We start from the raw sequence: 41555 nt of genomic DNA, 5'->3' as shown, positions 1-41555 counted from the left end.
GACTTTCAGCAGATAAAAATAAAATCTCTCTATTTTACGAGGTTTATCAATATGATAGAAATAAAATCCAGAATAACAGATATTTTCATGATATGAGAAAAATAATCGGTGGAAGTTACCCTAGTAAAACGACATTGCATCTGAGGCAAAAAAAAACTATAGGTTCATTGTAAACTGATGTAATAGTAGAAGCTATTTCTACTATTTGCCATCTTAATAACTTATCTTCTCCGAGCCCCACTAAAACTATCCCTGATCAACTGATGTACATCAGACAATTTATAGTACAACTTACCGCTGATGGTATAATAGGGTAATTTTTTGTCAGATCTATAACGCTGTAATGACCTTGAACTAATCTTAAGCAATTGCAATACATCCTGATTATCAAGCAGTTGCTCTCCATCAATACTGTTTAATTCATTTTCATTTTCCTTCAATTTTTCACTCAGGATGTCAAATCTTGTCATGATCCTTTCCATCCACGATATAAATTCTGCTCTGTCAATATTCATAATACTTTGTTTAATGGTTGTCACAAAGTTTTTAAAATAGGATGAGAATCTTTCGTTAGTTTTTCGTACTACCGAAAGATTTTTTTCATATTGCAAGATTTACATATAGAGGTACATCATTAGGATATCATTCTTCCTCCAAATTTCTATCGAGATTTTGAGTGAGTAAATGAAGAAATTTTGTTTTCTCATTTTTGCGATTTTTTATTTCAGATATCGTTTTATAGAAGTTACCAAGGTCAATGTTCCAACTTTTCTCTATGGATTTTACAATTTCACTGAGTTCAATATTTCCGCCGTTAAATGAATGAGTAAGATAAAGCGAATAAAGCAGTTCAACAAGTGAAGATTTGGAAGCAGTCCAGGTAAGATGATCTTTCTTCATGCTTAAGTTACCTGATATCCGATCATCCAATTCCTCAATTTTTTTGAGGAGAAATACTTCAAGCCGATCATTTGCTAGTATTTGTGATATCAGATGATCATGAGAAGTTCTAAAATTTTCATCGAGATCATACAATGCGGATGTAATTTTGGTTTTGACATCAAATTGATTTCTGACGAAATATTTAAAGTCTAAATATGCTGCTCGTCTTCGGTAATATTCATAAAAATCTCTATTATGCTCGTAAAAATTTTTCAGAGACACAATCTCATAATTGTAGTACTCCTTAAGCACAACTTTACCTGCATTAGGTTTTGCTACCTCTATCGAAAGCAATCTGGTGTGATAAATGAACTGAGAAATAAATAAGGGTTTCAGCTCTTTAAAAAAGTAAACCTCATCCGCCAAACTGGCGAATTTATAACGAATTGCTTTTGATTTCAATTTTCTAACTACCTCATCAATTTCGATCAGAGATCGTTCATACATTGCAATTGGATCTGTTTTATAGCTGAATTCTAATTCTGTTAACACTATTTGAAGATCTAAATAAAGCTTATCACACTCGCTGAAAAACAATTTTGCGTCCATATATCTGAAATATTATCCAAATTAAAAATAAATTTGATAAAAGATCAGCAGGAGGTGAAGAATGTTTAATTTTCCTCGGTATTAAATACATGCTTATGCTGAAGGATAAAGTCGTTAGGAGAAACACCTTTTATTTCTGTAAATATTTTAGAAAAATTAGAACGATTGGTAAAACCACACTCTGAGGCAATTGTTTCAACGGAATAACTGCGCCATAATTTGCTTTCAGCAAGCATTTTCGCTGCATATTCTATTCGTAATTTATTTAAATACGTGTTAAAATTATTTCCTTTAAACTCGTTGATTATTGCTGAAAGATAGGTCGTATTGGTTTTAAACTTTTTTGCCAATTTGTTAAGAGTGAATCCTTTTTCCAAAAAGAAGTGTTGGTCTTCCATTGTTTGTAGTTTGGCTAAGATATCCTGAACAAGCTGTTCAGATAATTTGGGAAAAATTTTCTCTGGTATACTGTCCTCCTCTGTTGGATCTACATTTATCCCGTCAACATTCTCATTCGATTCGTCCAGAGTTAGAAAATCTTTACTTTTTTTTCTTCTGATATAAATTAAACTGCAAATTACAATCATAAAAAACAATACCAGACCCGCCATTATATACCCGTAAAAAATCGAATCTTCCAATTTTTCTTTCGATTCGATAAGGTCTTTGGTATCAAATTCTTTGAAAATTTTCCCTGCAAGATATTTAAAGTCTGATGCAATGATTTTATCAACTTTAAGAAGCTGATTCGTGTAATACAGTTCCTTTTTAATATCGCCGTTTGCATTACTTTTCGCAATCAATATTTCATATGCTGGTCTGACTTCCGGTAACACAAACGCATGATTAACAAAAATTGAATCAATCCGTTGAAAATTTCGGTACGCCTGCTCAGTATTATTGATTTTTAATAAGCTATTCCCTTTGTAGAAATAAACTACCGAAGCCGAAGCAAAATCATTTTTCTTTTCAATACCTGACAGCGCATTTCTAAAACTTGCGATGGCCTCATTATATTTTCCCTGGTGGTACTCTACAATCCCTTTATCTTTAAACAGGTAACTTCTTTCCAAATAGAAATTAAGATCACCTTCCACCTCTGACAGTCCGTTGTTTATCCTTTCAACAGCTTCATCATACCTTTTCAGTTCATTTAAGCTAATAATACTTTGGTGCAAACTGTTAAGATAACCTTTCTTCAAATTGTATTTTACATTTGAGTAAGAAATATGCTGTTTCCCACCATAAAACTGTATACATTTTTCAAAAATTTCCAAAGATTGTACATAGTATCCAAGATATCTTTTTACAACTCCTATGTGATAGAGATTTTTAAAATGAAGGTATTTATCCTCTGAATGCTCCAAAAGTTTCCAAGCCTTGAGATACTCATCCAGTGCAGGTGAAAATTTTTTATAATTGAAATAATATACCGTTCCCTTGGTAAGATATGCGCTTCCTAAAATATCATTATCGTACGTTCTCTTTGCAGAAATAATTGCACTGTCTGCATAAGCGATTTTATCATTTTTAGAAAAGCTGACTGCGTCCTTGTAAGCTTGCGTCAACTCCTTATAATTAGTTTCCTTTTTTGCTTTGGCAATATAGAGATTAAGGAATTTAAATGCCCGCTCATCATTTTCCTCATAGTTATCGTATTGAAGTCTGTAATCAGAGAAACCTTGTCCATTACAAATAAGGCTACAAAAAGTAAAAATAAAGAAAAGAATCTTCAACATATTAAGACTTATTACAGAGAGTGGATGAATAATTTGGTGTATGATTCAAAATTACACAAATTGAATGTAAAGCAAAATATTATACAGAGCTATCAATTGTCAAAGACAATGAGAAACACACAATGTATTAATTTACAAACCATTACAGATCTAATTCAATTGACTTGATTTATAAATTGTCCATGAAAATTTTATAAATCAGGTCAGCATTGGCTTTCAATGACGTCATTTGGCTGCTAAATTCGCTTCAGAATTCTACTACAACCGGCCGGGATTTCAAACCATTAAATCCCAACATTATGAAAGTTCAAAAAATAATTTTAATCATGGTAAGTACAACAATAGGCATTATATCCATCTCCTGTATGGACAGAGATTCTAACATCAACAATGAAGCTGATCTCCCGTTTGAGAATTCCAGCCTTATGCTAAAAAGTGATTCTGCAGGAAGTGAAGAAATTATTGTTCAGGATCCTCCTCCAAAAGACCGTGATAACTGGAGACACAAACCGTAACAATCTTTAGAAACTTTCTATGGCAAAGACCGTTGAATCAGGAAAAATCTGCCCATACAGTGGCATTTGGAAAGTAATGGGAAAATTAACAACAACCGTTCCCATAGCCTCAGGTACGTTCATGCCTGAATACTGCGAAAAAAAAGTACGTTGGATGTTGATCTATGCATGTTAAAGAAATGAAAAATATACTAAAATATCTGCCAAAGGCTGCTGCCTGTTTTTTTATTCTCCTATTTGTTTATGCAGCAATAAGCAAAACATTGGATTTTGAAAATTTTCAGGTTCAGCTTGCACAATCCCCACTGGTAAGCGCTTATGCTGGTTTCATATCTTACAGTGTTATCATTATAGAGCTTATTATTGCCGGTTTACTCCTTAGTGAAAGAACCCGGACGATTGGTCTTTATTTATCACTGGGCATTATGGTTTCCTTTAGCATCTATATTTACTTAATTTTAAATTATAGCGATTTTGTACCCTGTTCGTGCGGTGGAATTTTGGAAAAAATGTCATGGAGCCAGCATTTGATTTTTAACTTATGTTGTGTGATCTTAAGCATCATTTCCTTGTACATCAACAGAGGTCTTCAAAATTACGACAGGAAAACGATCAGTATTACAATTGGCGTAATTTCAATCTTTTCATCTGGAATTGTCATCTTTCTATTCCTAACCTCTGAGCATATCATCAAAAAAGAAAATAACTTTACCCGAAGGTTTCCGCACCATGTTATTAGAGAAGATCTGAGTTATGACTTGAAGGTCAACTCTTACTATTTTGCGGGAGCGGTAGATGACACTGTTTATTTGGGAAATACTACATCACCGTTTTTACTTACAAAGATTGATGAAAAGTTGAGTACGACTAGAACAACGTACATCAATCCTAATAAGAAATTAAAATACAGCGCACCGAAAATCAGTATCAGCGGTCAGTCGTTTTATTTGTCGGATGGCTATGTTCCTGTCATTTTCAAAGGAGGTATTAATGATCCAAAAGGCGATGCACATCAGATCACTTCTGACAGTCCTTTTTTTGACCAAATAAAGATTATTGATTCTTTGACAATGGTTATCAGATCACAAAGCAACATTAATAACGAAAATATTTTGGGCTTAATAAAGCTTAGTTCCCCGGCTGATATCATATTAAAAGATGATGCACTCGATAAACAAACAGACGGTATTTTCGATACGGACGGACAAATTCTGTATGACGGTAGTGAGAAGAGCATCTATTACTTCTACTATTACAAAAATGAGATCTTAAAATTTGATACTGAATTAAACAGGATTGGCAGGGAAAAAACTATTGCTCAAAATACATCTCACACTCCCGAAATCCATACCCTGAAGGATGGTACCAAGAAAATTGGTGTTCCCTCCCTCCCAAGCAATCAAAATATGATAGCCTATAAGGGATTGGTGTTGACACAATCTAATTTGATGGGAAAATTTGAGCAAGCATCGCAATGGCGCAAAAACGATATTATCGACGTCTACGACCTGCGAAAGAATGAATACTGGGGAAGTTTCTACTTACCCAATCCAAAAAAAGAAAAATTACATCAGATGTTGATTCATAAAAGCCACCTGTATGTTTTGATAGGAAAAAAAATTGTGAAGTACCGTATTGCGCAGACGTTACTGGATCAATTTAATCAGGGGAAGCCGAAAACCTGAATTTAGAGTAGGCAACCATCATAAATATTTCACACAATGAAAATTTTAAAAACATCATTGCTGCCGGTAGTCCTTTTATTCATAGGAGCTGGAAGCGCTTTTGCCACTAATTTGGCAAAAGAAGGAAAAAAAGCTCTTGTAGAAGGTTACGTGATCAGAGATGACCAACCACAGCCTTGTCAGGATGCAAACATCGAATGTCAGGAAACAGGATCAGTTATTTGTACTGTTAATTTGGGTATGGGATCAGAACCTGTATTCGAAAAAGCAGGTACTTCTTGCGGGAACAACTTGTATTTTAACTAGTCATTAACCGCTTAACAAGAAGGGATGCATGTTTTGCATCCCTTTATCGTTTAAGATATTTATCGCTCCTTGTACATTTTGTCAATCCAATCGGTAGTTATTCCTTTTAAATGATAATCCATCCAGTCACTGACCCTCGTAAAAATATCAAGTTTTGAAGGGGCTTTCTGAAATCCATGACCTTCATCAGGATAGAACAGAGCAATGACTTTTTTGTCATTTCTTTTTAGACCCAAATAAAATTCCATGGTCTGTTCCCAATAAATATTCTGATCTGTCATGCCTGCCCACAGTAAGATGGGTGCATTTACCTGTTCCGCAAAATAAATCGGACTGTTACGGATGTACAATTCTTTAGCATCTTTAAACGGCTTATTTATTCTATACTGACCATTTTCAAACTGAAAATTAAAGGGTTTTCTAAAATTATAGTTAAAAGAGAAATAAGAACGCATTAAATCGCTGTTTCCTCCGCCTGCTAAATAGGTTTTAAAAAGTCTTGACTGTGTGGCAATGAAGTTTGTTTCATATCCACCGTGTGAAAAACCGATTAATGCCAGCTTATCAAAATCAATAGCAGTATTCGTTCGTAGTGTCTCTACTCCACTTTCAACAGCATCCAGAGCAGACCAGCCTGTTCCTCTGGAATCAAAGATAATATCCGGCAGAAATACAAAATATCCCCTCTTCAGATAGTAACGAATACTAAAAGCATCGGTTGAACCTGCGAAACCGTCCATCAGGAACTGATTTCTTAATTTGCTTTGATTCTCATAAATGTTAACGATCATTGGATATTTCTTCTTCTCATCAAAATCAACCGGATAAATAAGCACCCCATTCAAAGTTTTTCCTTCAGCATTATGATATGAATAGATCTCCGACCGAATCTTTCTTGCAATCGGGTCTGACAAATTACTGTCATAAGTGATCTTAGCGTCTTTTGAAAGATCATACACTCTCAGCTGAGACGGAAGGTTAAGATCTTCAACAGTGTAAGCTAATTGCGACACATCCTTATTCCATTTTACAGAAGTAATCCGTTGCGGTATTTTTCTTTCTACATTTATTATTTTATTACGATATAAAACAGATATTCCTGTAGAATAATTTTGAGGATGTGTCAACTTTATAACAACAGGCTTTTGGAGATTTACTGTAGACTTTTTAAGATGGATATTCCCTCCCAAATTATTTTTATCAGCATTGACTATTTCAGAAATGTAACCGTATTCCGTAGGTAATGATCTCATTTGGTTTGTAGCAATATTATAAATCTTAAGGTGCCCAAGCTCTTCAAATAAAATTGATTTGGAATCCTCAGAAAAAACCGCATCACCAGCCTGTGAACCTGCTATTTCTTTCAATTTCGCATTTTGCAAATCATACAATTCCCAAACGTTCGACTTCCTGGCCAAAAGAAATTGTCCTTTTTGATCTGTAAACATTCTACTACCGATATCTCCAACATGACTATATTTCCTGGTTTTAAGATCATAGGTATAGGCAGCATATGGAATTTGGCCACCGGTATAATCTTCATATTTAAACTCATCAAGACACAGCAGTTTGGGATTATCCCCTAAAGCAAAAAATGCAGTGCATTTATCTGTTTTAAGCTCTACAACCGAGTTTTCAATAAGATCCCATACCACGACTGCCGGTATAACGCTTTTGTCAAAATGTTTTGTCCTTAAATCTTTTGCATTTCCATACCAGATATCTATAAATTCTTTTTTATATTTCTCATTGGGAATCCCAGTTTTAAAAAGAATCTTTTCAGAATCATCAACGAAAAATGTTTCCACCTGATCGACCTGATGTTTCCATGAATCGGATATCGAAATCTTTTTTTTACTTGCCTTATTGACATAAGAAATATCACTCTTGTTATTACCTAAGTCCTCTTTAAAAACTACCCCTTTGTCACTTACATTTAATAGGTAGACGATTTTGTTTGGATTATTATATAAAACCTTATTCTGACGGTTTACATATTCGGTCAAAAGATATGTTCCAGCAGATTCTGAAGTAATTAGGACGCGGTTACCAAAAACTTTAAAATTCTGACCCTTATCAATCTTTTCAAGCACCTTCCCTTTCTCATCAATAATGAGTACAACAGAGTTTTGTGGTGTTTTTTGAAGAAGCACAAAAATCTTTTCATTTTCAAGATATTGCCATTGTGTGATATCCTTCCAAGATTCAGAAGTTTTTGACGATACATCATAACTTATAATTTCGTTTTTCTTCTGATAAAATAAATGATTGTTTGACGTAAAGTAGAAATTGCTTACCGGCCCTTCCTCCCAGATTACCGCATTCCGATGGGTCGCATGAGCGAGAACGAGCGTATCACTATTTTTTTCATAGACCTTTTTAAAAGCCGCATATTTCCCATTCGCCGACCTCTGCTGAAACATAATCTGGTATAGCTTGTTTTTAAAATTTTCCGGTGTTTCATTGACAACTGATTGAGCATTTAACGCATTTAAACCACAGACGACAAATAATAACTCAAAGATTTTTTTAATATTAATAACCATTGTTCTGAGGATTTAGATTGAGATTGAGGATCAGTTCATTCTGCGGCAGTGGCCAAAGATGATGATATGTCTGCCAACTCGGCTTTACCATCGCTAAAGATGGCAATGAATTATTTCTTTTTAGGTCAAAGAAACGAAGTCCCTGTTCTGCAAAAAACTCCCTTCTTTTCTCCTTCAGCAATTCCGTGATAAAGGCTTGCGGTGTTAAAGTATTTGAAAAAGCTGACACCCCTGATCTGTTTCTGATTGCGTTAACTAAGGTAACCGCTTCGGATACTTTATTTTGTTTTGCCAATGCTTCACTTAAAATAAAATACACCTCTTCAATCCTCATTATTACTGAGTACTCGTCATTATTGGTGACAAAATTTTTATACTTATCATTTCTGTAAAAAGTAACGCCTCCTGCAGATAACGGCGTTGTCCACTTCTGCTTCCTAAGATCAGTACTTTCAAACGAACTCATCAGATTTGAAGATAGCGCGTAGGCGATTGGTGGTGCAGAAGAAAAAAAGTAAATTCCTGTTTCAGGAACTGACTGGTTGGCGTTAATCGGTTTTAGCTGCCACACAATATTGGTACTGCTTTTCTTAAAAACTTTGGTCACATCCTGCTGGATGATATATAAAGGACTTGCCAGAATATTCTTGCACACCAATTCAGCCTCACTGTACTTGCCGGCATTCAATAATATATTCGTTTGTACCATCTGTGCCGCCTTTTTATTCAAATAAATCCGTTCCGCATTTCTGTAACTGTCTTCCAGTAAACTGACCGCAAGACTGATATCCTGCTCAAGTTTCATTAACAATTCAGCAGAAGGCAATCTTGAAAGTTTTCTGTTGATCTCATAATCGGTAACGGTGGTATAAGGAACATCTCCAAAGATTCTCTGAAGATTAAAATAAACCATTGTTCTTACCAATATTGCTTCCCCTTTAATTCTTCTTTTATCAGAATCTGAAATTCCCGTCGAGTGATCAATCCCTTCAATGATGGCATTGGCTGTATAAATTTCCTTGTATGCATTATTCCAAACCGATAGGATCACCGAGTTGGTAGGAACCACCTGATTGAGATAGATATTCAGATTATCCATTGAGGAAGGCTGAAAATACGCATCTAAATCATCAGCATACGTTCCCAATAAAGCGCCTACTCCTCTATTCCCTCCCGAAAACATTGAATTAGACTGTAGTTCCAGATATAAATTATTGAGCGCTGCATTCGCAGTATTAACATCGGAAAATACCTGCTGCGTAGAAATCTGATTGATTGGATCTTCCACCTCAATCATTTTTTCACATGAATTCAGTATTGAAAAAGCCATCAGTACTGACATTATATAGGTTGATTGTATTGTATTCATATTATTAAAATTTTACTTGAACTCCAAAAGAATAAGTTTTCAAAGGTGGCAGATAACCGCTCAGTACAAATTCCGGATCCAAACCGAAATAATTGGTGATGGTCAAAAGATTCTGTCCCTGTACAAAAAATGTTGCTTCTTTTACAAAGCTTCCCTGTAAAGGAATGCTGTAATTCAGCTGCACATTTTTCAGTCTGATGAAAGAAGCGTCACTGACCGTTGCCGTGCTGTTTCTCAGATTATTGTTAAGCGTATTTACAACCGCTGTTGTACCGGGGTCATAGGGCATAATAATTCCTCCCGGATTATCAGGAGACCAGACATTGGTAAACGCTTCGGGAATGTTAAGCAGAACTCCCGGATTCGGCATGTTGCGGTAATAATTAAAGTTATTCTGCTTCACAAACTGGAACAAGAACGAAAGGCTCAGATTTTTAAACCTTAGATCATTCTGCCAGCCTCCGAAATATTTTGTTCCCAGATCCCTTACTGCCTGCGCATCATCAGGAGATGTAATTTTACCGTCCTTATTGTAATCGGTAAAAACATACTGCCCTGTAGCCGGATTAATTCCTTCATAATTGTATAGTTTAACAATATTGGTCGGCATACCCACCACGAAGGTATTGGCATAGGTAGAACCTTCCAATCCCGGGAAAGAGATCAATTCACTTTTCGGAAAGCTGATGTTAAAAGAGGTCTGCCATTTCCAATCCGTCGCTTTAATGGGAGAAGCAGTCAGCTGAAATTCCCATCCGCTATTCTCTACCGTTGCATCAAGATTCGCCTGAATTGAAGTAAATCCTGTCGTTCCAGGCAGTGGAATTCCGACCAGCTGATTGGATGAACGATTTCTGTAATAGGCTGAAGTTAAAAAAATACGATCACGCAGAAACCCCAATTCGAGAGCTGCTTCCAGTTTAGTAGTCTTTTCCCAACTGAAATTAGGATTGTAGAGCCTTGACGGATATAAACCTGCGCTGCCATTGTACGGATTATTGCTGATGGTGTAGGTATCAAGATATTGATAATCGCCAATAAAATCACTTCCTGTGGTGCCGATACTTCCTCTCAACTTTCCAAAGCTCAGCCATTTTGCATCCTTTAGAAAATCTTCCTTGGTGAAAAGCCATGCAGCACCCACTGCTCCAAAATCTGCAAATCTGTTATTGACGCCAAATCTGCTGGAACCATCCCGTCTCCCTGTGATATTGACAATATATCTGTTCTTATACTGATAGTTTACCCTTCCGAATATCGATGCATATCGGTATTCATTTCGGATGTCGGCCGGAATATTCTTATTGGTTGCGGCTGCAAGATTTTCAAGAAGTGCATTGCTGGCAAACCCTGTTCCCGTAATAGATGAGCTTTTATTTAAAGTCTGCTGAAAAGAAGTTCCTACTAAAACATTCAGCTCATGATCTCCCCAGGACTTCATCCAGTTCAGCTGAGGTTCCACGATATAGGTAAAAATATCATTTTTACTTCTCGATGAAGAGGAGTCGTTAGAGGTTCTGCCCAGTGAAGGATTAAAGATTGTATTGGGTTTCAGCAAGAACTCCTCCAGCGTCTGGTAGTTGATGCCCGTATTTAATTTCAGTGAAAAGCCAGTAAAAAACTCATAGCCCAGATTCAGATTCTGGTTTAACTGATAAGTTTTATTCTTATAGCTACCATTCAGACTTGCCAACGGATTGGTAAACGTATTGTCTTCCCAATTCAGCTCGCCGGACGGTGTAAACAAAGCAGGCGCAACCGGACTTAAATTCAATGCTAAGTTCGTTAAATCAGACTGCACCACATTATTGGCCAGTGCTGAAAAAGAGTTTGAACTTGTCAGGCTGAACTTTTTATTTTCAGATTCAAAGGTAAAATTGGAATTAAAAAGATTGGTCTTATATCCAAAATCTGCAGGAAACACCGTTGACTGGTCACTGTTTTGTGCACTGATCAGAAAACTGCTTCTTTCTCCACCACCACTTACACTCAACTGCACCGTGCGCTGATCGGCCCAATTCCCTATTAATTCCTTCTGCCAATCGGTATATCGGCTTCGATTCCATTTGCCATTAACATCATAAGCAGTAACGGGATAGGAACTAATCCCTGCATTCGCAAATGCCTGTCTCCGCATACTCAGATATTGATCCCTGTCCATCATCTCCAAACGACGGGCTACTTTGCTCATTCCGTAGGTCGCATTCAGTAAAACGGTAGGATTTCCTCTCTTTCCTTTCTTGGTCGTCACCAAAATAACTCCGTTGGCACCTCGGGAACCATAAATTGCAGTAGCATCGGCATCTTTAAGAATTTCAATACTTTCGATATCATTGGGATTAATATTGTTCAGAGGATTAATGCTTTTAAAAGGAATAACAGTGGCTGAAAAGTTAGCATTCACGGCACTGCCTATTGGCACACCATCAATAACATAAAGTGGCTGATTCCCATCAGATCCGCTGTTCTGCAAGGTTCGTAAACTGTTGCGACCACGAATCTGAATATCATAGCCACCACCGGCAACCCCTGAGTTCTGCGTAATATTCACCCCCGTCATCCTACCCTGTACAGCAGAAAGCACATTATTAACCGGCTGATTTCCGATATCCTTGGCTGAAACCTTAGAAATACTTCCTGTTCTCTCCCTATCCTTAACCTTGTAATACCCTGCATTAAGAACCACCTCCTCTATTGCCTTCTCATTCTCATTCCCATTTCCTTTACCCAATGATACATCAATAGTTACTCTATCTCCTAAAGAAACTTTTCGTTCAGGATAATCAGGATGCTTAAAGACAAGGACAGGATTCTCTCCTGATACCTGAACCCTATAAATACCAGAACTATTGGTAGTAGCAACCGTATCACTGCCCTCCTGAAATATACTTACCCCTGAAATCGGTTTATTATTAGTATTATCTGTAACAGTGCCTGTGATCACACGCATCTGCCCTATTGCTACGCCGGAGGCGAGCAAGGTGAAGCCAAAAGCCAATTGGATATGACTCAGGCTGCAAAAGTTTTTTTTCATACTTTTGAAAAGATTTAATTCGTTAAATTTTAGGCTCTCTTCTGCACTGCGTACATTCCACAATACTTATAGTGCTAAGAGGGCTTTCTTGTTTCTATGGTTAGTTATTCTTTATACTCTCTGTTTCTTAAAATTCAGTTTTATTTTTAGCATAGACATAGTGTACCGCGATGATGCTTGGGAGGAAGTCTCATTAAAGACATAACAAAACCTCCTGCCCCAGCACATCTTAAAAAATTAATATGAATGAAATTTGTGTCCCGTGTAAGCTTTAAAGCCGCAATGAGTTGTACACCCCATTGTATCGTACAGTCTGATACTATTTGGAAAAAGCGGCTTAGGTTTGTAGAGAAAAGCGGACAACATTGGAATAAAACGGCGTGGAACTCTACTTACCGGATTGCGGCACTGGTATACCTGACAACGATAAGAGAGCCCACGCCTAGGTCGTGAGCATCTTGCTTATCATCTCGTTGTCTAAAAATTACCAGTTTTCAATCCGAGAATCTAAGCGAATGCTTCTAATATTTCTTTGAAGTATCGCAAAATTACTTTAATAAGTAATTTGTTCCAAATATAACAAAAATTCTTTTCATTACCGAATTCGGTAATGAAAAATATTATAATAAATGTGAAATTGCAGTAAACAATGCAATTATGAGTGAATTTAAAACTAATGAAATCAAAAAATTAGTTGCTGAAAAAATTAAAGAAATCAAAGGTGATACACCTTATTCTAAAATTGCGGAAAAGTGTAATGTTACTGCTGCAAGGATTAGCGATGTATCTAATAATAAGATAGATTGTCAGTTAAGCACTTTCCTTGAAATAGCAACTGGCTTACGTATTCATCCTAAAGAGCTATTTGACATAGTTTTTGATTTTAAAGTATATTATTCAGAATTAGATAAGTAAATCCTGACAATAGTTAGGATTTGTTATTTTCGAATTTTAAATCAAAAAAATTGACATTGAATTTATCAATTGTATAGAGAATGAACCGCTTAATTGAAATTTATAAATCTTTATCTTTTCTTTTCACGCAAATAAAATTAACAATTCTTTGTATTGAGGAATGTATAAAAAATCATTCAGAATTAAGTAAAATTAAATTTGATGAAAATTTTTATAATCGGCCTGGATTTTCAATGTCTTCAAGAGCAATTTTATCAAATCATTGTTTAATACAATTTAAATCATTTTTAGATGAATATAAAAACTTTAATGAAAGTAATTTCGATGAAAAATATTCTGAATCAATTCGGCGAGTACGGAAGCTAAATCAGTACGGAATTAAACGAATTAATAAATGGAAAGATTTAGAAAAATTCAGAAATGATATTCTCGCACATAATTTTAAAGCAAATAAAAAATCATTTTTTAATAATCCGAACAATGAGATTTATGAATATTTAATTCCAGACTCTCTAAATGAAAAAAAAGTTTGTTTAATGATTATGCAAAAAATATGTTTAAATATAATGAATGAATTCCCTGAAGTTATAACACATTCGAATATAATTCATTACAATATAGGTATGAATCTAAAAATAAACTTCGACAATAAATTAGATTTAGAAGAGGAAACTAGATTAATAAATGAAAATATGTAAGAACTTATAGAATCACTGACAAAATTTAAATCCTGACAATATTGGGATTTTTTTTGTTTTTTACGGAAACCCGTAATTGTACGATGATAAACCTTTTTATCTTTACTATTATTAATCAAAAAAATTATATTATGAGTGATGATTTAACCAAAAAACCAGAAGATGCAACCAAAGTAAATGTGAATGAAAGCTGGGAACTAGACTACTGGTCTAAAGAACTTGGCGTTACGAAAGAACGTTTGAAAGAAGCTGTAAAGGCTGTCGGAACTTCTGCTGATGCAGTCGAGAAGTATCTTAGAAAATAAATATGATACATATTTTCGAAATAAATCCTGACGAGAGTTGGGATTTATTTAATCTTCAGCTACAAGTTAAATAGGCAAATCATTCAATTCTTTTTTCCTTAATTGCCAGTTAGGAAAATATTTATTCATTAATATTACAAAATTCTTATTATGATTACGTTCTTTTAAATGGACTAATTCATGAACAACAATATACTCAATACAATCTTTAGGCTTTTTAGCTAGTTCAATATTAAACCATAATGTTTTAGCTGTATCATTACAACTTCCCCATTTCGTTTTTACTCTTCTGATTCCAAAACCTTTAGGACAGACATTCATTTTCGCCTTATAAAATTCTATTTTATCAAATAGGAATTGGCGCAATTGCTTTCTATACCATTGATATAACTTATCTTTAACAAATTCTCTATCACTTCCTTCTGGTACAGTAACTTCAATTTTACTGTGGAGAAGAACAACTTCAGACTTTTTATTAGATTCTATTATTTTTAATAAATAACGTTTTCCAAAAAAATAATGACTTTCGTCGTTTATATAAAGATATTCAGGTTCTCTTTTTTGAGATGTTATTTTTTTCTTCTCTCGACGTATCCAACCTAACTTTGTACTAATATAAACTCTTAAATGTTCGACACTAATATTCTCAGGAGAAGACAAAGTAACTTTTCCATAAGGGGGGTGTACTCTCAAATGAATATTCTTTATGTTTTTAAAAGAAAGCTCAACTTCAATATCGTTAAATTTTAGCACGTCTGACATTTAATAATCAAGTTTATTATTTTCAACAATCGTATATATTTCTACTGTTTTTTCTTCATCATTTAAAACTTCATAAATAGCTTCCTTGATCTCATTTTGTTTTTGAATATTCTCTCTAAAACCTTCTTTCTTAGATTTCTGAATAGCTAGCTCGCAGGCTATTGTTAATTCTTCATTTTTACTCAAATAATTATAAATAGCTCCCATTCCTATAGTTTTAATAGATAAAGGAATATTATCATTTTTTCCCGTTTTTACCTTTTTAATTAAATCGGATGCCTTTTCAAGATATTCTCGATATTGTAATACTCCTTTCTTTCTCTGTTCAATCAATGCAGAAAGTAAATGAGACATTTTTTCAAAATATTTAGGATCTAAAAGATGTTTTTCAACGATTTTTGAGCTTATACTATTTTCTATAACCTCAGCAACAGCTTCTGGACTACTACGAATACTTTCAGGCAACATCTCAATTGTATTGAAAATATCTGATTCCATTAAATCTAACAAGGAAATATCTTCAAATGGAGAAATTACTTGTGATTCGCTTGCCTGAATGTAATTGTCTATTAAATGTCGCATATCTGCTTCGTAAGCTTTTAAATCTAAGGTTTCTCCACTTGCTATGCGAATAATTTCTCTTAGTTTTAAATAGAAATAAAGTCGTTCCTCAAAATGAATTATCTCGTTTTTTGTATAGCCAGCTAATTCTAATTCTGCTTTTATATTAGTATACGCTCTTAAGTAAGAAACAATAGCTTTGTACAAAGCAACTCTTTTATATTCATTTGCTTTCAAGTCTGATGGAATTTCTGTATTTCCACAGAAGTAATGGATATACTCTAAATCTGTTCTATGAATTTCAACAGGTTCACAGAGAGCTTCTAATTCTTCTAATGTATTTTCAATACGTTCACGCGCCATGTTAAGACGATCTTTTAGCTGGATATCAACTTCTTCTTTAGTAAAACTTTCTATATCTAACTCGGAAGTATATACATCAATCGCATCTGTTACTTTTCCAAATAGCTCCATATAGTCTATGATATATCCAAAATCTTTGTCATCAGTATCTAATCGGTTAGTTCTACAAATTGCTTGAAATAAAGTGTGATCCTGCATTTTTTTATCTATGTAAATATATGAACATGGAGGAGCATCAAAACCTGTCAATAATTTAGAAACTACTATTAATAGCTTCATCCTTGCTGGCTGTTTTATGAATAAATCTTTATTACTATCTTCATAGGTCTCTGTTTTGGTTTTACCTGATAGTGGAACAACATCTGCTAATAATCTTTCGTAAACCTTATAAATGTATTCTTTATCCGTTTCTGTATATTCACCTGTATCTTCAGTTGTGATATCTTTGGTCTGGGGATTATAAGAGGTTATTATTGCACTTTTACTTTTGAAAGGGGTATTTTGAAACAGTTCATAATATTTGCAAGCTTCATATATACTGGAAGCGACTAAAATTGCATTTCCTTTTTCAGAAGCCAACCGTGCCTTTACACTAAAATCAAATAAAATATCCGAAACAATTTTATCCATTCGTGAACGAGAACTTAATACATTTTGCATCGTACCCCATCGTTTTTTTAATTCCGATTTTTGAAAATCATTCAAGCCTTTTGTTTTAGCTTCAAACCATGCATCCACTTTTTCCTGCGAAGAAAGATTTTGCTCTATATTCCTCCCTTCATAAACCAAATCTTTTACTACTCCATCATACACAGCTTCATTGAATTTATAGGTATGAATATATCTTCCGAAAATATCCATAGTGGTTTGTTTATCTTTTTTCAGCAGTGGAGTGCCTGTAAACCCAATAAAAGTAGCTTCTTGCAGAATTACTTTCATCGTCTCATTTAATTTACCACTCTGAGTACGATGACATTCATCTACAAATACAAAAACATTTCCTTGTACTGGTAATGGATTATTGTTAATTTCTGCTATAAATGTTTTATAGTCTGTCTCACCTTTATTACCAAACTTATGAATAAGGGAAGCAATTAAACGAGGTTTAGGTTGTGTTAAAAATTGCATTAATTCATTTCCTGAACGAGTACGGGCAACCTGTTCACCCATATTCTCGAAATTATCACCAATTTGTTTATCCAGCTCTGTTCGATCTGTCAATAATACTACACGGGAATTAGTAATATTCTCCAAAATCCATTTTGCCAGAATGATCATTAAGATACTTTTACCCGAACCCTGTGTATGCCAAATAATTCCTCCTTCATTTTGAAGTAGAAATTGTTGAGATTCCTTCAATGCAAAATACTGATGTGGACGAGGTAATTTTTTTACTCCTGCATCAAATATCACTGTGTTATAGATAATATCTAAAAAACGTTCTTTGTTACACAATTTTTTAAGATACTTATCTAACTTATATCCTTCATTGTCTTCTTCATCTTCTTTCCAAGACAAATAATATTTTTCAGAAGTTTCGATAGTACCATACTTTAATCCTTGTGTATTGTTGCCTGCAAGAATAAATTGAACAGTAGTAAAAAAGTTTTCATTAAATTTCTCCTTTTGATTAGAAATATTCTGCCGGATACTTTCCGAAATATCAACTATTCCACGTTTTAATTCTAAAACACCTAATGCTATTCCATTTACATATAATACTATATCAGGTCTACGAACTTTATTGCCTCTAAGTGTGACTTCTTCTGCAATTCCAAAATCATTATTATCCCATTTCTCCCAATCTATTAAATTAATGGTTTGATTATGCTCTCCTATATTTTCTTTAGCTTTTACACCATAACGAAGCAATGAGTAAAAGTTCTTATTACGCTCATAAATGTTTCCAGCATTGGTTTGAGCTAATTGTAGCGTTTCTTGAACTGCTTTTTTAACCAAAGATTCAGAATATCCTTGTTTTAGCAAAAAAGATTTCAGATAGGTTTCTTCGATATTGTTATTTTGCTCTCGCTCTTCCCAGTTACCATAATAGGTATAACCTAACTCTTTAAAAAGCTGTACAATTCGATTTTGGGTAATTCGTTCTATTGGATTAATCATGGTTTAAAGTTTTAAGCTCTGTACATAACTTTTTTAATTCATTTTCTAATTTTTTATACGGAACAGTTTTTAAATATTGCCCATCTTTTTCATCTAATACAAATCCAAGTTTTTCCAAATTAATATCCGTTTTTCGACTTTCTATTTCATCTACTTTGTGATAAAAACATAATTGATATTCATCCTCTTCTTTAGAATACTTTATTTCCAATTTATACTCTTTTTCCTGGACATTAAATCCTTCTAAATAACATCCTGCATGACCTGCTGTATTCTTGTCTTCAAAATACCAAAATTTCGAGAATGGGAAAAACTTCTCTGGAGCTATCCTGTTTTCATCTGTGGAATTTTTATTTCTATTATCCAAGAAAAAACAATAGGTTCTCAATTCACTATGATAAGCGGTAATAGGAAACCCCTTTAATAAACGAATGTCGTTAGCTGAGTTCCATCTTATAGCACTTTCTTTGCAATAATTAATTGCTTGCGGATATTTAAGAAACAAGTATTTCCAATCCGATTGTTTTAGATTTTTTGTTTTTAGATAATTTTTAATATAATCAGATAATAATTCCGGTGTTATTTTTTTATCTTCTAATTTATCGATTGAATCTTTTAAAATATTGATTTTATTGCCTTTAAAAAACAATCTCCAATTTTCATTTTTTGTTCTTAAACCTCCTAAAGAACCAGTACAAAAAATATGGTTTGACTTATATTCTGGCAAATAATCATCTTGACAAAAAAGAAAGCGTTCTAATACTTTTTCGGAATTTAGCCTAATTTCTTCTCCATATAATTTTGAAACCGCATTACAATATTTTTTGAAATTTTCTAAAACATAGTTACCTGATCCATCTTTTGAAAAATCTAAGATAAAGTTTATTTGTCCAAAAAGATAAGGGTGGTTTTCTATTCCGAAAATTGATTCTTCCCATTTATATTCTTGTAACAAATTTAATTTTATTTTTTCTTCGTCAAATTGTGTATTTTCAAAGAAAACATTTCCAACATTATTGTCTAGTATAGCTTCGCCAATATTAAATTTATACGCTTCAAGATTGTTAATTTGCTTTAGAGCACTATTAAAATTTTCCGGACTTTGAATATAAGTATTGTATATAGTATTCCTTGTATAACGTAACCATACTTTCAAGCTTTCGATTGAATATTGTACATTTTCTCTATCGTTGATGAAAACTAAAAATGAATAATAAAAAACTGTATTCCATAAAGATGGAGTAAACAAATTTGATTTTAAGAAAAAGTCTGTTATTTGATTTTCTACAAAAGGGTTACAAATTATTTTTTCAAGATTTAATTTATCAAAATTTTCTTTCTCTTCTAAATATATGAGCGATTCGAAAGTCCTCTCTATAAATTTAAGTACATCTATGTTGAAAATAAAAAATGACTTTTCATCTTCGTCTTTTCCCCACTTGATAAGATAATTTTCTAAAGGAATGTATGTTATTTTTTTGCTATCATATATTTCCGTATTTCTAATTTGTCCATATAAATCTTTAACCTTTTCGAAAGGAATCTCATTGTTGCTTGCTAAACAATACATCAATGCCAAATTTTTGATATAGTTATAATAGAAATTGTCTAAAGCGTTGAAATCAACATCTATATTTCTCCAAAAATAATTTAACCAATCTGTATCTAGTTTTTTCCAAAAAGACTGAAGCCATTCTTGTTGTTCTTGGTCTGTATTATCTTTATATTTTTCCTGTAACCAAGATTTGAAATGCTCATAATCTGATAATTGTTTTCCACGAGAATTCATCTTCACATACAATTCATCAGTTTGATTTAAAGAATCTAAATCCATAAAATCAAATTTGAAAGGAAGGTTTTCAATAGAAATATTGTTAAAATCAAAATCAGACTTAAATTCTTTTTCAATAGAAAAGAGCATCTCCAAAATTCCGCTTACAGTTGCATCCTTATTCCATTTTTTAAGAAAGAAACTTGAGTTAGAAATTAATTCTTTAATACTTGTTTCTGTATTTTTCTTTTGTTTTTTTCTAAGTTCTTTAATATTCTCAGTATCTTTTAGCTCATTACAAAAAGCTAATGCAGATTTTCTATTGCTATATTTAAAGTGGTTTAACCATCTTAAATTATTTGATTCTGCACCTTTATAATACAAATACCAACAAAGAACATACAATGTTGTAAGCCTTTGTTGTCCATCTAAAGGAACAAACTTTAGAATTCCTTGATCAGTTTTTTCGGATTCAGTCTCTTCGACCTCAGCTTTTATTTTTAACTCTAAATTATTTGCATAAAATTTAACAGCTTCCAAAATAGAGTTGACCGCTTCTCGATTTAATACTTTACGTCTGGCACTTTCCTTACCTTCTATTTTACCATAGACAAAACCTAAATGAACTTCTTTATCTTCAGTAATTGCTTTCACAAGGTCAGTTACAAATCGTTTTCTAATAGAATTTACTTTTTTTGTAGTTCTTCCTTGCGCATATTCTCTTTGTATTATTGGAACTTCAATAATATGCTCGTCAATAATTTCATGAAAAGATTTAGTTTCTCTCATCTTGCTCAGGTGTAAGAAATTTAGAAATTGTATTTTGTACAAACTTGAGATAGGATTCTCTATCTGTTAAGCTCCAATAATCAATTTGATAAAATTCGGATTTTGTAGATTTCTTTGAAAATACATATTCCGTTCCCATTGGTATATATGTATCTGGTTTTATTTCAATTTCATCATCTAATTTTAGAATAATATTCCTTTTTCTTCTAAAAGGCTTTTTACCCACTTTAATATTAGTGGATTGGTCTAAAAGACATAAATTATTAAAGTCATCAACACTAAAAAACTCCGCAACCTTATCATTTATTTCTTTTGCTTTTTGCTTTATAACCCCCTTTTTGCTTTCATAAATCAATTGTGCTAACTCATCAAGTAATACCTTAATAATATTTTTATTTTCGAGAGTTACTTCTTCATCTGTAGATGCTTTAATCAATGTATCGATTTCTCGATGAAAAGTTTTGAATTCTTCAAAAGTATCCAAACCATCATCATTTTTTGCAAGAATATGTTCTATATTCCAGTTTTTAGTTTCGTAGAATCTGTAAAATGGAAAAAAAGTTTCAGTATCATCAATTTCAGTAAGTGCAATATTGAATAAAAAAAGCATCTTGAAAACAGTGATATCATTATATTTAATTAATTCAAGATTAAATTTTTCGGTGAGAAATTCATTACCCAACAATTTTCGCAATTCATTTCTGAATTTTACTTTGGTACTCGATTCTTGAGCTTTTTCCAGAATTGTGGAAATGTTGAAGTTCGTCAGATGGATAATGGCACCTATCAAATGATATGAAGTACGGTCAAAAAACCATTCTTCTAAACCATTGTACAGTTGGGTAATTTTACTCCAGTTCGGTTTATTTTTTTCTTCTGAGTTCTTAAAGGAATTTTCAAATTTTCTATAATTATAAAATTTATCTTCACTTTTCCCAAAGCCGTTATGCAGTTGAAAGACCAAATTAATTTTGTTGGCTATATTCTCATCATTTTTATTACTGGTAATAAATTGCCAAAATTTATCGTCTCCCATTTGATGCTCAATGAGATTCCAATCATCAGCAAATTGATTTTCTTCGTATTGTCTTTGAACAGCATTGGGTGTTTTAGCGATATCCAAAACAAACAGAGCCTTAATTAACTCTGCTTGCTCAAGTTCTATTTTCCCTTCATTAAAATTGATGAATTTTTCAATTATTTTTTCATCACTTGTAGTTTCATTTTCGACATACCAAATTACTTTTGTATTCTTAAGCAATTTATGTTTGAAGACTTCTTTTTCTTCCTCATCAAACTGCTCAAACCAGTTATGGATAACTACATAATTCTTATAAAAATAGAAGTTATCTACATTATCTATTTCAGAGTTATTTAAAATGATATTTTCTTTCCAATGTCTAAATATTAAGCTATCTATGATATTAAAATTATCAAGGTCTTTTTTGAAAGTGAACTCAGGAAAAGACAGCTCAGGAATATTTACAATAAACGAGTTTATACCACTCTCTTCAGTATTTCTAGTTGTATATCGAAGACGATAACTTTTTGATTTGAAAAACATCAGGATTAGAGAAATTGTAGTAGCTCTTTGTTGACCATCAATTAATTCATAAGTATTATCATCAATTTTTCTAACGACTAAAGGCTGTAAACAATAGAAAGATTGAAATTTAAGGGTAAATTCATCAATATCCGTAAGAAGACTATAGACTTGGTCTGTGTCCCATCTATAACCTCTTTGGTAAGCATCAATTATAAAACTGAAGTCTAATAATTCTTCAATATTTTTAAGATTTTCATTCATGTTTTGTTTTTCAGGTTATTAGAATTTTGTTAGTTACTTAAATAGTTCATCTTTTCCTTTTAAATAATATGACTTATATCCACCATCAATAATTTCATTTAACCAAACTTCTTTAACAATTGGAAACGAATTATAATAGAACATCATTCCTGAATACCAACTATCCCAAATCTCGTGAGAAATTCTTTTTCTTTTATACCAATAATACTGTTCTGAACAAAGATTGAAATAATCCATTAAAACATCATACAATGTTTTATTAATATCGCTAGATTTAATCTCTTTTAATTGACTCAAATTTTCGACAGTATCAAGTTTACTAAGGTCATTATTTAATTTATCATACCTTTCATTAAACTCTTTAAAGAGTTCTTTCTCCATTTTTTGATGAGTAATCTTCAGATTATTTCGATTAAACCACCAAGTGATAAACAATGTAAAAATTCCAATAATAAAGGTCACAAATACCTGGGGATTACATAGTAAATATTCTTTCATCTTTATTGTCCTATTTTTTATTATACTAATCTAATCCTTCCTGTCAACAACTCCTGCATTAATCCTTGTTTGACTTGTTTGGCTTTGGCAAGTTTTTGTTCTAAAGCTTCTATTTCAACATCCATATCAAAAAGAATTTTGGCAATTCGGCTTTGTTCAGATTTTGATTTTGGATATTTGAAATTTAAACTTGATAATTCGGAACCATATAGATGATAGACCGTAGAACCACTAACAAGCTTTAAAATTTCCTCTTTATTATTACTCACAAAATAAGAAAAATAAGCACCATCAATTTCTTTCGTAAATCTGATAACTAAAATATCACCTCCTATTAAAACTCCTTCTTCTTTAATACAACTTGCTGTTGCTAATCCCCTTGGTGTAACATCTGATGTAGGCATTAGTACATCATTTACTTTTGAAAGAAATGACGATGAAAAATTAAAAGTCTTATTAGTGATTTTATTGATGACCTCTTTATGTTTTCTGAAAAGTTCTCCATAATGAATACATTTTACATTTCCATTAGAATTTATACTATTTTTTGGTAATCCATTTCCTTTAAAAAAATTAGCTACTTCACCTAATAATTTCACTTCCCAATCTTTTTTAGGAGTAAGCAATTTTTGCATAGCACCTTGTTTGATAAGCTGTTTCTTGAAGATAAGTTTTTCTAAACTTTCTATCCAAATATTAATATCACTTAATATTTTTGATATGGCTTGTTGTTCGGAAAGCGGTGGAATTGGAATTTGAAACTTTTTAAATGTAGTTGTAGCTTGAGCAATTGCGGGCACTCCTGTATGACCTTTACTCTCCAAAATAATATTCTGTCCTTTATCTGAATGAAAAAATAAAACAACAAATTCATATATGACCATTTTATTTGTAGAAAATCTAAATTGACTTTGAGAAATGACATATTCTTCAAAACTCGAATCTTCAGGTATATAAGCCATTTGTCCTATCGTTCCTCGATGAGTAACAACAATATCCCCTCTTTTTGCTACGGCTTTCTTTAAACTTTTAGCTTTTTCTACTGTGACAAAATTTGAATATCTTTCTTTTAGCTTTATTCCACTTATATTATATCCATTTAATACTGGAACTCCTTTATTAACAAAATTTGAAACCTTAATATCTGATCCAAAAGGTCCCATAGAAATTTCCGAAATGATCTCCAGCATCTCCTTCACCTCCCAATCTTGAGGAATAAGACCAATATCTGTCTGTATAAATTTTGTCTCTACCATTGCCACCCCATTTTTTGTAAATGTAACTTTACTCTGGTTTCATATTCCTTTAAAGTTGTTTCTGCTTCAGGTAAAGTAACTTTATAACGTTCTACCAACTCCATAATTCTCCCAGTAAGTGTTTGACTCATTCTTTCTTTTTCTTCGTGAAGACAACTTTCCAAATGTTTTAACCATTTTTTATTTATAACCAAGTCTTTGATGTGATTTTCTGACAATTTTGGATACATTTCTATCACTAATTTTTCAATAGTTTCCTTCTGTATTTTAATCAGCTTCGTAAAACTTGATATAGCTTCATTAAGATTAATATAATTTTCAATAACATCTATTTCTTCTTTTGGAGCTTTCTCACTTTTTCGCTGTTTCAAAAGTCCTTTTACAGAGGTAAGATTTACTTTTTCCAAATCACTGAAAATACCGTTTTCTACTTCTGTTTCCTCTTTTATTTCCTCTAGTTCTGCTTTAGCATTTTCAATTTGTTCCTCAAAATCAATAACAGTTTCCCATTCTTTAGCAAAAAATTCTTGAATTAATAAGTCTGGCGTTATCATTCGTCCTATGATACCTTCCAACCCATCTATAGCCTTATCCTTTGCAATTTTTCCATCTTTCCCTTTTTTTCCTTTAATAATTTCCCTTTCCCATTCTATCCCAGCTTCCCAGCCATCAATAGCAATAGTATAAAAGTCATCCTGCATAACTTCTTCCCAATAAAGCATTAAATACTGATACATATTGTAAGGGTCAATTAATGCATCTTTCTTAAAGGTTTTTAGAATAGAATCTCCTAAATCGACTATCTCTTTTTTAGGATGTATACCTTTGTTTAATTGCTTAAAATAACTTTTTTTGTCTTTTATCCAATCATCAAAAGTTTTTTGTAATTGATTTCTATAAGATAAAAATTGAGGATGGTTAAATATTGTATTTTTTACCTCATCATTAGATACTTTTAAATTATAGTAGCCAACTCTTTGGGGCTCAAACAGACTGTTTTTTAAATCTGGAAAAATATTCCAATATTTCTCAAACGATTTTACATCCCTTTCTGGAATACCTCCGAAAAAATGAGCACCAATATCTTGAATATCACTCTCCTGTTGGATGTCTATATATCGCGGAATATTGAGATTATAGTCATTTTTATCATTGGCAATCTCGTCTAATGATATCATTTTACTATATTTTGGAACCTCAATGAAATTATTGAATATTTCTGTTATTTTACGAATATCTTTTTCTTGCAATCGGTTTTTATTACCGTCTTTCACAAAATCTTTACTAGCATCCAACATAAAGATTCCTTTACGTTTATCAGCATCTTCTTTGTCTAAAACAATAATACAAGCAGGTATACCAGTTCCATAAAACAAATTAGGAGGCAATCCAATAATTCCTTTTATATAACCTTTTTTAGTAATGTTTTTCCTAATTTCACCTTCAGAATTTCCTCTAAACAATACACCATGAGGTAATACGACCGCAGCTTTTCCTGCTGAACGCATTGATTTTATAATATGCAATAAAAAAGCATAGTCACCGTTCTTATCAGGAGGAATCCCCAAGTCAAAACGACCATATTCATCATTACTTATGCTAATGCCATTACTCCAATTTTTTAACGAAAATGGAGGATTTGCCACAATATAATCGTAAGTTCTTAGACCCGTTTCTTGTTCATTTTTCCACTTAGGTCTTGAAAGTGTGTTGTCTGCGGCAATTTCCGCTGAAGGATTACCATGTAGAATCATATTCATACGAGCAAGATTGGCTGTTGCAATCTCTTTTTCCTGTCCGTAAAGTGTAATATTTTTTTCCGCTTCTTCCGCTACTTTCAGCAATAAAGATCCCGATCCGCATGTGGGATCATAGGCTGTTGTCTGTGCAGTAGAGTTACTACCACTAATACCTATAATTTTTGCTAAAATACGACTTACTTCTGCCGGAGTATAAAATTGCCCTTTAGATTTGCCTGATTCAGTGGCAAAATGGCGCATTAAATATTCATATGCATCTCCTAATAAATCATCATCATTTGCTTTATTGCCAGAGAAATCTAAATCAGGAGAATTAAAAATGAGAATAAGATTGCCAACAGTATCAATTAAATCTTTTCCTTTCCCCAATTTTCCTTCATCATTAAAGTCCGGAAAGTCATTTAATCCATTGGCTTCTTTAATTGGATAAAGAATTTTTTTATTAATATCATCTCCAATATTTGATGTTCCAACCAAAGCCAACATATCATCAAAAGAAGCTCCTTCCGGAACTTTTATGGCTGAAAATTTTTTTCCCTTATATTTATCGGATATGTACTTCACAAATAAAAGTGTGAGTACATAGTCTTTATATTGAGAGGCATCCATACCCCCTCTTAATTCATCACAACTTTTCCACAGAGAGTTGTATAACTCTGACTTTTTTATTGCCATTTTAAATCATTCTAATGATTTCAATAAAATTTTGAAATCTATTATTATAATATCACCACAAACTTTCAGTCAAATTTAGTAAGCAAATTATAATTGTTGGCAAATTTAATTTATATGTCAGACTAATCAAACTTTAATAATTCCCAATTCTATTAAAATATCTTTTTTCATCTTGCTTAAAGGCCTTCTATCAAATTTAGCTTCTTGAAAATGAACACCGAATGCTAAACGATAGACCTCATTTCTATCTAATGTAATACCGGAACCAGATAAAATATTGTTTTCTAACATATCAATATAATCTTCCGAATAAGCATCTTTTATTCTTCGTAAATCTTCAATTTCATCTTCATGAGCCTTAAATATCTCTTCTAATTCAAATGCATTAACAGATACTTCCGAAAATTTATTATCAGGCATAATTTTAAATATAAATTTATCATAATCTCTGTGATCATAACTAAATGTATATTTAAAATCTTCGATTAGGTTTTTATGGTATGGATGAAAGTGAGTAGATATTTCAAAAGGTGTAGATCCTTTAACTCCACTATTACAAACAGAACAACTCGGAATTAGATTATAAAATGATAATGCTAATAATGGATGCTTACTTTTAGGAAACCAATGATCAAAAGTTGGTCTTGTAATTTTTGTTCCTGAACTATTAATTACAGTTTTGGTATAAATACGATTACAATAAACACAAGTTGGAATATCTAATTTCTCTGCTAAATGATAAGCATTATAATTTCTGTATGTTGCTTTATCATCCGTCTTTATCCAACTATCATAATTCATCAATGTCTTTAAAGATTTTTTCAAACCTGTTGATAAAAACTTATTTTTTATCACCTCAAGTTCATCAGGTGTACCGATTAAAACCTTTCTCAAATTATCTTCATCATTAAAAAACTTAGCAATAGTACTTTTTATTCCGTTAACTTTTTGAATCTTATTCATATTACTAACTGGAGGTGATTCATTAAAAATTTTTCCATTAATCTTTTTTTTAATTATATACCTCATAAAAAGATAATGATTATCCCTTGCCTCAATAATATTGGGAAGATTAATATTTATATATTGCATAATTATCTTTTTTTCTTTCTTAGTAATGTAATTTCGTCCTCAATAATTTGATTATAATATTCGCTATCCGGAACTAAATCTGTAATCATTTCTGATAGCTTTAGCTTAGTAATCTTTTCATCAATAAGATTAATAACCTTTTTATAATATTCTAATCTCTCTAGAAATTCTGGAGTAGATTTTCTAGTCTCAGATAAATTTTTATTTTCATTTATCCAATCTATAACTTCTCTTATTTTTGATTTTGAAAAATCACCAATCAACCCATCATCTACAAAAAATGAATGAGCCAATAAATTCGTAATATTTGCACCGAAAGTTTTTTGTATTCTATCATTTTCTAAAATTACACTACAATATCCCTTGTCTTTATAAAGAAATACAACATTATCAATTGGCAAATCTGACAGAGTAAATGGATCATGTGTTGTAATGATTATCTGGAGATTAGGTTTTATTTGTAAAGTTTCAAAAAAATATGGTAGTGTTTTTAAAATTGCTTCAATATATTTTTTTTTCCAAACAGGATGAAATCCTAAATCAGCTTCATCTAATAATAAAATATAATTTTCTTTGTCATGTAAAGATTTGCTTTCTTTTATCAGATTATCCTGAATAAAACTATATAATTTAGAAAAGAAATTAAGTAAAGCATTTTCACCAGAGCTCATATTTCTATCTGTTGGTCTAAATGATAAAAAGCCCTCTACATAATTATTCTTATCAACAAGATTCTCAAATTTCGGGTAGTAATCAAGAAGATTTATAATGATTTTCTTATGTAACTCCATAATCTCCTTAACCTCATTCAGGTTTAGTCTGATACTTTGTTTTTTGATATTACTGGGATCTTTTTCTTTTTCAAATAAAAAATTTAGCTTTTCAAAAAATAGTATAATACCTTCATAATTAAAAATTTCTTTTTTAAAATTTCCTTTCTCAATATAGCTTTCTTTAATAAAGTAAAAAAGTAGTTCAATAGATGATAAATCTTTAAATTTATCCATATTATGTGAATCTTCTATATTACCTTCCTGCAACCAAGTGTTCTCTTTCTCCATTTGCTGAATTACAACAGAGATAAATGCTTTTATAACAAACCGTTCTAATAAATACTTATTTACATCTGCTTGATTTTCAACATTATTATTTTTATCAAATGTTCTTATTAGATGCCAATTTTTATTTTCATTTTCAGTTTTTTTTAAAATAAGCTCAATTATAGGTCTTAAGTCAAAAGGAGTGTTATGAAAATCTGAGAATTCTATATCCCTAAAATGTAGTATTCCTGTTTCATACTGTGGCAAATTAAATACTTCTCTGAAAACTATATTATCCTTAAAAATATTAGAATTTAAAAATTCGATTTGTCGCATTGAGTTTTTAAAAACAAGTTCAGTATGTAAGCCAAATCTCCAGCCATTTTCATTTGTACCTTTTTTATCTGTTTCTGCCAAATCGTCTTTTATAAATTGATCCAGAGAAATATCATACTTATCAATCTCACTAAAATTATCATTATACTTCAAATCAAAATGAGGAGAATAATATATACTTTGATATTGTTCCTGATCTACTTTTGGTATTGAAACATAATCTATTCCTTCACTTGTTTCAATTTGTAAATGTAAAATACTATTTCCTGACTGTAGAACTTTAGTTTGACCATCAACTTCTATTAATATTACAGAATTATTATATGGTAAAGAATAATCATTTTCTACAAATGAGCTTCTAATTATATCTAAAACAGTGGATTTACCCACGCCATTTTGTCCAACAACAGCACTTAATAAGTTTACACTTGAGTTACTTTCTGAAATATTAAAAAAATCAGGAATATATTTATCATTAAGTTTTCTCTGAACAACTAAATTATTATCATGCATTTGTTGAAAAAAATATAGATACTTACCACCAAAATTTAATGTTTGAGGTTTATTTATTAGATATTCGTGTTCTTTTAAATAAATACTTGTTATCATTATGTAAATTATTTTAAAATTTGCCTTGGATTTGGAAGCAAATTAATCAAAATTAAATAATTATGACTAGGTATTTTTACTGTATTTTAAAAGATTATTAATATTCAATCGTTCCAACATAAATCTTTAGTCAGTGCGTAAAATTTATTACTCAAGATATTAATTTGTAAATTTTAGCACTCTTTTTTTTAAATATAGCCTAGCCAAAATCAAGCTATGTTTTAGAAATATGATTGCATCAAACTTAGCAAAAATGTGTTGCCGATCACACAGACGAATTGCATCTTTACCACAACATTCTTCACAATCCTTATTAATTTTAAAGAAAACCTATAAAGCTAAAAGTTTTATAGGTTCAAAATTGCGCAACGTAAGAACTTTAGGAAGAGACAATAAATGTAATTATATTTTATTACTAAAGTATTTACAATTTTTTTTATTTTATACATACTTCATAACAGTTTTTTATATTTGTAAAAACTAATATTTTCATAATGAAATTTGGGCTAAACACACTCTGGACGAAAGGGGACTCAGAAATTCATCTGGTTCGTAAGATGAGCGATATACTAAGAGTAAATTATTACACTTTTAATATTTAAGAAACCCATCAACATAGAATTTCTTATCAATCTCAAACTATTAGTAGAAAAGAATGTCGGGAACTTTCTATATTCACAAGTTAAAAGTTGGGTATTTAATGATTATCCTAAGGATGAAGAAAGAGATTTCACGTTCAATTTGAATGCAGAAATTAAAGCTGAACATCAGAAAAAAAGGACTGAATAAGTCCTCTTTACTAGTAATTCGTTTGTATCTCAAAAATATGATGACACCAACAAAAAAAGATGAACTAATTCGTGATATTCTTGTTTTAGAAAACTCTATAACAAGTCCTAGAGATGATCGAGAAATTTGCTTTACATTTCATCAAGCAATTTCAAAACTGTTATCGAACGATGGCTTTACAACTATACTTAATCCAAGTCCAGACACAAGTAAATTTGATTTCATCTGTACAAAGCAGGATTCTAAAGAGAGGATATGCATTTCTCTTCAAAATTCAGCTAAAAGCGTCAATGAAGATCGCGTACATGAAAGAGTTTCGTTTGCGTTCAACTATCCCTATGACCGTCTTATTTTATTTGCACCTAAAGGATTTACCTCTGCATGTTATCGTTTTGTAAATATTACTGATCCCTTGAAAGTTGAATTATTAACTCTAGATGACCTAAAATCGTGGACATCTAGAATAGAAATAGAATCTAATCAAGGATTTCTTGAGTATGAAGACATAATTAAAGTTGTAAGTAAAACATTTATAGAGAAAATTGCTGAAGATTCTAATTTTCTCCTAAAATTAGAATGGAGAGACTTGGAAAAAATGATTGCAGAGCTATTTGAAGGTTTAGCCTTTGATGTAAAACTCACAGCACCAAGCAAAGATGGAGGCAAAGATCTTATTGTAGAAATCAATAAAAAAGGAAATGCAAAAAAATATTTAGTTGAGATTAAACACTGGAAATCAAAAAAGAAAGTTGGACAAAAATATGTGAAAGAGTTTTTGAAAGTCATTTGTAACGAAAAAAGTGAAAGCGGATTATTACTGTCAACATATGGTTTTACTTCAAATGCTCTTGAAGGTTTAACAGAATTTGAAAGAAAAAGTATCAGGTTTGGAGATGAAGAAAAAATAATTTCGCTTTGTAAAACTTACTTAAAAGTTAAGTCCGGAATTTGGACACCTTTAAATGACTTACAGGGAATATTTCTTGAACAAACTCTATAAAAAACTAATTAATTATAAATAATAAATTCCGCAACCTTTTTTCAAAAACATAACAAAGCCCTACCAGGCCATGTTTTAGAAATATGGTTGCTCCAAATTCCGCAAAAATGCGTTTCCGACCGCAGGAAGGAATTGCATTTTTGCCACCCGATTTTCCTTCAGCCATTTCCAATGTTAAAACTCAAACAAAGCAACCTGCAAAGTCTTTCGACCTTGCAGGTTGCTAAAAATTATATTCTAAATTGATTACACCCTTACTCTAGAATTCCAAAAACATCTTCATGACTCTCCTATTTCTTCTTCGGATTCTTAAAAGAAAACACAATTTCCCCTATCTTCTTTTCAAAACGAATATAACCCTGATAAGTGCTCCCTTTTTTACTCTCCAGCCCCTTGATATAAGCCGTCTCCCCTGCCTTCAACTTATCCATCTGCCATTGAAGAAGCCTAACCCCTCTGAAATGTGAAGGAACTTCCCTTTCAGAATGATGTACTTCGCTAAAACCAGAACTTCTAAATTTATTCTCAAACAAAAACTCCACCCATTGCCTATCTGCATTGAACTGCACCGTTGCAGAAAAAAACTTTCCCTTCTTCGACAACATATTTTCAATAAACAAAGCTTTCCCATCAAGAAGCACCTGCTTCTGTTCCAAATCCAATCTCACACCGCAAAGCATATCAGGAATTCTCACCAATTCCATCCTTAAAGAGATTAGCTCATTGGTCATCCTGTCCAAACTTATCAAGGAAGGAATTATCTCGCCTGTAACCGCATCAACAAGATCCACCACTCTTCCCATATTCCCTGAATTTAAAAGATTGACCCTATCCTCTTTTGTAAACTTATGACCCTTAAACTTCTTTCTGAAATCCACTTTCTTACAAACCCGATGCACCTTAACGATCAATTCTCCATCATCATCGATCCGCAACTGCAAGCGTGCATCAATCTGACTTACCATTTCCCCATCATTAAAAAGTATCGGGATCAACATCGGTGTTTTATAGCCTTTTAACAGAGCATCCAACGCACCGATTTCTTCCAACCTTTCCCTGTAAAGACCCAATTCAGCCATCGTGTCCCACGGCACATCCTTGATCTGATAGCGGTATTGGGAACTATTATTAATAATATCTGACCCATTACTAAAACCATTCCTCAAAACAAAAGACCCGCTTTCAGCATTCTTTTTATTTCTGATGGACTCGACCGCTTCAATAGACACTTCAACCGCTTTCAGATCTTGTCTCTCACCCTCCGATAAACAATCAATGTACTCTTGTAAATCTATAGCTGTATCGTGCTCCTCGAATTCCCTCACCTTAAAAAATGAATATTCAGAGGGATCTTTCAGCTGATGGTAAAAATCCGAATAGAAGTCCGTAAAAGAATTCTCCGACGAATCGATCCTCAAGACCGTATCAACCTTACTTCGGTCAGGCTGAACGTCTATCAAATTTCCGTTTTGTTCGATTCCCTGTACAATTCCGATAGAATTGTTACTGTGACGAAGTACCAATAAAGTACTCACCTCTGAAACTGCCGTATAATTTCCCATTTTGTTCATGACGATTATTTTAGATATTATTTGATACTATTATTTATTTGATTGCTTATTATTTTACTACTCAGATCATCGCATTATCCGCAAATGAGAAATGAGAATCCGACGTTAAAACCACGTGATCCAGCAACGACATACTCAAAATTTTTGCAGCCTCTTTGATCTGTGCGGTCATTTTAATATCACAACTTGACGGCTTCAAATTTCCCGAAGGATGATTGTGGGAAACAATGATCCCCGAAGCATTGCAAAGAAGTGCCGCCTGCATAATAATTCTGACATCTACCAATGTCGAAGAAATCCCGCATTCCGATATTTTCTTAATTCCCAATACCTTATTCGCCTGATTCAGGTACAGCGCAAAGAAAGATTCCCTGTAGTCCATTTCCTCCGCATCAAAATGTTCCCTGAAAACATCCACTGCATCAGTTGAAGATGATATAGACCTTTCACAATTTCCCTTTCCTGAGTAGCTCAATTTAATTTCGTTCACAATATTGCATTTCATAATTTCCTGCTCCGAGTACGGCGGAGACCTGTTTTTCCCGCACTTACATTAAAAACCAGTGAATTGCAGCTTGAAGGAAACTTTGACTTTTCTTATCTTTTACTTGGTCATATCATCTGATAAATTGATTTATACTAACATCTGACGAAGTGGTTTACATAAGAATTTGATTAATCGATTTATAAAAGAATCTGATCAATCGATTTTAACCAACATCTGATGAGATAATTTATACCAAGAGAATAATAAGGATCAAAATTTCAATGAACTGCAATTGCATCTTGTGAGGTTTCTGACTTTTTCTATGCAGATAACCATTCAGGCAGGCACAAGGAAAACTGCAATCAATACCTTGAAAACAATAAGAAAGAACATTCATGAAGCTTGAAATCTTTTTGCGGAGGTTCTGGAATCCTTGATTCCGGATACCCAAAAAGATTTTTTTCTGCAGGGACAACGGAATATATTTGCTATAGAAAATTGGATGACCTCAAAAGCAACTGTTTTATGAAAATTTGTTGTTAGTTTATAAAATAAAAAGCTACCGTCCGCAAATTAAATATCAGCAATTTTACAGATGACGAGATAAAAAATATCAATAAAAAAAAAGTTGCGCAGATAGATTGCGTAGCTGGATTGTAATTTTGTATCAAGTTAATTATACACTTATAATATTTCAACAAAATGACGGACAAAAATAAAAATTGAAATGCTTTTAGAGACTGCTTCAACTGATTTGCTCACTATTAAAAATCATTTGGATCTTACTGCAAAAATATTAGCAGATTTAATTCAATTATATAAAAATGAAATAAATCCTAACCTTGATTTTGGTGAAGCTTATATTGAAACTTTAAATATCAAAATTTTACTCGCAACAAACACCGGGCTGCAACTGGCAAATGGTCAAAATTTAAAAGTGCTTGACAAAGAAATTCAAATTATTGATATTTCATCATTATACGTTGTTGCGAGAACTATCATCGAATGTTTTCTAACAATTGAATATCTGTTCGTTAATGATATCTCGCAAGAAGAAAGGAATTTCCGATTTAAATTATGGAAAATAGCGGGTTTTATGATGAGACAACAACCAATCAACGATATTAATCAAATCCATTCTGCAAAAATAGAATCAGAAAAAGAAGAAATTGACAAACTAAAAAAAGAAGTTAAAGCATCACAATTTTACTCTCAATTATCAAAAAATCAAATTTGGAAATTGGATGCTTACGGAATTCCAAGAACAATAAGTTGGTCTGATTTACTTAGCAAAAGCAGTATAAATACTAAATTACTCGATGGTTATTACAAACTTTATTCTAATTATGCTCATTCTGAATTTGTTTCAATAATGCAATTGAAGCAAATGAACTTAAATATAGCAAGTCAAATAGCAATAGATAATTTAACTTCTACCTTAAATAATATCAGAATTATTAATTGCGTTCTTATAAATTTATTTTTACAAAAATTTGAGGAATCTAAGGAAATCTATGAAAGATTCGATGATAAAACAAAATATATAATCGATTTCTGGAATTCTTTTGCAACTAAAGAACAATAATATAGCGTACAATATTAATATTTAAAAAATTGAAAAAACCATTTATTAGACCCGTCTTAGATTCTGAAAAAAAAATAATGGAATCTGCAAAACTTAAAAATTTTATTCCAACAGTAAAGTGTTTAAGAAAGTTAGCATTAGGAGGAGAGTTTGAAATTCAACTTCTATATACTACTGTTGACAATAAAGTGGTTCAACAATATTTTCCGCTTGAGATTTTAAATAGTAGGGAGCAAGGTCTGTCTTTTCAAATTAAACTTGATGAAATTTTAGATATCGGGGGTGTTAGATATAAAGAAAGTTACGGATTGGATAAAGCGTTAACTATTATTAGAGAAGGCGACTTTCTCTATACCAACATAGATTCTGTAATAAATTTTAAAACAGAGTTTCCAACTAAACCACAATATCTTAATGGAATTCTAAATAATCTTAAAACATTTCAGACAAGTCCAAAACCTAGTTATACAAGACTGGTTATTAGAACAAGTGATATCGACCTAACCTATCCGACAGATATTTTAAAATTTGAAGGAAATCATTTGAAATTTGATGATGAAAGCTGGTTTTATCAAAAATCACTAATGGGTTTACCATTTCATTCAACTAAAGGAATGTCAGTTGATGTAACTATAAATGGTTATAAATTTGATTTTTATGCTTTAGAGCCTCTCAATTCAATGATTATTGACTCAGTAGATAAAATTGATTTAGATGATTTTAAAACATACTCCTATATCATTAGATTGTGCTTTGCCTTTTTATCAGGAAAGTTCTATAAAGATGAAGTTGCTTACATTTTATCTAATGAAGAAAATTTCGAAACAATAGATGATTATGAATATGTTTTGGAGTCACCTTCAATAATATCAAAAAATCAAGTAATTAACCCTACATTTTTCTTTCAGACATTTAAAAATAGAAGCGAACAGGAACAAAAGGATTTAGCAAAATATCACACAATGTTTGATTCAAAATTGTTTTCGGTATTCTGTGAAAAAGTTTCATCCCATCCCGAACTTCTACGAACACTTGAACTTGTAGTTACCACAGGTAATTTATCAGATCCCATTCAAAAAGGTGCTCTTTATTCTGTAGCTATTGAAACTATCACAGAGTTTTTAAAAAATCAAAATCAAGAAATTTTTAAGCCAATCCAAGATAATGCAGTATCCAAAAGATTTAGAGAAGAACAATTAAATCTTCTAGAAAAATACAGAAATGAAATAGATCCTAAAGGTTTTAAAATTTTAACCAATAAAATTAATAATTTAAATAGTCCTACTAATAGAGATAAACTAGTAAAACCTTTTGAATTGTACGGAATAACTCTTGATAATGATGATTTGACTGTTTTACAACAAAGAAACAATTATTTGCATGGAGGAGTTCCAATTGATTCAAATTGGAAAGAGGAAATTAACGCCAATACACTCAAATTACACAATCTTTTAAGTTTATTAATATTAAAATTTATTGGGTATAGTGGACATTACATTGATGTATCGGGATGGTACTTTATGCAATTAAACGAAGTTCAAGATATTTTCAGAAATGTTGATCATAATAAAATACAACATATCTTAGAAAAACTAAAGTTTAGTAATGAAGATGAATTAAATATAGCGGAAGCACTGGAAGAAATTAAAGACTATAATAAATATTTGAAATCCATAAAGTTAACGAGTAGTATAATCAAAATAATAGAGTAACCTTACAAATAATATATATATATTAATCGGCGTATAAAGAAAAGTTCAATATATTATAAGTAGTTTAAAAATTAGACCTTTTTTTTCTTTATACAATTGAGCTAACATAGCTGTCAATTTGAAAAATCCATTGATATAGTTTAATAATCGATCTAAGCTACTTGTTCAGTAAAAACAGATTTAATCATTATCTTTAAACATTCCCATTCAATGGAATCATGTTAAGCTCTGACGAGATTGTCAAAAATTACATAACGATGCATAATTTAAATCAAGAATTTATTATCCACCCTGTAGGCCAAGGATTATTTTATAGCGGAAAGATTTCGCACAAAAACAAAGTTAAATTTCGAATGGTTTTTGATTGCGGGAGTGTTACTTCCGGTGCATATCAGTCGGAAATTAATATTTATCGTGACGATGATTTCTTGAAATACAAAATCATTGATCTACTAGTAATATCTCACTTCCATCAGGATCATGTTAATCAAATCGGAAACTTATTAAATGGAAAAATTAAAATAAAAAAATTAGTGATGCCTTTTCTGACTTATGAAGAGCGTTTATTCTTGGTACTAAAACAATTTACCCGCGATCCGGGTCAATCAGAAGATGATTTCTTTATCAGATTTGCGATAGATCCCTTCGGAACCCTAAACGATAATCTTGATGGCAACTCGGAGGTTTTTCTCATAGAATCAGATCCAACCGGACCTTTGGATAGAGATCAGATTAGTGATGAATCTAGAGATTTTAATACTGATAATCCGGAAAAAAGGTTCGAGTTTAGTTTTAAAAATAAAGAACCGATCACCCCAAGTGAAAACCCAACCACATCAAATACAGATGTAAAGGGTTATAAAGTTTTTGATTCTGAAAATGGAATTGTGTGTGCTGAAGAAGCCGTTTTAATGGAGTTTATTTTTTACCGCAGAAAAGTTACAGAGAACGAAAGAGCCTACTATGAAGAGGTTGTTAGATTGTTTTATGAGGAATTTAAAATTGATTCAAAGCTACCAAAAGATGAATTGTTAAATGAAATTATTGAGACCGTTAAAGAAATTACGTCAGGGAAAGATATAGAATCGATTTTTCTCAAAGCTAAGAGGAAGACTAAAATAAAAGGTATCAAGTTGGAAGATTCAAACACTACTGCGCTTTCTCTACTCCATAGAAATATGCCCGCCATCTTGAAGTTAGGCAGAGATTAAAGAAGAAATGAAAATTATTATTTTCTAGACGGAGATGTGACAGTTAACACAATCCACAAATTTGTAGCCTCTAGAATTGAAACAGCATTGATGACACCTTATCACCGATTTCTCAGGTCAGTGATGGAAAAACATCAGTTTATTTTTCCGAACGCATTATTGACGTCCGATAGTTTTCTGCTAGAGAAAGATGATATTAATCCATTTATAAGTCATTATGAAAGATATTGGGGCGATTTCTGGCTTTTCCAAATTCCCCATCACGGATCGGAAAAAAACAGTGACGGTAATCTGCATTCACACTTGAGATCCATACAAAACTGTTTTATTAATTATGGAATTGGCAACATACACAAACATCCATCTGCGGATGTTATACATAGTTTAGTTGCAACCGGAAACTCTTCGAAGATCATACCGGTTAATCAAAATTTAGGGATGCGCTTCCAACTGTTTTTGTAAAAAATCACTTGTGATTTTTAGAAAGAAAATACGAAAAATTTACAAGACGACACCCCAATATTTCTACTATATTTGAAAGAAAAAATTTGACAAGACCGTTTTAAGAATGTCTTTATTGCTGAGAACTACTCTTGCGCATAACGGAACTTTGAAAATCGATGAAATCAGAGAAAAAGTACTGCAAAAATTTTAGGCTTATTCCGAAATTTCTTCTCTAAGAAAGATGAATATCCGATAAGAACATTCGGTCATGACATCAGTGCATTGAGAAATGCCTGGAAAGTAGAAATTAACGTTGATCCGCACAACCGTTACAAAGTCATTACTGATTTCGAAGGGGTTTTCCAAAATGATCTTCTTAATTCTACTATCTTTTTATCTTCTTTAAATGCAGATATGATGCTTCCGGGATATGTTCTTCCAGAAACCAGAGCTAATACCAGACTGGAATATTTTCACGTTATTTCAGAGGTTGTTCAAAATCATATAAAAATCAAGATATCTTATTTTGATTACATTTCAGAACAGGAAAAATTTAAGGAAATTTGTCCTTACAGAATTAAGCAAAAAGATTTTAAATGGATGTTTTGGCAACGGACGATTCAGAAATTCCTTTTAAAAGTTATGCTCTGGAAAGAATAAAAAAAATTGAAATCCTAGGCAATTTTAAACCGAAACAAATAGATTTTAAAATCCCTTACAAGCATGCTGTCGGAATGTTTACGAATTGTGATCCCGAAGAAATCATTCTTGAGTTCGATCACAGAGACGGACATTATCTGAAAGCAAATCCTATCCATTCCTCCCAACAAATTCTGGCAGAAACTCCGGACAGAATTCAATTTCGGTTCTTTGTAAAACCCAATGAAGATTTTCTCATGGAAGTGCTGAAAAGAAGCTGGTCAGTAAAAGTTTTAGAACCGGAGACGCTAAAGAAAAAAATGAAGAAATTTTGGACGGAAGCTTTGGATAGGAACAACTAGATAGCATTTTGTTGAGCTACGGCCGTTTTAAGAAATTTAGTTTCTCAAAATCAAAATCTGTGATGAATTTAATTTCATTTTCATTCAGCTCATATTTGGCGTTGATTGTATCATACATATCAGGTTCTCCAAACTTGTAAAATATCATAGCCTTTACAACTTTAAGAACATTGATATTTAGCGTACCTAAAACAATTCCACGATTATCCAGAAATTTATTCAAAAACGTAGGTATCAATACAATGTTTGCTAATGAATGCTTGAGTGGTGTGCTGGGTTTATCGGACAAGTGAGCTATGGTATAGTTTTTATAATCTTTACTGAGATCAATACCAAATTCGGTTTTGATTTTTTTCACAAGATTGTAATTTCCGGTTGAATCAAATTTTATTCTGATAAAATCGTCGTTCTCTCTTATAAATAATTTATTTTCGTCCGAAAGTTTTGTAATTCTTTTCTCGTCCGAAAGCTTTTTTGAAAAGCTGCCATCTTCTAGCTTTTCTACATACACTACTTTGGATTTAGTCCTTCTTACAATATTAATTTCTTCCTTCTTAATATTTTCATTGATTACATCGAACTCCCTCATTATCGTTTCGTTGTCGATAAAATAAATAGAATCAATAAAGTAGTCCAAAAATTTATTTTCGTCACCGATTAATTCGACAAGATAATCATTACCTTTTTTTTTCAATTCTTTCATAATCTTTTGTTCTTCGTCCAAATCTACAAACACTTTTCCAAATCCATCGCATTTCCGTGAATAGTCCTTCCATAATAGTCTCTTTTAAACAGACAGTCAAAGGGTGTCGGAATAATTTGAATCTCAAAAAACGATTTTTAAAAAAAAATCAACATATTATAGCACTATGGATAAATCAGACGATTTCTTCTTAACTTGGGGAAAGAAAATAGATTGGAATAAAAGAGTTTCTTCAGTCTGCAAACCTTGTTGGGAACTAAAATATTGTCCCTACGGTCCATTAGTTGAAGATTTTCCTATTCAAACTGAAAATGACGAAAAAAGTTGTCGAATTTTCGGACATTACTGTCCGGTATTTTACGTTGCGGAACCATTTACGGAAACAAAAGAATTAAGAAGAATTTCCCGGACTATTCCAAGAACTATTCAATTTAAAGTCTTAAAAAGAGAAAATCAAATTTGTCGTAGTTGCGGAAATGCAGTGTTAGATGAAAATATTCATTTTGACCATATAATCCCGTGGTCTAAAGGTGGAGCGACAGAAGAACATAATATTAGATTATTGTGTTCAAACTGCAATCAGAAACGTAGTGATAATTTTGAGGATGAATATCTTGTAAAAGATTTCAAAGAACTCATGGGAGAACCTTACGAGGTAGATATTGTCGAATTTTTCACAATGGCAATAAGTTATGGTCATGAATTCAAAAAATTAAATAATGAAAATCCAACGGCAGGAGATTATGCGGAAAGATTTGTAAAGGGAAACGTTTCATCGTTTGAAGAGCATATTGCAACAATTTTTAGCGAATTAAGTTCATTTTTTAATTCCAAAAAGCCCGCAGAACTAAATCAAAATGAATTTGAATTACTAAAAGAAAGATGGGGATTTGTTGATTCAGAAATCTATTATCTTAAAGACATGTGCGAAGTTTATGAAATAGAAATAGGTGTAGAAATTGAAAAATCGTTATTCAAAAGAATTGGAATTCGCGTAAAAGATCGCAGA

The 41555-nt window shown here is 32.0% G+C and carries 33 protein-coding genes (1 of these 33 cut by a window edge); 15 read left to right on the top strand and 18 right to left on the bottom strand.

The window, feature by feature from the left end; translation table 11 throughout:
• Positions 1 to 221 precede the first annotated feature (221 nt).
• From OF897_RS12350 to OF897_RS12340, 3 genes are all read right to left on the bottom strand, one after another.
• Positions 222 to 515: a helix-turn-helix domain-containing protein gene (locus OF897_RS12350; RefSeq protein ID WP_267265996.1), complete on the bottom strand. Its 294-nt coding sequence runs from the start codon at positions 513 to 515 to the stop codon at positions 222 to 224.
• 127 nt (positions 516 to 642) lie between these two features.
• A complete protein-coding gene (locus OF897_RS12345; RefSeq protein WP_267265987.1) occupies positions 643 to 1434 on the bottom strand; it encodes an RteC domain-containing protein in 792 nt (263 codons plus the stop codon).
• Between the two features lie 122 nt (positions 1435 to 1556).
• Positions 1557 to 3230, bottom strand: a complete 1674-nt coding sequence (locus tag OF897_RS12340) for a helix-turn-helix domain-containing protein (RefSeq protein ID WP_267265986.1) — start codon at positions 3228 to 3230, stop codon at positions 1557 to 1559.
• A 299-nt stretch (positions 3231 to 3529) separates the two neighbouring features.
• On the opposite strand from OF897_RS12340, the gene OF897_RS12335 reads away from it, so the two are divergent.
• The 3 genes from OF897_RS12335 (at position 3530) to OF897_RS12325 (ending at position 5736) form a co-directional block, all read left to right on the top strand.
• On the top strand, positions 3530 to 3745 hold the full coding sequence (locus OF897_RS12335; protein ID WP_267265985.1) for a hypothetical protein: 216 nt from the start codon (positions 3530 to 3532) through the stop codon (positions 3743 to 3745).
• A gap of 179 nt (positions 3746 to 3924) precedes the next feature.
• On the top strand, positions 3925 to 5430 hold the full coding sequence (locus OF897_RS12330; RefSeq protein WP_267265984.1) for a MauE/DoxX family redox-associated membrane protein: 1506 nt from the start codon (positions 3925 to 3927) through the stop codon (positions 5428 to 5430).
• A 36-nt stretch (positions 5431 to 5466) separates the two neighbouring features.
• Positions 5467 to 5736, top strand: coding sequence for a DUF6520 family protein (locus OF897_RS12325; RefSeq protein WP_267265983.1), 270 nt, complete (start codon positions 5467 to 5469; stop codon positions 5734 to 5736).
• A gap of 59 nt (positions 5737 to 5795) precedes the next feature.
• Here OF897_RS12325 and OF897_RS12320 read toward each other — a convergent pair whose 3' ends face one another.
• The 3 genes from OF897_RS12320 to OF897_RS12310 are packed head-to-tail and all read right to left on the bottom strand — an operon-like array spanning position 5796 to position 12685.
• Positions 5796 to 8282 (bottom strand): alpha/beta hydrolase family protein, encoded by a 2487-nt coding sequence (locus OF897_RS12320; protein WP_267265982.1) that lies wholly within the window; start codon positions 8280 to 8282, stop codon positions 5796 to 5798.
• Positions 8272 to 9651, bottom strand: a complete 1380-nt coding sequence (locus tag OF897_RS12315) for a RagB/SusD family nutrient uptake outer membrane protein (protein ID WP_267265981.1) — start codon at positions 9649 to 9651, stop codon at positions 8272 to 8274. Before OF897_RS12315 ends, OF897_RS12320 begins: the two co-directional genes overlap by 11 nt.
• A 4-nt stretch (positions 9652 to 9655) precedes the next feature.
• A complete protein-coding gene (locus OF897_RS12310) occupies positions 9656 to 12685 on the bottom strand; it encodes a SusC/RagA family TonB-linked outer membrane protein (RefSeq protein ID WP_267265980.1) in 3030 nt (1009 codons plus the stop codon).
• Positions 12686 to 13342: 657 nt separating this feature from the next.
• Here OF897_RS12310 and OF897_RS12305 point away from each other — a divergent pair.
• The 3 genes from OF897_RS12305 (at position 13343) to OF897_RS12295 (ending at position 14603) form a co-directional block, all read left to right on the top strand.
• On the top strand, positions 13343 to 13600 hold the full coding sequence (locus OF897_RS12305; protein WP_267265979.1) for an XRE family transcriptional regulator: 258 nt from the start codon (positions 13343 to 13345) through the stop codon (positions 13598 to 13600).
• A gap of 80 nt (positions 13601 to 13680) precedes the next feature.
• A complete protein-coding gene (locus OF897_RS12300) occupies positions 13681 to 14298 on the top strand; it encodes a hypothetical protein (RefSeq protein ID WP_267265978.1) in 618 nt (205 codons plus the stop codon).
• Positions 14299 to 14429: 131 nt separating this feature from the next.
• A complete protein-coding gene (locus OF897_RS12295; RefSeq protein WP_267265977.1) occupies positions 14430 to 14603 on the top strand; it encodes a DUF3606 domain-containing protein in 174 nt (57 codons plus the stop codon).
• A gap of 66 nt (positions 14604 to 14669) precedes the next feature.
• On the opposite strand, the gene OF897_RS12290 is transcribed toward OF897_RS12295, so the two are convergent.
• From OF897_RS12290 to OF897_RS12250, 9 genes are all read right to left on the bottom strand, one after another.
• On the bottom strand, positions 14670 to 15365 hold the full coding sequence (locus OF897_RS12290; RefSeq protein ID WP_267265976.1) for a M48 family metallopeptidase: 696 nt from the start codon (positions 15363 to 15365) through the stop codon (positions 14670 to 14672).
• A complete protein-coding gene (locus OF897_RS12285) occupies positions 15366 to 18410 on the bottom strand; it encodes a type I restriction endonuclease subunit R (protein WP_267265975.1) in 3045 nt (1014 codons plus the stop codon).
• Entirely contained in the window at positions 18403 to 20970 is a 2568-nt protein-coding gene (locus OF897_RS12280) for a GmrSD restriction endonuclease domain-containing protein (protein WP_267265974.1), read from the bottom strand. The genes OF897_RS12285 and OF897_RS12280 overlap by 8 nt, the downstream gene beginning before the upstream one ends.
• Positions 20957 to 22777, bottom strand: a complete 1821-nt coding sequence (locus OF897_RS12275; RefSeq protein WP_267265973.1) for a DUF262 domain-containing protein — start codon at positions 22775 to 22777, stop codon at positions 20957 to 20959. Before OF897_RS12275 ends, OF897_RS12280 begins: the two co-directional genes overlap by 14 nt.
• A gap of 33 nt (positions 22778 to 22810) precedes the next feature.
• Positions 22811 to 23158 carry a hypothetical protein gene (locus OF897_RS12270; protein WP_267265972.1) on the bottom strand — a complete coding sequence of 116 codons (348 nt, stop codon included), beginning with the start codon at positions 23156 to 23158 and terminating at the stop codon, positions 22811 to 22813.
• A gap of 137 nt (positions 23159 to 23295) precedes the next feature.
• Positions 23296 to 24531, bottom strand: coding sequence for a restriction endonuclease subunit S (locus OF897_RS12265; RefSeq protein WP_267265971.1), 1236 nt, complete (start codon positions 24529 to 24531; stop codon positions 23296 to 23298).
• Positions 24525 to 26966, bottom strand: coding sequence for a type I restriction-modification system subunit M (locus tag OF897_RS12260; RefSeq protein ID WP_267265970.1), 2442 nt, complete (start codon positions 26964 to 26966; stop codon positions 24525 to 24527). Before OF897_RS12260 ends, OF897_RS12265 begins: the two co-directional genes overlap by 7 nt.
• A 126-nt stretch (positions 26967 to 27092) precedes the next feature.
• A complete protein-coding gene (locus OF897_RS12255; RefSeq protein WP_267265969.1) occupies positions 27093 to 28058 on the bottom strand; it encodes a hypothetical protein in 966 nt (321 codons plus the stop codon).
• 2 nt (positions 28059 to 28060) lie between these two features.
• Entirely contained in the window at positions 28061 to 30043 is a 1983-nt protein-coding gene (locus OF897_RS12250) for an AAA family ATPase (protein WP_267265968.1), read from the bottom strand.
• An 826-nt stretch (positions 30044 to 30869) separates the two neighbouring features.
• Here OF897_RS12250 and OF897_RS12245 point away from each other — a divergent pair.
• Together OF897_RS12245 and OF897_RS12240 are read left to right on the top strand one after the other, a co-directional pair.
• Complete coding sequence (locus OF897_RS12245; RefSeq protein WP_267265967.1) at positions 30870 to 31832, top strand: restriction endonuclease; 963 nt, start codon at positions 30870 to 30872, stop codon at positions 31830 to 31832.
• 83 nt (positions 31833 to 31915) lie between these two features.
• On the top strand, positions 31916 to 32059 hold the full coding sequence (locus OF897_RS12240; RefSeq protein ID WP_267265966.1) for a hypothetical protein: 144 nt from the start codon (positions 31916 to 31918) through the stop codon (positions 32057 to 32059).
• A gap of 63 nt (positions 32060 to 32122) precedes the next feature.
• Here OF897_RS12240 and OF897_RS12235 read toward each other — a convergent pair whose 3' ends face one another.
• Together OF897_RS12235 and OF897_RS12230 are read right to left on the bottom strand one after the other, a co-directional pair.
• Positions 32123 to 33403, bottom strand: coding sequence for a DUF3945 domain-containing protein (locus tag OF897_RS12235; protein WP_267265965.1), 1281 nt, complete (start codon positions 33401 to 33403; stop codon positions 32123 to 32125).
• Between the two features lie 61 nt (positions 33404 to 33464).
• The gene (locus OF897_RS12230; protein WP_267265964.1) at positions 33465 to 33908 is read right to left on the bottom strand and encodes a JAB domain-containing protein; all 444 of its coding nucleotides are present in this window, start codon (positions 33906 to 33908) and stop codon (positions 33465 to 33467) included.
• Between the two features lie 709 nt (positions 33909 to 34617).
• Here OF897_RS12230 and OF897_RS12225 point away from each other — a divergent pair.
• The 6 genes from OF897_RS12225 (at position 34618) to OF897_RS12200 (ending at position 39843) form a co-directional block, all read left to right on the top strand.
• The gene (locus OF897_RS12225) at positions 34618 to 35475 is read left to right on the top strand and encodes a DUF5677 domain-containing protein (protein ID WP_267265963.1); all 858 of its coding nucleotides are present in this window, start codon (positions 34618 to 34620) and stop codon (positions 35473 to 35475) included.
• A gap of 29 nt (positions 35476 to 35504) precedes the next feature.
• Entirely contained in the window at positions 35505 to 37187 is a 1683-nt protein-coding gene (locus OF897_RS12220; RefSeq protein WP_267265962.1) for a hypothetical protein, read from the top strand.
• Between the two features lie 257 nt (positions 37188 to 37444).
• A complete protein-coding gene (locus OF897_RS12215; RefSeq protein WP_267265961.1) occupies positions 37445 to 38398 on the top strand; it encodes an MBL fold metallo-hydrolase in 954 nt (317 codons plus the stop codon).
• Positions 38399 to 38488: 90 nt separating this feature from the next.
• Positions 38489 to 38860 (top strand): ComEC/Rec2 family competence protein, encoded by a 372-nt coding sequence (locus OF897_RS12210; RefSeq protein WP_267265960.1) that lies wholly within the window; start codon positions 38489 to 38491, stop codon positions 38858 to 38860.
• Positions 38861 to 39124: 264 nt separating this feature from the next.
• Entirely contained in the window at positions 39125 to 39502 is a 378-nt protein-coding gene (locus OF897_RS12205; protein ID WP_267265959.1) for a hypothetical protein, read from the top strand.
• Complete coding sequence (locus tag OF897_RS12200) at positions 39439 to 39843, top strand: WYL domain-containing protein (protein ID WP_267265958.1); 405 nt, start codon at positions 39439 to 39441, stop codon at positions 39841 to 39843. The genes OF897_RS12205 and OF897_RS12200 overlap by 64 nt, the downstream gene beginning before the upstream one ends.
• Positions 39844 to 39859: 16 nt before the next feature.
• Here OF897_RS12200 and OF897_RS12195 read toward each other — a convergent pair whose 3' ends face one another.
• Positions 39860 to 40546, bottom strand: a complete 687-nt coding sequence (locus tag OF897_RS12195; protein ID WP_267265957.1) for a hypothetical protein — start codon at positions 40544 to 40546, stop codon at positions 39860 to 39862.
• A 166-nt stretch (positions 40547 to 40712) separates the two neighbouring features.
• Between OF897_RS12195 and OF897_RS12190 the strand changes: the two genes are divergently transcribed.
• Positions 40713 to 41555 carry the 5' portion of an HNH endonuclease gene (locus OF897_RS12190; protein WP_267265956.1) on the top strand. 30 nt of this gene lie beyond the right edge of the window, so the window shows 843 of its 873 coding nt (coding positions 1–843); the start codon lies at positions 40713 to 40715; its stop codon lies beyond the right edge, outside the window.

Origin of the sequence: Chryseobacterium formosum (assembly GCF_026460885.1) — a bacterium.
GTDB lineage: Bacteria > Bacteroidota > Bacteroidia > Flavobacteriales > Weeksellaceae > Chryseobacterium > Chryseobacterium formosus.
This window is presented reverse-complemented; position numbering and strand designations above follow the sequence as displayed.

Excerpts from the sequence above, each read along its gene's own strand:
- OF897_RS12275 (WP_267265973.1), bottom strand. The coding sequence starts at position 22,777 with ATGAATGAAAATCTTAAAAATATTGAAGAATTATTAGACTTCAGTTTT.
- OF897_RS12265 (WP_267265971.1), bottom strand. The coding sequence starts at position 24,531 with ATGGTAGAGACAAAATTTATACAGACAGATATTGGTCTTATTCCTCAA.
- OF897_RS12340 (WP_267265986.1), bottom strand. The coding sequence starts at position 3,230 with ATGTTGAAGATTCTTTTCTTTATTTTTACTTTTTGTAGCCTTATTTGT.
- OF897_RS12255 (WP_267265969.1), bottom strand. The coding sequence starts at position 28,058 with ATGCAATATATAAATATTAATCTTCCCAATATTATTGAGGCAAGGGAT.
- OF897_RS12325 (WP_267265983.1), top strand. The coding sequence starts at position 5,467 with ATGAAAATTTTAAAAACATCATTGCTGCCGGTAGTCCTTTTATTCATA.
- OF897_RS12300 (WP_267265978.1), top strand. The coding sequence starts at position 13,681 with ATGAACCGCTTAATTGAAATTTATAAATCTTTATCTTTTCTTTTCACG.
- OF897_RS12290 (WP_267265976.1), bottom strand. The coding sequence starts at position 15,365 with ATGTCAGACGTGCTAAAATTTAACGATATTGAAGTTGAGCTTTCTTTT.
- OF897_RS12195 (WP_267265957.1), bottom strand. The coding sequence starts at position 40,546 with ATGAAAGAATTGAAAAAAAAAGGTAATGATTATCTTGTCGAATTAATC.
- OF897_RS12310 (WP_267265980.1), bottom strand. The coding sequence starts at position 12,685 with ATGAAAAAAAACTTTTGCAGCCTGAGTCATATCCAATTGGCTTTTGGC.
- OF897_RS12295 (WP_267265977.1), top strand. The coding sequence starts at position 14,430 with ATGAGTGATGATTTAACCAAAAAACCAGAAGATGCAACCAAAGTAAAT.
- OF897_RS12245 (WP_267265967.1), top strand. The coding sequence starts at position 30,870 with ATGATGACACCAACAAAAAAAGATGAACTAATTCGTGATATTCTTGTT.
- OF897_RS12285 (WP_267265975.1), bottom strand. The coding sequence starts at position 18,410 with ATGATTAATCCAATAGAACGAATTACCCAAAATCGAATTGTACAGCTT.
- OF897_RS12315 (WP_267265981.1), bottom strand. The coding sequence starts at position 9,651 with ATGAATACAATACAATCAACCTATATAATGTCAGTACTGATGGCTTTT.
- OF897_RS12260 (WP_267265970.1), bottom strand. The coding sequence starts at position 26,966 with ATGGCAATAAAAAAGTCAGAGTTATACAACTCTCTGTGGAAAAGTTGT.
- OF897_RS12235 (WP_267265965.1), bottom strand. The coding sequence starts at position 33,403 with ATGAACAAAATGGGAAATTATACGGCAGTTTCAGAGGTGAGTACTTTA.
- OF897_RS12350 (WP_267265996.1), bottom strand. The coding sequence starts at position 515 with ATGAATATTGACAGAGCAGAATTTATATCGTGGATGGAAAGGATCATG.
- OF897_RS12270 (WP_267265972.1), bottom strand. The coding sequence starts at position 23,158 with ATGGAGAAAGAACTCTTTAAAGAGTTTAATGAAAGGTATGATAAATTA.
- OF897_RS12250 (WP_267265968.1), bottom strand. The coding sequence starts at position 30,043 with ATGATAACAAGTATTTATTTAAAAGAACACGAATATCTAATAAATAAA.
- OF897_RS12330 (WP_267265984.1), top strand. The coding sequence starts at position 3,925 with ATGAAAAATATACTAAAATATCTGCCAAAGGCTGCTGCCTGTTTTTTT.
- OF897_RS12280 (WP_267265974.1), bottom strand. The coding sequence starts at position 20,970 with ATGAGAGAAACTAAATCTTTTCATGAAATTATTGACGAGCATATTATT.
- OF897_RS12200 (WP_267265958.1), top strand. The coding sequence starts at position 39,439 with ATGGATGTTTTGGCAACGGACGATTCAGAAATTCCTTTTAAAAGTTAT.
- OF897_RS12335 (WP_267265985.1), top strand. The coding sequence starts at position 3,530 with ATGAAAGTTCAAAAAATAATTTTAATCATGGTAAGTACAACAATAGGC.
- OF897_RS12240 (WP_267265966.1), top strand. The coding sequence starts at position 31,916 with ATGGTTGCTCCAAATTCCGCAAAAATGCGTTTCCGACCGCAGGAAGGA.
- OF897_RS12210 (WP_267265960.1), top strand. The coding sequence starts at position 38,489 with ATGACACCTTATCACCGATTTCTCAGGTCAGTGATGGAAAAACATCAG.
- OF897_RS12305 (WP_267265979.1), top strand. The coding sequence starts at position 13,343 with ATGAGTGAATTTAAAACTAATGAAATCAAAAAATTAGTTGCTGAAAAA.
- OF897_RS12215 (WP_267265961.1), top strand. The coding sequence starts at position 37,445 with ATGCATAATTTAAATCAAGAATTTATTATCCACCCTGTAGGCCAAGGA.
- OF897_RS12230 (WP_267265964.1), bottom strand. The coding sequence starts at position 33,908 with ATGAAATGCAATATTGTGAACGAAATTAAATTGAGCTACTCAGGAAAG.
- OF897_RS12225 (WP_267265963.1), top strand. The coding sequence starts at position 34,618 with ATGCTTTTAGAGACTGCTTCAACTGATTTGCTCACTATTAAAAATCAT.
- OF897_RS12320 (WP_267265982.1), bottom strand. The coding sequence starts at position 8,282 with ATGGTTATTAATATTAAAAAAATCTTTGAGTTATTATTTGTCGTCTGT.